56 protein-coding genes (1 of these 56 only partly in view) are annotated in these 50,260 nt (G+C 62.1%); 28 read left to right on the plus strand and 28 right to left on the minus strand.

From position 1 onward, the window contains the following. The 3 genes in view from modA to modC are tightly spaced (each overlapping or abutting the next) and all read left to right on the plus strand, a layout consistent with a single transcriptional unit that may run on beyond the window. On the plus strand, positions 1 to 490 hold the 3' portion of the coding sequence (modA, locus tag ABNU55_RS10000) for a molybdate ABC transporter substrate-binding protein (RefSeq protein ID WP_290752529.1). The gene continues 302 nt to the left of window position 1, outside the view; the window shows 490 of its 792 coding nt (coding positions 303-792); its start codon lies beyond the left edge, outside the window; the stop codon is at positions 488 to 490. Then, the gene (modB, locus tag ABNU55_RS10005; protein WP_290752531.1) at positions 483 to 1,154 is read left to right on the plus strand and encodes a molybdate ABC transporter permease subunit; all 672 of its coding nucleotides are present in this window, start codon (positions 483 to 485) and stop codon (positions 1,152 to 1,154) included. Before modA ends, modB begins: the two co-directional genes overlap by 8 nt. Beyond that, the gene (modC, locus tag ABNU55_RS10010) at positions 1,144 to 2,244 is read left to right on the plus strand and encodes a molybdenum ABC transporter ATP-binding protein (RefSeq protein ID WP_290752533.1); all 1,101 of its coding nucleotides are present in this window, start codon (positions 1,144 to 1,146) and stop codon (positions 2,242 to 2,244) included. The genes modB and modC overlap by 11 nt, the downstream gene beginning before the upstream one ends. On the opposite strand, the gene ABNU55_RS10015 is transcribed toward modC, so the two are convergent. Beyond that, a complete protein-coding gene (locus tag ABNU55_RS10015; protein ID WP_290752536.1) occupies positions 2,245 to 2,490 on the minus strand; it encodes an accessory factor UbiK family protein in 246 nt (81 codons plus the stop codon). A gap of 88 nt (positions 2,491 to 2,578) precedes the next feature. Between ABNU55_RS10015 and lgt the strand changes: the two genes are divergently transcribed. Both lgt and ABNU55_RS10025 read left to right on the plus strand, forming a co-directional pair. Beyond that, positions 2,579 to 3,526 (plus strand): prolipoprotein diacylglyceryl transferase, encoded by a 948-nt coding sequence (gene lgt, locus ABNU55_RS10020; protein ID WP_290752539.1) that lies wholly within the window; start codon positions 2,579 to 2,581, stop codon positions 3,524 to 3,526. Continuing rightward, positions 3,523 to 4,572, plus strand: a complete 1,050-nt coding sequence (locus ABNU55_RS10025; RefSeq protein WP_290752542.1) for an SAM-dependent methyltransferase — start codon at positions 3,523 to 3,525, stop codon at positions 4,570 to 4,572. Before lgt ends, ABNU55_RS10025 begins: the two co-directional genes overlap by 4 nt. A gap of 6 nt (positions 4,573 to 4,578) precedes the next feature. Here ABNU55_RS10025 and ABNU55_RS10030 read toward each other — a convergent pair whose 3' ends face one another. From ABNU55_RS10030 to ABNU55_RS10040, 3 genes are all read right to left on the minus strand, one after another. Further along, the gene (locus ABNU55_RS10030) at positions 4,579 to 5,892 is read right to left on the minus strand and encodes an ATP-binding protein (protein WP_290752544.1); all 1,314 of its coding nucleotides are present in this window, start codon (positions 5,890 to 5,892) and stop codon (positions 4,579 to 4,581) included. A gap of 65 nt (positions 5,893 to 5,957) precedes the next feature. Continuing rightward, positions 5,958 to 6,635, minus strand: a complete 678-nt coding sequence (locus ABNU55_RS10035; RefSeq protein WP_290752546.1) for a response regulator transcription factor — start codon at positions 6,633 to 6,635, stop codon at positions 5,958 to 5,960. Beyond that, positions 6,632 to 7,108, minus strand: a complete 477-nt coding sequence (locus ABNU55_RS10040; RefSeq protein WP_290752549.1) for a MarR family transcriptional regulator — start codon at positions 7,106 to 7,108, stop codon at positions 6,632 to 6,634. The genes ABNU55_RS10035 and ABNU55_RS10040 overlap by 4 nt, the downstream gene beginning before the upstream one ends. A 53-nt stretch (positions 7,109 to 7,161) precedes the next feature. On the opposite strand from ABNU55_RS10040, the gene ABNU55_RS10045 reads away from it, so the two are divergent. Further along, positions 7,162 to 8,052, plus strand: coding sequence for a branched-chain amino acid aminotransferase (locus ABNU55_RS10045; protein WP_290752551.1), 891 nt, complete (start codon positions 7,162 to 7,164; stop codon positions 8,050 to 8,052). Here ABNU55_RS10045 and ABNU55_RS10050 read toward each other — a convergent pair whose 3' ends face one another. Together ABNU55_RS10050 and ABNU55_RS10055 are read right to left on the minus strand one after the other, a co-directional pair. Beyond that, entirely contained in the window at positions 8,053 to 8,931 is an 879-nt protein-coding gene (locus ABNU55_RS10050) for a protein phosphatase 2C domain-containing protein (protein WP_290752553.1), read from the minus strand. It lies immediately after the preceding gene. A 363-nt stretch (positions 8,932 to 9,294) separates the two neighbouring features. After that, positions 9,295 to 9,930 (minus strand): peroxiredoxin, encoded by a 636-nt coding sequence (locus tag ABNU55_RS10055; RefSeq protein ID WP_290752554.1) that lies wholly within the window; start codon positions 9,928 to 9,930, stop codon positions 9,295 to 9,297. 124 nt (positions 9,931 to 10,054) lie between these two features. On the opposite strand from ABNU55_RS10055, the gene ABNU55_RS10060 reads away from it, so the two are divergent. Beyond that, positions 10,055 to 10,573, plus strand: a complete 519-nt coding sequence (locus ABNU55_RS10060; RefSeq protein WP_290752557.1) for a histidine phosphatase family protein — start codon at positions 10,055 to 10,057, stop codon at positions 10,571 to 10,573. 101 nt (positions 10,574 to 10,674) lie between these two features. On the opposite strand, the gene ABNU55_RS10065 is transcribed toward ABNU55_RS10060, so the two are convergent. Beyond that, positions 10,675 to 10,869, minus strand: coding sequence for a hypothetical protein (locus ABNU55_RS10065; protein ID WP_290752561.1), 195 nt, complete (start codon positions 10,867 to 10,869; stop codon positions 10,675 to 10,677). Positions 10,870 to 11,087: 218 nt separating this feature from the next. Then, positions 11,088 to 11,255 (minus strand): DUF2256 domain-containing protein, encoded by a 168-nt coding sequence (locus ABNU55_RS10070; protein ID WP_290752564.1) that lies wholly within the window; start codon positions 11,253 to 11,255, stop codon positions 11,088 to 11,090. A 56-nt stretch (positions 11,256 to 11,311) separates the two neighbouring features. Here ABNU55_RS10070 and ABNU55_RS10075 point away from each other — a divergent pair, with 56 nt between their 5' ends. From ABNU55_RS10075 to ABNU55_RS10100, 6 genes are all read left to right on the plus strand, one after another. Then, positions 11,312 to 12,307 carry an FAD-dependent oxidoreductase gene (locus ABNU55_RS10075; protein ID WP_290752567.1) on the plus strand — a complete coding sequence of 332 codons (996 nt, stop codon included), beginning with the start codon at positions 11,312 to 11,314 and terminating at the stop codon, positions 12,305 to 12,307. A gap of 46 nt (positions 12,308 to 12,353) precedes the next feature. Continuing rightward, on the plus strand, positions 12,354 to 13,796 hold the full coding sequence (locus tag ABNU55_RS10080) for a glycosyltransferase (protein WP_290752569.1): 1,443 nt from the start codon (positions 12,354 to 12,356) through the stop codon (positions 13,794 to 13,796). Positions 13,797 to 13,809: 13 nt separating this feature from the next. Continuing rightward, entirely contained in the window at positions 13,810 to 14,037 is a 228-nt protein-coding gene (locus tag ABNU55_RS10085; protein WP_290752570.1) for a hypothetical protein, read from the plus strand. A 168-nt stretch (positions 14,038 to 14,205) separates the two neighbouring features. Next, positions 14,206 to 15,420 (plus strand): acyl-CoA dehydrogenase family protein, encoded by a 1,215-nt coding sequence (locus ABNU55_RS10090; protein ID WP_290752573.1) that lies wholly within the window; start codon positions 14,206 to 14,208, stop codon positions 15,418 to 15,420. 75 nt (positions 15,421 to 15,495) lie between these two features. Next, positions 15,496 to 16,632: an acyl-CoA dehydrogenase family protein gene (locus ABNU55_RS10095; protein WP_290752576.1), complete on the plus strand. Its 1,137-nt coding sequence runs from the start codon at positions 15,496 to 15,498 to the stop codon at positions 16,630 to 16,632. 275 nt (positions 16,633 to 16,907) lie between these two features. Continuing rightward, positions 16,908 to 18,503, plus strand: a complete 1,596-nt coding sequence (locus ABNU55_RS10100) for an FMN-binding glutamate synthase family protein (protein ID WP_290752579.1) — start codon at positions 16,908 to 16,910, stop codon at positions 18,501 to 18,503. On the opposite strand, the gene ABNU55_RS10105 is transcribed toward ABNU55_RS10100, so the two are convergent. Then, positions 18,504 to 20,489, minus strand: a complete 1,986-nt coding sequence (locus ABNU55_RS10105) for a PBP1A family penicillin-binding protein (RefSeq protein WP_290752582.1) — start codon at positions 20,487 to 20,489, stop codon at positions 18,504 to 18,506. A 116-nt stretch (positions 20,490 to 20,605) separates the two neighbouring features. Continuing rightward, positions 20,606 to 21,043 carry a thioredoxin domain-containing protein gene (locus ABNU55_RS10110; protein ID WP_290752584.1) on the minus strand — a complete coding sequence of 146 codons (438 nt, stop codon included), beginning with the start codon at positions 21,041 to 21,043 and terminating at the stop codon, positions 20,606 to 20,608. A 97-nt stretch (positions 21,044 to 21,140) separates the two neighbouring features. Here ABNU55_RS10110 and ABNU55_RS10115 point away from each other — a divergent pair, with 97 nt between their 5' ends. Then, the gene (locus ABNU55_RS10115) at positions 21,141 to 22,589 is read left to right on the plus strand and encodes an alanine/glycine:cation symporter family protein (RefSeq protein ID WP_290752586.1); all 1,449 of its coding nucleotides are present in this window, start codon (positions 21,141 to 21,143) and stop codon (positions 22,587 to 22,589) included. Between the two features lie 80 nt (positions 22,590 to 22,669). On the opposite strand, the gene purB is transcribed toward ABNU55_RS10115, so the two are convergent. Further along, positions 22,670 to 23,962, minus strand: coding sequence for an adenylosuccinate lyase (gene purB, locus ABNU55_RS10120; RefSeq protein ID WP_290752588.1), 1,293 nt, complete (start codon positions 23,960 to 23,962; stop codon positions 22,670 to 22,672). A 60-nt stretch (positions 23,963 to 24,022) separates the two neighbouring features. Continuing rightward, complete coding sequence (locus tag ABNU55_RS10125; protein ID WP_290752590.1) at positions 24,023 to 24,421, minus strand: helix-turn-helix domain-containing protein; 399 nt, start codon at positions 24,419 to 24,421, stop codon at positions 24,023 to 24,025. Positions 24,422 to 24,487: 66 nt separating this feature from the next. On the opposite strand from ABNU55_RS10125, the gene ABNU55_RS10130 reads away from it, so the two are divergent. Next, a complete protein-coding gene (locus ABNU55_RS10130; protein ID WP_290752592.1) occupies positions 24,488 to 24,808 on the plus strand; it encodes a nuclear transport factor 2 family protein in 321 nt (106 codons plus the stop codon). Then, positions 24,805 to 25,590 (plus strand): SDR family oxidoreductase, encoded by a 786-nt coding sequence (locus ABNU55_RS10135; RefSeq protein ID WP_290752595.1) that lies wholly within the window; start codon positions 24,805 to 24,807, stop codon positions 25,588 to 25,590. The genes ABNU55_RS10130 and ABNU55_RS10135 overlap by 4 nt, the downstream gene beginning before the upstream one ends. A 7-nt stretch (positions 25,591 to 25,597) precedes the next feature. On the opposite strand, the gene ispH is transcribed toward ABNU55_RS10135, so the two are convergent. Further along, positions 25,598 to 26,548 (minus strand): 4-hydroxy-3-methylbut-2-enyl diphosphate reductase, encoded by a 951-nt coding sequence (ispH, locus tag ABNU55_RS10140; RefSeq protein WP_290752597.1) that lies wholly within the window; start codon positions 26,546 to 26,548, stop codon positions 25,598 to 25,600. Between the two features lie 110 nt (positions 26,549 to 26,658). Between ispH and ABNU55_RS10145 the strand changes: the two genes are divergently transcribed. The 5 genes from ABNU55_RS10145 to ABNU55_RS10165 all read left to right on the plus strand — a co-directional run bounded on the left by ABNU55_RS10145 (position 26,659) and on the right by ABNU55_RS10165 (position 31,144). After that, on the plus strand, positions 26,659 to 27,228 hold the full coding sequence (locus ABNU55_RS10145) for a hypothetical protein (RefSeq protein ID WP_290752599.1): 570 nt from the start codon (positions 26,659 to 26,661) through the stop codon (positions 27,226 to 27,228). Between the two features lie 23 nt (positions 27,229 to 27,251). Further along, positions 27,252 to 29,015, plus strand: coding sequence for an arginine--tRNA ligase (gene argS / locus ABNU55_RS10150; RefSeq protein WP_348764342.1), 1,764 nt, complete (start codon positions 27,252 to 27,254; stop codon positions 29,013 to 29,015). A 176-nt stretch (positions 29,016 to 29,191) separates the two neighbouring features. After that, positions 29,192 to 29,617, plus strand: a complete 426-nt coding sequence (locus ABNU55_RS10155; RefSeq protein WP_348764343.1) for a hypothetical protein — start codon at positions 29,192 to 29,194, stop codon at positions 29,615 to 29,617. An 81-nt stretch (positions 29,618 to 29,698) separates the two neighbouring features. After that, on the plus strand, positions 29,699 to 30,037 hold the full coding sequence (locus ABNU55_RS10160; RefSeq protein ID WP_348764344.1) for a hypothetical protein: 339 nt from the start codon (positions 29,699 to 29,701) through the stop codon (positions 30,035 to 30,037). A 138-nt stretch (positions 30,038 to 30,175) separates the two neighbouring features. Beyond that, positions 30,176 to 31,144 (plus strand): alpha/beta hydrolase, encoded by a 969-nt coding sequence (locus tag ABNU55_RS10165; RefSeq protein ID WP_290754147.1) that lies wholly within the window; start codon positions 30,176 to 30,178, stop codon positions 31,142 to 31,144. On the opposite strand, the gene ABNU55_RS10170 is transcribed toward ABNU55_RS10165, so the two are convergent. Then, a complete protein-coding gene (locus tag ABNU55_RS10170; protein WP_290754150.1) occupies positions 31,141 to 32,064 on the minus strand; it encodes a thioesterase family protein in 924 nt (307 codons plus the stop codon). The two genes, ABNU55_RS10165 and ABNU55_RS10170, sit on opposite strands and share 4 nt — an antisense overlap. 78 nt (positions 32,065 to 32,142) lie before the next feature. Beyond that, the gene (locus tag ABNU55_RS10175) at positions 32,143 to 32,628 is read right to left on the minus strand and encodes a transcriptional repressor (protein ID WP_290754152.1); all 486 of its coding nucleotides are present in this window, start codon (positions 32,626 to 32,628) and stop codon (positions 32,143 to 32,145) included. Positions 32,629 to 32,812: 184 nt separating this feature from the next. Between ABNU55_RS10175 and ABNU55_RS10180 the strand changes: the two genes are divergently transcribed. Further along, positions 32,813 to 33,514 carry an OmpW family outer membrane protein gene (locus tag ABNU55_RS10180; protein ID WP_290754154.1) on the plus strand — a complete coding sequence of 234 codons (702 nt, stop codon included), beginning with the start codon at positions 32,813 to 32,815 and terminating at the stop codon, positions 33,512 to 33,514. A 102-nt stretch (positions 33,515 to 33,616) separates the two neighbouring features. Here the strand turns inward: ABNU55_RS10180 and ABNU55_RS10185 are convergent, their stop codons facing one another. The 3 genes from ABNU55_RS10185 to ABNU55_RS10195 all read right to left on the minus strand — a co-directional run bounded on the left by ABNU55_RS10185 (position 33,617) and on the right by ABNU55_RS10195 (position 36,105). Then, entirely contained in the window at positions 33,617 to 34,057 is a 441-nt protein-coding gene (locus ABNU55_RS10185; protein ID WP_290754157.1) for a hypothetical protein, read from the minus strand. 114 nt (positions 34,058 to 34,171) lie between these two features. Then, a complete protein-coding gene (locus ABNU55_RS10190; protein ID WP_290754160.1) occupies positions 34,172 to 34,864 on the minus strand; it encodes a hypothetical protein in 693 nt (230 codons plus the stop codon). Positions 34,865 to 34,923: 59 nt separating this feature from the next. Next, positions 34,924 to 36,105, minus strand: a complete 1,182-nt coding sequence (locus ABNU55_RS10195; RefSeq protein ID WP_290754162.1) for an acyl-CoA dehydrogenase family protein — start codon at positions 36,103 to 36,105, stop codon at positions 34,924 to 34,926. Positions 36,106 to 36,233: 128 nt separating this feature from the next. Here ABNU55_RS10195 and ABNU55_RS10200 point away from each other — a divergent pair, with 128 nt between their 5' ends. Then, complete coding sequence (locus tag ABNU55_RS10200; protein WP_290754165.1) at positions 36,234 to 36,950, plus strand: rhomboid family intramembrane serine protease; 717 nt, start codon at positions 36,234 to 36,236, stop codon at positions 36,948 to 36,950. A 5-nt stretch (positions 36,951 to 36,955) separates the two neighbouring features. Here the strand turns inward: ABNU55_RS10200 and ABNU55_RS10205 are convergent, their stop codons facing one another. Together ABNU55_RS10205 and ABNU55_RS10210 are read right to left on the minus strand one after the other, a co-directional pair. Then, complete coding sequence (locus ABNU55_RS10205; protein WP_290754168.1) at positions 36,956 to 37,903, minus strand: NAD regulator; 948 nt, start codon at positions 37,901 to 37,903, stop codon at positions 36,956 to 36,958. Further along, positions 37,903 to 38,529: an HD family hydrolase gene (locus tag ABNU55_RS10210; protein ID WP_290754171.1), complete on the minus strand. Its 627-nt coding sequence runs from the start codon at positions 38,527 to 38,529 to the stop codon at positions 37,903 to 37,905. The genes ABNU55_RS10205 and ABNU55_RS10210 overlap by 1 nt, the downstream gene beginning before the upstream one ends. Positions 38,530 to 38,684: 155 nt before the next feature. Here ABNU55_RS10210 and ABNU55_RS10215 point away from each other — a divergent pair, with 155 nt between their 5' ends. Then, entirely contained in the window at positions 38,685 to 38,828 is a 144-nt protein-coding gene (locus ABNU55_RS10215; protein WP_290754174.1) for a hypothetical protein, read from the plus strand. 18 nt (positions 38,829 to 38,846) lie between these two features. Here ABNU55_RS10215 and ABNU55_RS10220 read toward each other — a convergent pair whose 3' ends face one another. The 6 genes from ABNU55_RS10220 to ABNU55_RS10245 form a co-directional block, all read right to left on the minus strand. Beyond that, positions 38,847 to 39,710, minus strand: a complete 864-nt coding sequence (locus ABNU55_RS10220) for a pirin family protein (protein WP_348764345.1) — start codon at positions 39,708 to 39,710, stop codon at positions 38,847 to 38,849. Positions 39,711 to 39,728: 18 nt separating this feature from the next. Beyond that, entirely contained in the window at positions 39,729 to 40,847 is a 1,119-nt protein-coding gene (locus ABNU55_RS10225; protein WP_290754180.1) for a beta-ketoacyl-ACP synthase III, read from the minus strand. Positions 40,848 to 40,934: 87 nt separating this feature from the next. Further along, positions 40,935 to 41,159, minus strand: coding sequence for a hypothetical protein (locus tag ABNU55_RS10230; protein WP_290754182.1), 225 nt, complete (start codon positions 41,157 to 41,159; stop codon positions 40,935 to 40,937). Then, positions 41,156 to 41,758, minus strand: coding sequence for a DNA-3-methyladenine glycosylase I (locus ABNU55_RS10235; RefSeq protein ID WP_348764346.1), 603 nt, complete (start codon positions 41,756 to 41,758; stop codon positions 41,156 to 41,158). Before ABNU55_RS10235 ends, ABNU55_RS10230 begins: the two co-directional genes overlap by 4 nt. Before the next feature lie 12 nt (positions 41,759 to 41,770). Then, entirely contained in the window at positions 41,771 to 42,580 is an 810-nt protein-coding gene (locus ABNU55_RS10240; RefSeq protein ID WP_290754187.1) for a folate-binding protein, read from the minus strand. Between the two features lie 96 nt (positions 42,581 to 42,676). Beyond that, positions 42,677 to 43,225 (minus strand): biotin transporter BioY, encoded by a 549-nt coding sequence (locus tag ABNU55_RS10245; protein ID WP_290754189.1) that lies wholly within the window; start codon positions 43,223 to 43,225, stop codon positions 42,677 to 42,679. A 169-nt stretch (positions 43,226 to 43,394) separates the two neighbouring features. On the opposite strand from ABNU55_RS10245, the gene ABNU55_RS10250 reads away from it, so the two are divergent. The 4 genes from ABNU55_RS10250 to ABNU55_RS10265 all read left to right on the plus strand — a co-directional run bounded on the left by ABNU55_RS10250 (position 43,395) and on the right by ABNU55_RS10265 (position 47,492). Next, positions 43,395 to 43,841 (plus strand): hypothetical protein, encoded by a 447-nt coding sequence (locus tag ABNU55_RS10250; protein WP_290754192.1) that lies wholly within the window; start codon positions 43,395 to 43,397, stop codon positions 43,839 to 43,841. A 103-nt stretch (positions 43,842 to 43,944) separates the two neighbouring features. Beyond that, complete coding sequence (locus ABNU55_RS10255; protein WP_290754195.1) at positions 43,945 to 45,288, plus strand: dihydroorotase; 1,344 nt, start codon at positions 43,945 to 43,947, stop codon at positions 45,286 to 45,288. 135 nt (positions 45,289 to 45,423) lie between these two features. Then, a complete protein-coding gene (locus ABNU55_RS10260; RefSeq protein ID WP_348764347.1) occupies positions 45,424 to 45,885 on the plus strand; it encodes a hypothetical protein in 462 nt (153 codons plus the stop codon). 188 nt (positions 45,886 to 46,073) lie between these two features. Continuing rightward, positions 46,074 to 47,492, plus strand: coding sequence for a M20/M25/M40 family metallo-hydrolase (locus ABNU55_RS10265; protein WP_290754200.1), 1,419 nt, complete (start codon positions 46,074 to 46,076; stop codon positions 47,490 to 47,492). A gap of 137 nt (positions 47,493 to 47,629) precedes the next feature. Here ABNU55_RS10265 and ABNU55_RS10270 read toward each other — a convergent pair whose 3' ends face one another. Continuing rightward, entirely contained in the window at positions 47,630 to 49,333 is a 1,704-nt protein-coding gene (locus ABNU55_RS10270) for a S41 family peptidase (protein ID WP_348764348.1), read from the minus strand. 138 nt (positions 49,334 to 49,471) lie between these two features. After that, positions 49,472 to 50,146: a Crp/Fnr family transcriptional regulator gene (locus ABNU55_RS10275; protein ID WP_290750712.1), complete on the minus strand. Its 675-nt coding sequence runs from the start codon at positions 50,144 to 50,146 to the stop codon at positions 49,472 to 49,474. Between the last annotated feature and the right edge of the window lie 114 nt (positions 50,147 to 50,260).

Consider the following 50,260-nt stretch of genomic DNA (forward strand, 5'->3'; position numbering starts at 1 on the left):
AGGCACCCAGTTCACTTATGCGGTGGGCCAGCTTGTCCTGTGGATGCCCGATGGCGATGCGGCGTCTTTCGATGGGGAGGTGGTTCTGGGGCAGGCGGACTTTCGCGCGCTTGCGATGGCCAATCCGGATCTGGCGCCCTATGGCGCCGCTGCGCGTCAGGTTCTGACTGGTCTGGGGCTGGAAGAGGCGCTGGCCGGCAAACTGGTCTATGGGCAGAATGTGGGGCAGGCATTCGCGCTTGTGGCAAGTGGAAATGCGGAGCTTGGCTTCGTGGCGGCCTCCCAGCTGGCCCAGGGAGAGCGGGCGGAAACGGGCGCCATCTGGCGGGTGCCGGGGGAGCTGCATGAGCCGATCCGGCAGGACCTTGTCCTCATGCGCCACGCCGCAGCCAATCAGGGCGCGCTGCAGTTCATCAACTTCCTGCGCAGTGAAAAGTCGCAGGCGATCATCCGTAGCTATGGGTATGCGGATATAGGTCCCGATGCCTGATCTCGGGCCCGTCATTCTGAGCCTGCAGCTTGCGGGTGTCACGACGGTGATCCTTTTGATGATCGGCCTGCCGCTCGCCCTGTGGCTTGCCTATACAGACTCCCGCTTCAAACCCGTCATCGAAGCGGTGACGGCGCTTCCGCTTGTCCTGCCGCCAACAGTGATCGGTTTCTATCTCCTTCTTCTCATGAACCCGGACGCGCCCCTCGGGGGCATCTGGGGCAGCCTGACGGGCGGTACGCTGAGCTTTTCCTTTGCGGGTCTGGTGATCGGCTCCATCGTCTATTCGCTGCCTTTCATGGTTCAGCCGCTTCAATCGGCCTTCGAGGCGGTCGGGCGGGGCCCGCTGGAAGCGGCGGCAACGCTTCGTGCCTCGCCGCTCGATGCGATACTGCATGTGCTCCTGCCCCAGTCCGCGCGCGGGCTGCTGACAGCCTGCGTCCTGACTTTTGCCCATACAATCGGGGAGTTTGGCGTGGTCCTGATGGTGGGCGGTAATATCCCGGACCGCACGCGTGTGATCTCGATCGCGATCTATGAACACGTGGAGTCGATTGAGTATGCCGAAGCGCATGTGCTCTCGGCCGGCCTGCTCGCCTTCGCCTTCGTGACGCTTGTCGGGGTCTATGCCCTCAACAGGAGCTACCGTCTCCGTGTCAGCTGACCTGCTTCATCTCGACTTCAAGCTGCGCCGCCCCGGTTTTAAGCTGGAGGTCGACAAAACGCTGCTGCTTGATGGTGTGACCGCGGTATTCGGGCCGAGCGGCAGCGGCAAGACAACCCTGCTGCGCGCCATTGCGGGGCTGGAGCTGCCAGATGAGGGGTGTATCCGGTTTGGGGATGCTGTCTGGTTCGATAGCGCGGCAGGGAATGTGCTTTCCGCCCATCGGCGCAATGTTGCCTATGTCTTTCAGGATGTCCGCCTGTTCAGCCATCTCGATGTGCGGGGGAATCTGGATTTTGCCGCCCGCCGGGCTGCCAGGGCGGGTCGCAGCCCGGATTTCGAGACGGCTGTTGAGGCTTCCGGCATAGGGTCTTTGCTTGAGCGGCCCGCGGCATCGCTTTCTGGTGGGGAAAGCCGCCGGGTCGCCCTGACGCGGGCAATCCTTTCCTGTCCGGACCTTCTGCTGCTGGATGAGCCGCTGACTGGCCTCGACCGGGCGGCACGCCGGGCCATTCTGCCCTATCTGCGTGAGCTGCCCGAGCGGTCACGCTGTCCGGTGCTGTATGTCAGTCATGATCTGGAGGAAGTTGCCGCTCTCGCCTCGCAAATCGTCGTGATCGATAGTGGGCAGGTGTCCGCGAGTGGGCCGGTCGCAGAGGTCTCCCGAACCCTCGATCTCGGGCCGCTGTCGGATGCGGCGGGCCCGGCCTCTCTGGTCGAGGCCAGGATCCAGTCTGTGGAGGAGGGTGGCGGCCTGATGCGGCTCACGATTGGCGATGTGCCGGTCTATCTGCCCGCAGCCAGAGACGCGAGGTCAGGCGAAACGGTGCGCCTGTTCATCGATGCGCGTGATGTCGCTATTGCGCTTCGCCCGCCGGGGCCGGTTTCGATCCGCAATGTGCTTCCCGCTCACGTCCATCGTATCGTCTCGAAGGATATAAGCGCCGAAGTCCTCATCGATCTTGAGGTTGGCGGAGCCATCATACGCGCCCAGATCACGCGGGCCGCGCTTGAAGACCTGTCGCTGGAAACGGGACAGGCGGTGCATGCCCTTATGAAGAGCATGCGGCTTGCCGGGGATTTCCGCTGATCAGCCGGATGTCTTTTCCAGAGCCTCGACACGCTTTTCGAGCGCTTCGACCTTTTCCAGCGCGCTGATGGCGATGGCGCGCAGCGCTTCAACCTCGTCGCGTTCGACAAGGTCCATGTCTGCCACGAATTCGCGGACCCGCGACTGCATGGCGGTACGCGCTTCCTCGCCAGCCGAGCGGGCCGCGCCCATCGCGCCTGTCATGAAGCCTGCAAGCTCATCGAGTAGTGGATTTGTATTGGCCATGCGGTTACTCCTTGCCGCGACTATGGGGAGAGACTAGCCGGTATCGGTCTACAGATAGACGACGGCGAGCCACGGGAAAAGGCAGGCGATGCACGCACTCTATACAGCAGCCCTCAGTTTTCCGGAGTTCGATCCGGCGCTGGTCGAGATTGGCGGCTTTCCGATCCGCTGGTATGCGCTGGCCTATATCGCGGGTCTCATTCTGGGCTGGCGCTATGCGGTCATGCTGGTCAAGCGCGAACGCCTCTGGGGTGGGACAAGCCCGGCGACGCCCGACGATATCGACGATATCCTGTTCTATGTGACGCTGGGCGTGATCCTTGGCGGGCGGATTGGCTATATCTTTTTCTATCAGCTGCCCTTCCAGTTCGAGACCGTCCAACGCGACCCGTGGAGCCTGCTGCGCATCTGGGAAGGGGGCATGTCCTTCCATGGCGGCCTTCTAGGGGTCGCCATCGCCATCCTGGTTTCGGCAAAGATGCGGGGACTGAAACTCTTTCCGCTGGCCGATATCGCGGGCGTGGTGGCGCCCATCGGCATATTCTTCGGCCGTTGCGCGAATTTCATCAATGCAGAGCTTTATGGCCGCCATACGGATGCACCGATCGGCATGATCTTTCCCGAGGCCAATACGGGCGGCACACCTTCGGCCTATGACTGGGCGGCCAATGAATGGGTGTATTGCCGCGACCAGAACCCGGCCTACCGGCTGTGCCAGCCGGAAATGCCGCGCCATCCGAGCCAGCTTTACGAAGCCTTCCTTGAGGGGCTCCTGCCATTCCTTGTGATCTCCATTCTGGTCTGGAGGTTCGGCCTGTTGAAACGCCGCGGTCTGGCGGCCGGCATCTTCCTGCTCTTCTATGCGGCGGGCCGTACAATTTCAGAACAGTTCCGGGAGCCTGACAGCTTTACCATGGGCGTGCTGCCGGACTGGGTCACGATGGGCCAGCTTCTTTCCCTGCCGATGTGGATCGGCGGTGTCCTGCTGGTCTGGTACGGGCTTAGCCGGCCGCCTGCCGGCGCCGAGAGGGTATGAGCGGGCTGAAGTCCAAGCTGCTGAGACTGATCGAGGCGGGCGGGCCACTGCCCGTCTCTGCCTATATGAATACCTGCCTGCATGACCCGCAGTTCGGCTATTATGCCACCCGCCCCGGCATTGGACGCGATTTCATCACGGCCCCTGAGATCAGTCAGGTTTTTGGCGAATTGCTTGGCCTCTGGAGCCTTCATGAGTGGCAGATCCTGGGCGCGCCAGACCCTTTCTCCCTGATTGAGGTGGGCGCCGGACGCGGCACCATGATGGACGATATGATGCGCGCCATCGGTCAGGCGGGCGGCGGGCAGCGGTTTCAGCTCGCGATCAATGAGGCCAGCCCGGTCTATGCCGCCGCTCAGGAGGCGCGCCTTTCACAGTTTCACCCCGATTTTCTGGGGGCATTCAAATCGCTTGGCGAGCAGCCTTTCCTGCTGCTGGCCAATGAATGGCTCGATTGCCTGCCAGCGCGCCAGTTTGTGCAGGCTGGTGATGGCTGGCGCGAGCGGGTCGTCGGTCCAGGCGATGCGGACAACCTTGCCTTCGGCCTTGCGAGCGACAAGGCCGGTGAGCTGTCCGTAAAGCCTGCAGCAGATCAGGCGAATGTCGAAGTTCAGCCCGCCCTGGACACGCTGTGTGAAACCCTCTCGGACGCACTGAAATCGGTGAGGGGCCGCGCTCTCTTCATCGATTACGGGACAAGCGAGCGCGCGCCCGGGGACACGCTGCGGGCTTTCAGGGACGGCCGCCAGGTGGATCCGCTAGCCATGCCGGGCGAGAGCGACCTTACCGTGGATGTCGACTTCGGGCGGCTGGCGAGACTGGCGCGCGCCCGCGGGCTGGATGTCGCCGGTCCCATCGAGCAGGGCCCCTTCCTGATGGGGCTGGGCGCAGAAGCGCGCATGCAGGCGCTTATCAAGGCCAATCCCGCTCAGGATCAGGCGATCTATGAGGGTGTGCGCCGTCTGGTCGATCCGGCAGAGCTCGGCCGCCGGTTCAAGGTCATCTGCCTCAGTGCGCCGGGCCTGCCGACGCCAGCCGGGTTCTAGCGGCCCTCAGAGCGGCAGGCGCAGGCGTACACGCAGGCCCCCGAGCGGGCTGTCTTCCAGCCTTATGTCACCGCCATGCTGTCGCGCCGTGTCGCGCGCGATGGAGAGGCCAAGCCCGGTGCCCGGTACGTTCTGGTTCCGGGAGGCATCGAGCCGGTGGAAAGGCTTGAAGGCATCGGCGCGCTGGTCTTCGGGGATGCCGGGACCGTCATCATCGACAATAAGCTCGACAAGGTGAGGCCCCTGCATGACCTCCACTTCCACCTCGTCTGCAAAGCCCTGGGCATTCGAGATGATGTTGGAGACAGCCCGCCGGATCAGCCCCTGACGGCCGGAGAGCGTGACAGGGTCACTCTGGCGGATTCTGGCACGTCCACCCAGCGAGGCGACGGTTTCGCTGACAAGGGTGTCAAAGCGAAACTCCGAAGGCGCCTCGCCGGCCTTTCCGCTGGCGAAAGCGAGATATTCGTCCAGCATGGCCGACATCTCCTGGATGTCCTGCCGGGCCTCTTCGAGTTCCGGAGAGTCATCCATCATGGCGAGCTGGAGCTTCAGCCGGGTGAGCGGCGTTCGCAGGTCGTGGCTGATGCCGGCGAGCATCGTGGTGCGCTCCTCGGCGAAGGCGGTCAGGCGCGTGCGCATATTTATGACCGCGCGGGCCGCATCGCGGATTTCTGTCGCGCCTGAGGGGCGGTAGTCGCCGCCATCGCCGCCCCGGCCATAGGCTTTCGCCGCTTCGGTGAGACGGAGGATCGAGCGGACCTGATTGCGCAGGAAGCCAAGTGCAAGCGCAATGAGAATGCCGCTCGCCCCGATCACCCAGACGATAAAGATATGGCCGGTGGTCGAGAAGGTCCGGTCGCGCTCGGCGATAAAGCGGATAACGTCATTGCCGTCCTGGACAAGGATCTCAACCGTCTCGCCATAGCCGGAAATATCGAACCAGAACGGCTCCTCCAGGGCGACATCGAGCTCGCGGGAAAGGATTTCATCGAGCGCGGTGAAAAAAAGCTGCTTTTGTTCCGTCGGCAGGCTCACACCTTCCAGCACGGTCACATCCAGCTGCATCTCCTGGCGCGCATCTTCGCGCAGCATGTCGAACTGGTCCGGATAGCGGTCGCGAAGCCCGACCATGAAACTGATCTCGCTTGCCATGGTCTGGCTGAGCTTGCGTGAGGTGTGGCGCCAGTGGCTGTCATAGAAAATATAGGTCACCGCCGTCAGAAGCAGGATCACGGGGAGGATCACCATCAGCACCGAACGCGGATAGAGGCCGCGTGGGGTAATGTCGCGAAGACGCAGATGAAAGAGGCGTTTCATTCGCCTCTAGCCTTAGCCGGGGCGGAGGGTTTGGCAAAGCGCGCAGATGAGGGTTGCTGGACCTGTCAGTCCGGCATCAGACGGTAGCCGACGCCGCGCACCGTCTGGATATGAACAGGCTGTTTCGGGTCTGGCTCGATCTTGCGGCGAAGCCGGGTGACCTGCACGTCGATGGAGCGTTCGGTACTGTTGGGCGACCTTGAGGCAAGCTCCTCCCGGCTGACGGGTTCGCCCGCGCGGCTGGCAAGCATGGAGAGAAGCTGAAGCTCCGCCTCGGTCAGCCTGACGCGCTGGTCGCCGGAGGTGAGCTCGCCCCGTTTGGCGTTGAAGACGAGGCCCGACATCTCGATTTCTTCCGGCGGTGGCTCGACATGCGTGCGGCGAAGGATCGCACCGAGACGAAGGAGCAGCTCCTCCGGCTCAAAAGGTTTGGCAAGATAATCGTCCGCGCCGGCCTTGAGCCCTTCGATCCTGTCGCTGGTCTCACCGCGCGCCGTCAGCAGCAGGACGGGGGTGTCCTTTCCCGTCCTGCGCAGGTCCGACAGAAGATCGATGCCCGATTCGCCCGGCATCATGATGTCCAGAATGCCGAGGTCGAAGTCGAATGTCGTCATCAGTTTCCGTGCGCTGGCCGCGTCCGATGCCGCCGTGACGCGATAACCGCTGCGGGTCAGATATTTCTTCAGCAGCGTGCGGATGCGGTCATCATCATCAACCACGAGTATATGCTGGGCCTCGGTCATTTCGTCAGGGCCTCCAGGACAGCGCGCGTCCCCGAAACGGCGTTGGCGCCTGCATCCCGGTAGGCTTCGCGCAGGGCTGAGCGCAGCTGCTCGACCAGCGGGCGCAGCAGCGCTTCGCCTTCTGGTGAAACTGTCAGGCGGCGCCGGCGCGCATCGCGGCCGCCCTGGCGCTTCACGATGAGGGATTCCTTGTCGAGCTCTCCAAGAAGGCGCGCGAGGGTCGGGGTCGTCGCCCCCGTCAGGTCTCGCAATTCGCTGACCGTAAGGTCGGGTTCGAACCGGATGGTCATGAGCAGCCTAAGGCTGGTGGCGCTAAGCCCGGTCGGCTTCTGGGCCTTGCGCGTAATGGTCGCGATGATGCGCTCACTGGCCAGCAGGAGCGCAATACCATTGTCGAGCTCTTCCTCCCTGAGAAAGAGTCGCGGGTCGACCCGCCCCGTTTCGCCCGGCTTCTGGTTGACTTCGGATGCCACAATCTGAGAATGGAACGGTTTTCCGGTAAGAGTTCAAGCAAGGACGAGAAATAATGGCCGACGCATCCACACCGTATCATGATCGAGATGGATACATCTGGATGGATGGCAAGTTCGTACCTTGGCGTGAAACCACGATTCACGTCCTGACGCACGGCCTTCATTATGCGTCCTCTGTCTTTGAGGGCGAGCGCGCCTATGGCGGGCATATCTTCGAATCGCGCAAGCATTCTGAACGTCTTGCCCGCTCTGCCCGCATTCTCGGTTTCGAGCTGCCCTACACGGTCGATGAGATCGAGAAGGCCAAGCAGGAAACGCTGGCGAAATCGGGTCTCGAGAATGCCTATGTGCGCGCCTTCGCCTGGCGCGGGTCGGAAATGATGGGTGTCTCGGCGCAGAACAACAAGATCCATGTCGCCATCGCCGTCTGGCACTGGGGCGACTATTTTGCCGACAAGATGAAGGGCATCGCGATGACGCATGCCCAGTGGCGCCGCCCCGATCCGGCCACCGCCCCTTGCGAGGCGAAGGCTGCGGGCCTCTACATGATCTGCACGCTGTCCAAGCATGCGGCAGAAAAGGATGGCTTTGCCGATGCTCTGATGCTGGACTGGCGCGGTCATGTGGCCGAGGCGACCGGCGCCAACATCTTCTTCCTGCGCGACGGCGCCCTGCATACGCCGACCCCGGACTGCTTCCTGAACGGGATCACCCGGCAGACGGCGATCAAGCTCGCCAAGGCGCGCCAGATCGAGATTGTCGAGCGCACCATCATGCCTGAGGAGCTTTCGACGTTCTCCGAATGCTTCATCACGGGCACGGCGGCAGAAATCACGCCCGTCCGCTCCATTGGTGAGGCGTCCTACACGCCGGGGAATGTGACCGAAGCGCTCGTGACCGACTATTCGGACCTGGTGCATGGCAAGATCACGATGCCGGCCTAGCTAGCTATCGGCTTCCAGACGCACCAGGACGGCGCTTGCATCGTCCTCTGACTTGACGCGCGGCGCGGCCCTGCAATCGGGGTCGGCCGCCTCAAGGGCGCGAAGCTCCTCGTAAAGCGGCTCCAGCCCGCCGCTCATGGCCGCATCGAGAAGCGTTTCCGGCGTATAGGCGTGGAAATGGTCGATGAGGCGGGCGAACCCGTCCGTCATCATGATCATGATAGCCGGGCTGCGCAGGCAGAGCGTCTGCTCATTCAAGTGGCTAGCCGCTTCGGGCATGATGGAAAAAATCCAGTAGCCATCCGGCCGGTTCATTCTGGCGCGCCGCTCACGTAGATAACTGCGCAGTGCCTCGCGGGCGCTTTCACTTGTATCGCCGCGAAAGGCCTCGAAATCTTGCAGCGCCGCCGCATCCGACCCACCATCGGCGAGATCGCCGACAATGTGCAGCAGGCCGCTCGATTCGCGGACAATGGCGGTGCAATCGCCCAGACCTGAGAACCGAAGGTGCAGGCGGTGGCCGCTCTGCTCCCAGCCGCAATAGAGCGCGGCGGCGGAGGGAATGGCATAGTCGGGGACCGACAGGCGCGCGGTTTCGACGAGATAGTCGTCGCGTACGCGCCCTATGATCCGGCGCATGGCAACCCGCAGCGGTTCAGTCGTCTGCGGCAGCTGCGCGAACAGTTCATCCAGCCGTGCCGCGAGCCAGGCCGCATCGCTGCCCGCGCCGCTGATATAGTTTGTCTCGCCCACGCCCGTGGCGCCATCGATGACCCATGCATGCCCGCTTGAGGTCCCCGCGGCCCCATTTGCGCGGTCGTCGTTCGGCGTGCGGCCGCCGGGCCGGGACAGCGACTGAACATGAGGGAGCGCGGGCATGATTCGTCTATGATGCGAGTCCTCAACAGATTTGCGTCTATGGCGTGACGTTTTTCTGTCATCTCGCCGGTTGTCTTCGAAAGGGCCCGCATCTGTGATAAGGTGTAGAAAAATCGAAGGAGGTTCACCATCGCCGGGAAACTGAATTCCAGCCGCTCGACCCAGACGCTCAAACGCCTGAAAAGGCTGAAAGCGGTTTATGGGGCGCCGCAAAATCTGCGCCGCAAGCTTGGCCTCAAGCGCCGCTCCCTCACCCCCAGCCAGAAGCTGATCCGCATGTTCAGCCGTTAGGCGAGAGGGTCAGACAGAAAAAAGCCGCCCCGGTTTTCCGGAGCGGCTTTTCTTTTTGCTTGCGCAGGGTGTTTATTTATCCGGCTGCGGCGTGGTGCGCAGATAAGGCTTGATCGTCTTGTAGCCCTTCGGAAACATCTTGTCGGCGTCCTCATCGGAGACGCTCGGCACGATGATGACATCCTCACCGACCTGCCAGTTCACAGGTGTCGCCACCTTGTAGCCATCGGTCAGTTGCAGGCTGTCGATCAGGCGCAGGATCTCATCGAAATTGCGCCCGGCGCTCGGCGGATAGATGATCGAGGCGCGGATCTTCTTGTTCGGGTCGATCACATAGACGGCCCGCACAGTCACTTTCGCATCGGCATTGGGATGGATCATGTTGTAGAGGGTCGCGACCTTGCGGTCAGGGTCGGCGATCAGCGGAAATTCCACCTTGGCGCCCTGTGTTTCCTCGACATCCTTGATCCAGTTCTTGTGGTCCTCAAGGCTGTCGGCAGAAATCACGATCGCCTTGGCGCCGCGCTCGGCCAGCTTGTCCTTGAGTTTCGCCGTGTAGCCGATCTCTGTGGTGCAGACGGGGGTGAAGTCTGCAGGGTGGGAGAGAAAGACAACCCAGTCATCGCCGATCCAGTCGTGAAAGCTGATCTTGCCTTCAGTTGTTTCGGCCTCGAAATCCGGTGCGGTATCACCTAGCAGAAGGCTCATGGCATTCTCCGTTGATTGCTATATCTTCGCGAACTCACATTGGCTCTGGCGGGCGAGAGGACAAGTTTCGGGTGCTGATTTCGGTCTTTAATTTTACTAAGGCTGCCGGGGCCGGCCAGCTCGCATGAGACGTCTGATCCTTCTGCGGCACGCCAAGACGGAAATCTGGCATGAGGGCCTGTCGGACCGCGACCGCAAACTCGTCGAGCGCGGCCATCAGGATGCAGAGACCGTAGCTGCTCAACTTGATGCCATTGGATGGGCGCCGGATCATGCACTGGTCTCGACCGCGCGGCGCACCCGTGAAACCTGGCGCCATGTCCATGAGGTGTTTCCAGCGTGCGATGTAAAGCTGTCTGACAGTCTCTATCTCGCCAGTGTTCCCACCCTCACAGACCTTGTCGCACAAGCGGCGAACGCGTGTTCAACCCTCATCGTGATCGGCCACAATCCTGGCCTTCATGACCTCGCCGTTGCGATCATGCGAAAGTCAGGCGCGAGTGATCCAAGAGTGGCCCGCAAGCTTGAAGAGAAGCTGCCCACGGGTACGGCTGTTCTGTTTGAGTCCGATGAGGACGAGACCTTCATTCCGGTGCATTTCCGCATGACAGGCTGGGTAAGGCGCAAGGCGCTCCTCTCCTGAACGCGAAAACCGCCCTGCCGGGCGGGGCAGGGCGGTTCGTTTCAGGGCTCCCAGGCGGGTCTGGGGTGCGACGAGAGTGCCCCGCCGGGAACGCCTGATCCTTACCAGGTGCGACCGATACGCCGGTTGATGCGGCGGCGGCGCTGGACCAGAAGCGTTGGCTTCCAGTGGCCGGTATTGTCGTTGGCCGCCTTGCCGGACACGTGTCCGGTGGCGCTCTCGATGGCTGGCATGGCAGCGGTCATCGAGGTCTGGTCCAGACGGGGTTGGTGGGTCTGGGAGGCGAGCGGTTGCATCTGATATTACTCCTTCGTTGCAAGTTCCGGTCTTGAAGTGCCGGTTGGCTGGTTATCTGCCGGGGCTGGTTTGTCTCTGTGCCGCCGACGAGATTGATCTAGCAACGAAATTATTGTTTTTCAATATGTGATTATCGAAAAACAATGCACAATTTCTACAAACCTATATAAATCAGGGTCTTAAATATCATCGTTTTTCGATAAAATTTGAAGAGAAGCTAAGAGCGCCCCTTCTGACGGCAGGCTCTTGAGCAATAGACGACCTCCTCCCAGACCGATTCCCACTTCTTGCGCCATGAGAACGGCCGCTGGCAGACCGGACACATCTTCTGCGGCAGGTCGCGTTTGCGTACCGTTTTGTTTGAGGAGCGTTTCGCGTGGACCATGATGCTTGCCTTCCTGACAGCGAAACTAGCTCTGTATCTGAACAGGAGAAGCAGGAATGAAGATTGCGATCATCGGCGCAGGGGTGGCCGGCCTCAGCGCGGCGCAGGAGCTGAAGCAGGCCGGCCATCAGGTCCGGTTGTTTGACAAGGGCAGGGGCGCAGGCGGGCGGCTTTCTACCCGCCGGGCGCAGACCCCGGTGGGGGAGCTGCGCTTCGATCATGGGGCCCAGTTCTTCACCGCCCGCGATGACGGGTTTCGTGCGCTTATCCAGGATTTTGAGGTGCAGGGTTACGTGGCGAGCTGGACACCTCGGCGTGCACGGCTTTCAAAGCAGGCGGGGGACTGGCGCGCGGATACGATTGAGGCCGATCCCGCGGACCAGTGGTATGTAGGCAGCCCGGCCATGAACGCCCTGGTCAAGGCGATGGCTGAAGGCCATGAGATTGGCTGGAATATGCGTGCCACGCAGCTGGAGCGGCGCCCCGGGGGCAATTACATCCAGTTTGAAGGCGGTGACCTCGCGGGCCCATTCGACGCCGTGATTCTCGCGGTCCCTGCCGAGCAGGCTGGAACGCTTCTGGCGGTGCACAGCCCGGCGCTTGCGAAAGAGGCTAGCGAGGTTGTGACTGCGCCGTGCTTGGCTGCGATGCTGGCTTTCGAGCAACGGGTGAGCCTCGGCTGGGACGTCGCAGAGATCGAGGGGGCGCCCATCTCGCTGGCTGTGCGAAATTCCTCAAAACCGGGCCGGGATAAGGGGGAGACGTTTGTCCTTCATGCCTCGCCGGCCTGGACGCGCGCAAATCTCGATATGGACAACGAAGATGTCGCCGCGACGCTTGCAGGACTGTTCGGTGAGATGACGGGCGCGCCGCAACCCGTTTTCGCTTCAGCACATCGCTGGCTCTATGCCAGGACCGAGACAGCGGCAGGCTCGCCCTTTGGCTGGGATGACCAGAGCCGGATCGGCGTCATAGGCGACTGGCGTATCGCCCCGCGCGTCGAGGCGGCCTGGCAGAGTGGCCACGCCCTGGCGGTCTTTCTTGGCGATTGAGCGGTAACAACCTTTAATTAGGCCCGGGACTTGCTTGGCAGCGCGCATGGGCGCTGTTCATTCGCATAAAAATGTCATCCGGCTGGACGCGGCAGCGTTTAACGCGCCGCCGCGCGCGCCTTTGCTGCTGCAGGCGCTCTCAAGGTCCGAGGCGCTGCCGCCTAATCTCAGCGCAAAGGATCGGCTGAGCCGCGGGCAGTGGGAAGTGCTGGGGGGTCTGATTGCGGCAGCAGCCATCGCATTCGTCCTGGCGCCCGCCATACTCGGTATTCTCGCCATCATCGTTTTCTGGCTATTTTTCTCGCTGACCGTCATCTGGCGCCTCACGCTTACCATTGTGGGTATCCTTAAGCGTGTCCTGTTTGCCCGCGCCACCAAGGCTGCGGCCATAAAGGAACGCGATCTGCCGGTCTATTCGGTCCTCATTGCCCTTCGCCATGAGCAGAACATGATGGCACAGCTGGCCGCGAATGTGTCCGCGATCGACTGGCCGGCCGATAAGCTCGATATCCTGCTCCTGATTGAGGACGACGATACCGCTACGTATGAAGCCGCGCTGGCGGCTGATTTTCCGCCAGGCACACAGTGTATTCTCGTCCCCGAGGGCGAGCCGCTCACCAAGCCGCGCGCCCTCAATTACGGGCTGGCTGTTGCGCGGGGAGAATATGTGACCGTGCTCGATGCAGAGGACCGGCCGGACCCCGCCCAGTTTCGTGAGGCCTATGTCAAATTCCTGGAAGGCGGCGAGGGCGTGAAATGTGTCCAGGCGCCGCTCGTTGCCATGAATGGCGCGAGCGGCTGGCTACCGGCACAGTGGGCGCTTGAATATGCGGTCCAGTTTTCCCTTCATGTGCCAGCTCTGGCCAGTCTTCGTCTGCCCGTGATGCTGGGTGGTACCAGCAATCATTTCAGGCGCGCAGACCTTATTGCCTTTGGCGGCTGGGACGCATGGAATGTGACAGAGGATGCTGACCTCGGCATCCGGATCGCGCGCCTCGGCGGGCGGACCGAGACCATCAACGCCCCGACGCTTGAAAGCGCGCCTGAAACGCTGTCGATCTGGATCAATCAGCGAAGCCGCTGGATCAAGGGGTTCGCCCAGACCTGGCTGGTCTGTATGCGCGCGCCGGTCAGCCTGTTTTTCGAATTGGGGCCGCTGCGCTGGCTCAGCCTGCAGCTGACGCTCGGCGGCGCCATTCTCAGTGCATGCCTCTATGGACCCATGGTATTGATGATCATTCTCGGCACGCTTTTTCCTCAGATTTTCGATTATACGCCGGTGGACCTTGGACTTTTCGTAGCCGGATGGACCGGCTGCATAGTGGCCGACTGCCTCGCCCCTGCGGGGTGGAGCGTGTCGCGGATCATTGCGGTTGCGACCCGGCCCTTCTATTGGCTGCTCCTGACAGCAGCGGCAGCCAAGGCGGTGGTGGGGCTTGCGCTCAGGCCTTCCTACTGGGCCAAGACGCCCCATATGCCCTCAGCGTAACAAGGCAGGTTCGATGCCCGAGTGGATTCTCCCGACTGTTCTGATCGCCATATTTGTGGCGGTTATGGTGTACGCCAATGCGCGCCTCGGCAAGCCGCGCCGGGACGGTCGGCCGAACAAGCTGCCCTGGGGCATGATCATGGTACTCTGCGTGCTGGGGATATTCCTGATGATCGTGCATCTCATGAATATTGCCGGTTTTCAGACAGGCCCGGAGCACAGTCTTCTCGGCCGGTTCTGAGACTTGGCGGGAGCACTTGCGCAAAGCGGTCTGGGTCTCTGTACCCTCATTCGTCGCTAAAACCTGCGTCACTTGTGCCCTGTCGCAGCGTCGGGTCGTGACGGCGCCCTGCCAAACGGCTAATGTGACTGTCAGAAACGATAGCACCGCTTGAGGGAGCCTACAGACATGCCATTTGACGCGCCATCCGATAACGAAGCCTTCCGCGAGAAAATCCGCGGCTGGCTCGAAGAGAACTGTCCGGAGTCCATGCGCACGCCGATGCCGGAAAGCGAAGTCGTCTGGGGCGGACGCCGCGAGAAGTTCAAGAACCCGGATTCCAAGGTCTGGCTTGAGCGGATGGGCGAGCAGGGCTTCACTGCCCCGACCTGGCCCAAGGAATATGGCGGGGCCGGCCTCAACCGCGACCAGGCCAAGATCCTCGAGCAGGAAATGGCCCGCATCAATGCGCGCACCCCGCTTTTCTCCTTCGGGCTCTGGATGTTCGGTCCGGCGCTTCTGGAGTTCGGCAATGAAGAACAGAAAAAACGCTTCCTGCCGGATATCGTGATGGGCAAGACGCGCTGGTGTCAGGGCTATTCCGAGCCGGGCGCGGGCTCTGACCTGGCCGGTCTGCAGACCAAGTGCGAGGACAAGGGCGACCATTACCTCATCAATGGCCAGAAGGTCTGGACCTCCTATGCCGATCAGGCCGACTGGATCTTCTGTCTGGTGCGCACCGACAATACCAAGAAGCATGAAGGCATCAGCTTCATCCTGTTCGACATGGAAAGCGAAGGCGTTGAGACCCGCCCGATCAAACTGATCTCCGGCTCCTCACCCTTCTGTGAGACCTTCTTCTCCGACGTGAAGGTGCCCAAGGACCAGCTTGTCGGCGAAGTGAATGGCGGCTGGAAGATCGCCAAGCGTCTTCTCCAGCATGAGCGCTCCTCCATCTCCGCCAGCGGCTTCGGCTCGGCGCGCGGGACCGGCATGCTGGAGCTAGAGGAATACGCCAAGATCCATGTTGGCACGGACAGCGATGGCAAGCTGCTCGACGGCGACCTGCGCGGGCGGATTGCAGAGCACCAGATGTACACCAAGGCGTTCAATCTCACGGTTGGCCGCAGCCAGGAACAGGCCAAAGCCGGTCAGGAAGTCGGCCACACCGCGTCGATCATCAAATACGCGGCTGCCAAGATGAACCAGGACAAGCACGAGCTGATGATCGAGGCACTCGGCACTGAGGGTCTTGGCTGGGAAGGCGAAGGCTTCGACAAGGGCGCCAAGATGGTGACCCGCGGCTGGCTGCGCTCGAAAGGCAACTCGATCGAGGGCGGCACGAGCGAGATCAATCTCAACGTCGTGTCCAAGCGCGTGCTCGGCCTGCGCGACCACCAGTAGGTCTAGATCGAACCACATGTTTATCGGGGCGTGGCCCGAATGGTGTCCACGCACCCACCCGGAAGGAATTTTCAAATGACTTTTGTTCTGACAGAAGACCAGGAGATGCTGCGCGATACCGCAGTGAATTTTACCCGCGACGAGCTTCCGGTGAAGCATCTGCGCGAGCTGCGCGACAGCGGCAAGAACGGGGTCGACCCGGAAGCCCGCCAGAAGCTGGCTGAGCTCGGCTTTTTCGGCGTTCTGATCCCTGAAGAATATGATGGCGTGGAGATGAGCATGGTCGCCTTCGGCCAGGTCATGGAAGCGCAAGGACGCACGCTCGCCTCAACGCCGCTGCTGCAGACCGCCTGCATCGGCGCATCCGCCATCCTGCTTGGCGGCACCGAAGCGCAAAAGAAGGAATGGCTGCCAAAGATCGCTTCGGGTGAGGTGACCACCGCGCTCGCGCTGGACGAGACCAGCCATCACAATCCCGCCGGCGTCGGCACCGAAGCCGAACGTGACGGGCAGGGCTACACGCTGACCGGCGCGAAGAAATACGTTCAGGATGGCCATCATGCCGATGTCTTCATCGTGGTGGCCCGCACCTTTGGTGAACCCGGCGATGCGCACGGCCTGACCTTGTTCCTTGTGCCGCGCGATGCGAAAGGCCTGACGGTCCACACGCTGAACACGGTTGATAGTCACGGCGCAGCCCATCTCACCCTGGACGGTGTCCATGTCGATGAGTCTCACGTCCTCGGCGCAGCCGACAAGGGGATGGACATTCTGGAGCCCGTGCTCGACCGCGGCCGGATCGCACTGGCCGCCGAAATGCTCGGCTCCTCGCTGGCGGCCTTTGAGATGACGCATGAATACATGCAGACCCGCAAACAGTTCGGACAGCTCATCGGCTCCTTCCAGGCTCTGCAGCACCGCGCGGCAAGGATGTTCACGGAACTTGAGCTGACGACCTCCTGTATCGCTGCGGCTCTGGCGGCCGTCGATGAACAGCGCAATGATCTGGCCGAACTTGCCAGCCTCGCTAAGGCCCGTGCCAGCGAGACCGTCCATCTTGTGTCCAATGAAACGGTCCAGCTGCATGGCGGTATCGGCATGACCGATGATCATGATGCAGGCTTTTACATGAAGCGTGCACGGGTGCAGGAAGCGCTTCTCGGCTCGGCGAGCTTCCACCGCGACCGCTATGCAAAGCTGAACGGCTACTAGGGAAGCACGCCCTCAAACCCAAGAACCGAACGGAATGGACCGGAGCCATAAGGCCCCGGCCCATCATCCATGCACTTGTGAATGGTCCGGATACGCATGCATGGAATTTACGTTCTGTGGTGTAGCTGTTGAATAAACAGGCCGGGCGGGCTGAGGTTCCTTCAAAGGCTGTTTCGATCTGCGCGCGGTCTCGCTTTCGGGCTCTGGACTGTCGATTGAAGTCATTGCGGGGCGAGCTATCTGGAAAAACTGGCCAGCCGACGGACCCTTGTTTGATGTATAGATTCCTGCCGCTCATCTCTTCCATTCTTATGCTGGCGCTGTTCAGCGCCTGCCTCATGGTAAGTTCGTTTTTCTGGGTGGGGGTCATCCTCATGGCCGGGCTGACGGGCGTCGGCCTCTATGATGTCTTCCAGACCCGGCACACGCTCTGGCGCAATTTCCCCATAGCAGCCCGCATCCGCTGGATCGCCGAGGAATTACGGCCCTTTTTCAGGGCTTATATCGTCGAGAGCGATACCGAAGGACGTCCCTTCAATCATGAAGAGCGCGCCATGGTGTACCGGCGTGCGAAAAATGTGACCTCCGTCGAACCCTTTGGCAGCCAGCTCAATATCGACCGTCCCCCATATGAGTGGCTCTCCCATTCTGTTGCCGCGCGCCATCCGGCTGGCACCGATCCGCGTGTGAAGATTGGCGCGCCGGGAACGGCCCACCCCTATTCGGCAAGCCTTCTCAACATTTCGGCAATGAGTTTCGGGTCGCTCGGCGCGCATGCGATTGAGGCGCTCAATCGCGGCGCGGCGAAAGGCGGCTTCTATCACGACACGGGAGAGGGCGGTGTCTCCCGATACCACCGTGCTGGCGGCGGCGATCTCGTCTGGGAGCTGGGGTCTGGCTATTTCGGCTGCCGGACGAAGGAGGGCCGCTTTGATCCGGACCGCTTTGCCGACGTGGCCCAGGACGATCAGATCAAGATGATCGAGATCAAGCTCAGCCAGGGCGCCAAGCCCGGCCATGGCGGTGTCCTGCCCGGCAACAAGGTGACCGAGGAAATTGCAGAGGCGCGCGGCATCCCGGTCGGCCAGACCTGTTTCTCCCCTGCCGCCCACACGGCCTTCTCGACCCCCAAGGGGCTTATGGAGTTCGTGGCCCAGTTGCGGGAGCTATCGGGTGGCAAACCCGTGGGCATGAAGCTTTGCGTCGGCAATCGCTGGGAAGTCCTCGCCATATGCAAGGCCATGCTCGAGACCGGGATACATGCCGATTTTATCGTGGTGGATGGCGCAGAAGGCGGCACGGGTGCTGCTCCGGCCGAATTCATGGATCATATCGGCGCGCCGCTGCGCCAGGGTCTGGTACTGGTTCGCAACGCGCTGGTCGGCTGTGACCTCAAACGGCATGTAAAACTGGGGGCCAGCGGCAAGCAGATTTCCGCTTTCTCCATGGCGGCCTCCATGGCGCTGGGCGCGGACTGGATAAATACCGCGCGTGGTTTCATGTTTTCGCTCGGCTGTATCCAGTCGCTCAACTGCCACAACAATACCTGCCCGACGGGCATCGCCACCACCGACAAGGGCCGCCAGCGCGGCCTCGTCATTCCCGACAAGGCAGAGCGGGTCTATAATTTTCACCGCAACACCATCAGTGCCCTCATGGAAGTGGTCGGCGCGGCGGGCTGTGAGCATCCATCCGAACTTACCCCCCGACACATCATGCACCGGGTGACAGAAGACATCGCCGAGCCGGGCCACCGGGCCTACAAGCTGATCGAGCCGGGCGCGCTCATCTCCGGTGCAGACGACACGCATCTGGCGCGGGAATGGTCGATGGCGCAGACTGCCAGCTTCGCGCCGCTCCGGATCGACTAGCTAGTTGCTCTGGGTGCCTGCAAAGGCGTTTCCGACATCGCGGTAGAAGGCAATGCGCTGGCGCGTCTGCGGCGACAGGGTCACGAGTGAACCGGCCCCGGCAAGGGCTTCCGGCTCAAGGTTCTCATGCGCGATCACCATCATGTCATGCCATAGCGTTGCGGGAAGCCCGCCGCCGGTCACCCGCGCCATGGGCGTGTCGTCATCATTGCCGACCCAGACGCCGCCGACACGAAGCGCCGAAAAGCCCACAAACCAGGCATCGCGTGACTCCTGGCTGGTGCCTGTCTTGCCGGCCACCTGCCAGCCCTCAAGACGCGCGCGCCGGCCTGTCCCATCTGCGATTACACGCTCCATCATGGCGACCATGGTCTCCGCGTCGCGCTGGGGATAGACGCGCGAAGGATCGTAGCTTGGGCGTTCATAAAGAACGTCGCCGCGCGAATTTGAAATCCTGTCGACGATATAGGGATCAAGCCGCGTTCCCCCCGTCATGAAGACGCCATAGGCGCGTACAAGATCGAGAAGGCTGAGCCCCTGGCTGCCAAGGGCAATCGACGGGAAGGGATCGAAATCGCCGCTTACGCCGAAGGACTTGATGAGCGAGATGATATTCTCCTCACCCACTTCCTGACCGAGCTGCGCAGCGATCGTATTGATCGAATCCTGAAGCGCCTCAGTCAGCGTCATCGGGCCGGAATAGACGCGGGAATAGTTCTGCGGTGACCATCCATCGATGGTGACCGGCTGATCACGGCGGACGTCATACGGGGTGAGGCCCTGACGGATGGCTGTCGCATAGACAAAAGGCTTGAAGGCAGAGCCTGGCTGGCGGCGCGCCTGGGTGGCGCGGTTAAACTGGTTCTCGGTATAGTCGACGCCCCCATACATGGCGAGGATGCGCCCGCGTGGGTCCATGAGAATGCCGGCCGCCTGTGTGGCATCCTGCGCGGCGCCTTCTTCCTTCATGCGCTTGGTGAAAGCGGCATCGACGCGTTGCTGAACGTCCGCATCGATGGTCAGCGTGACAACGAGATCCCCGGGCAGGCTGGGCAGGATTTCGTTGACGCGTTCGGTCGCGGCGTCCAGCGCGTAACCAAATTGCGGATCGCGCGCAGGTGGTTCGGCAAGCTCGACTTCCTCTGCAGCGGCGGCGGCCGCCTGGCGCTGCGAGATGAAGCCAGCATTCACCATTTCACGCAGCACATAGGCCTGACGCTGTTTTGCGTCATCGAGATTATTGGTCAGCGCCAGACGTGAGGGCGCCTGGGGCAGGGTCGCCAGAAGCGAGGCCTCGCCGACCGTGAGCTCTTCGGGTGGCTTGCCGAAATAGAAGCGGGAGGCCGCGCCAAGACCGTAGAAACCTGCACCGAAATAGATCCGGTTGAGATAAAGCTCGAGAATCTCATCCTTGGAGAGGCGCTCTTCCAGCTGCCGGGCGAGGCGAACTTCCTGGGCCTTGCGGCGCAGGGTCTGTTCAGGCGTCAGGACAAGGTTCTTGATGAGCTGCTGTGTGATGGTGGAGGCGCCGGAGACTGTCTCGCCAGACGTGAAGTTTGCCCAGGCTGCCCGGATAATGGCCTGCGTATCGGCGCCGTCATGCTCATAGAAGCGCTTGTCCTCTGCGGCGATGAAGGCCTGTGCGACATGCGGCGGCAGTTCCTCAACCCGTACCGCGCGGCCATAGCGCGGGCCCCGGATCGCAATCGTGTCGCCGTCACGGTCAACAAATTCAATCGCCTGCTCGCGGCCCTTGGCCCAGAGCTGTTCGGTCGTCGGCAGGCCTGGCATGCCGCGATAGAGGCTCTGCACATAAAGCCAGACCGCAATTGCCGCGATAAGGGCGAGCCCGCCGACAATGACAAGGCTCCATAACAGGATGGGGCGGCCCTTCAGAAAGCCGCGCGAGGCGCGCTTAGGGCGCCGGTTGCCGCCATGGGTTGGCGGGCGGTCTTCAGGTGATCCGAAAGACGTCTTGCCTGCCAATGCGGTCTCTCTCCTGGGCTGGGTGTCGCGGTGCGTCGCGCATCATGCGTGTAATTGCGGCAGGGTGAAGGCTCTATGAATAAGCTGAATGCGCACAGCCTGAAGGCGTTGCAAAATCAGCGCAGCGGCGCCGGGCAGTCGGCCCCGTCGGGACGCCTGCGCCCCGGGGCCGCGCGCCGGGCCAGAATGCCGGACAGCTGAAGCCGGGCCTCGATCATCTCGATCGTGTGCCGGCTGTCGACACAGCTGATCGGTTCGCCCGTATCGGCGGCGATCAGGACCGCCATGCCCGTATAGCCGCCATACCAGTCCCAGATATATTCGGCATGGTGCATGCGCAGAAGGGCCTTTGAGGCATCAATGGTGGCCTGGCGGCTCTCATCGCCCGATCTCAGATGCGTCAGATCTATCGTGACCAGTTCCACATCCTCATTCGTCACGCTTTCCAGGGCGCGGCTGAGCTTTGGTTCGAAGACGCGGCAGGAGACGCACCAGTCCGCCGTGAGATTGACCAGCTTGACCGGCGGCTGGGCGGAAGCTGGCCAGACCGGCACCAAAAGCAACGCAATCGCGAAATGGAGTGGACTGGCAGTTTGTATCCCGCGCCGCAGCTGTCTATGAACGGCACGTAACAAAACAGACAAGGGCGACATGCTGGATTTTCTCAACGACATTATCGGCGGCAAGCTACTTATTGCCATTCTCATTCCACTTGGACTTGTCTTCACAATCTGGTCCAGGGGTGTCCAGTTCAGACTGTTCGGGTCGATGTTCTCCGTGCTTGGACAAGGGTTCCAGCACGAAACGGATCAGCCGTCATCTTTCCAGGCCCTTGCCCTGTCTGTGGCAGGCCGGGTCGGCGGCGGCAATATCGCCGGTGTAGCTGCGGCGTTGGCGCTCGGCGGTGCCGGGTCGATCTTCTGGATGTGGGTCGTGGGGCTTGTCGGCATGGCGACCAGCTATTTCGAATGTACGCTCGCGCAGGTCTACAAGCAGAAAGAGCCAAATGGCGACTTTCGCGGTGGGCCCGCCTATTACATCAAGCACGGTCTGGGCAAGAAACTCGGCAAGGGTGCGCCGGTCCTCGGTTTCGTCTATTCGCTCCTGCTCCTCATCACCTTCGGCTTTGCCTTCATCTGTTTCCAGAGCTTCGCGACAACCAGTTCGATCGATTCGGCCTTTGGGGCCCCGCGCATGTGGTCGGGCATCGCGCTTGCCATTCTGGTCAGCTTCGTGATCTTCGGCGGTGTGCGCCGTATTGCGAGCGTGGCAGAGATCATCGTTCCGATCATGGCAATTTTCTATGCCCTCCTTGGCGTCTATGTGCTGGTCACCCACCTGCCGCAGATCCCCGAAGCGCTCTCCACCATCGTCACCAGCGCCTTCGGCCTGAACGAAGCCTTCGCAGGCGGTATTGGCGGAGCGATCATGATGGGCGTCAACCGGGGGCTTTTCTCCAATGAGGCGGGCCTTGGCTCTGCGCCCAACGTTGCGGCTGCCGCTTATGTGGAACACCCGGCCCAGCAGGGCATGGTGCAATCGCTTTCGGTTTTCATCGATACGATCATCATGTGCACGGTGACCGCGCTCATCATCATCCTGTCCGCGCAGAGCTATATCGGTGTCGATGATGCCACCCAGGGTGTGCTGACCCAGCTCGCCCTGGCCGATCATGTCGGCAACTGGGCAGAGTATTTCATCGCTTTTGCGCTCTTCCTCTTCGCCTTCTCCTCGATCATGTATTCCTACTATCTCGGTGAGAATGCGGTCGACTATTACATCCCCGACAACAAGTTCTCGATCCTGATCTACCGGCTCATCGTGATCGGTTTCGTTCTGTTTGGGGCCACGGTTGAGCTGTCCGATGTGCTGAGCTTCAGTGATCTGACAATGGGTCTGCTCGCGCTCGTGAACCTTCTGGCCGTGGCGCTTCTGTTCCCGATCGGCCTCCGGGTCATGCGGGATTTCGACGACCAGCGGAAAGCCGGCGTGAAAGTCCCGGTCTTCGATGTCGACAGGTTCTCCGACCTTGAGATCAGCCGCGAAGCCTGGACGCTGAATGAGCGCCCGGATAGCCAGACGGAGACGCAGAAAACCTAAGCCGCCTTTCGCGCCGCAGCCAAAAGAAAAGCCCTCATCGATGGATGAGGGCTTTTTGCTTTGGAGCACCTGTCAGATGTCTAGCCGAAGACGCGATCGAAAATGAGGTCGACCCGCTTGAAGTGGTAGTCGAGGTCGAAAAGCGATTCCAGCTGCTCATCGGTCAGCTTGCCGGTCACTTCGCTGTCGGCCTTCAGATGATCGAGGAAAGCGCCTTCGCCTGCCCACGTCTTCATCGCATTGCGCTGGACGAGGCGATAGGAATCCTCACGGCTGACACCGGCCTCGACGAGCGCCAGAAGCACGCGCTGTGAGTTATGTAGCCCGCCCATACGCTCCATGTTTAGCATCATCCGGTCAGGATAGATGAGCAGATTCTCAACCACGCCCGCCAGGCGGTGCAGGGCGAAATCCATATGGATGGTCGCATCCGGGCCGATGCCGCGCTCGACCGAAGAGTGGGAGATGTCGCGCTCATGCCAGAGGGCGACATTCTCGAGGGCCGGGGTCACAGCCGAGCGGATGAGACGCGCAAGGCCGGTCAGGTTTTCCGTCAGCACCGGGTTGCGCTTGTGCGGCATGGCGGAGCTGCCCTTCTGGCCCTTGGAGAAGAACTCCTCGGCTTCCAGAACTTCGGTGCGCTGGAGGTGCCGGATCTCTGTCGCGAGACGCTCCACCGAAGAGGCGATCACGCCGAGGGTGGCAAAGAACATGGCATGGCGGTCACGCGGAATGACCTGCGTCGAGACAGGTTCTGCTTCCATGCCGAGCTTGTCGGCAACATATTCCTCCACACGCGGATCGATATTGGCAAATGTGCCGACAGCGCCAGAGATGGCGCAGGTTGCGACCTCCTTGCGGGCCGCCACGAGGCGTTCACGTCCACGCGCGAATTCGGCGTAGAAAGTGGCGAGCGTCACACCAAACGTCGTCGGTTCGGCGTGGATGCCGTGGCTGCGGCCGATTTTTGGCGTGTATTTGTGTTCTTCGGCGCGCTTCTCCAGCGCCGCCAGAACGCGGTCCATGCCGACAAGCAGGAGGTCTGCGGCGCGCACCAGCTGCACATTGAGGCAGGTGTCGAGAACGTCGGAGGAGGTCATGCCCTTGTGCAGGAAGCGGGCGGGCTCTCCGACATGTTCGGCCACATTGGTGAGGAAGGCGATGACGTCATGCTTCACCTCAGCCTCGATCTCATCGATACGGGCAACCTCGAAACTGGCCTTCTCACGAACGGCTCTGGAGGTGCCTTCCGGAATCTGACCGAGGCTCTCCATCGCTTCGGCCGCCAGCGTTTCGATTTCCAGCCAGATGCCGTACTTGCTTTCCGGCGACCAGATGGCTGTCATCTCAGGGCGGGCATAGCGTTCAATCATTTCGGGCCTCTTCGCGTGTTATGGCGCGGGTTCTACGCGCGCGGGCGAGAGTCGCAAGCCCTACGCTGCTGGGTCCGCGGGTTCATCGTCTACCTCTGGCCGGTTTTCCGCCCATGTCAGGAGCGCATCGAGCGCTGGGCAAAGCGACTGCCCCCAATCGGTCAGCCCGTATTCCACCTTGGGCGGTACCTGATGGTGAACGATCCGGCGCAGGATGCCATCAGCCTCCATTTGTCGGAGTTGCTGGATCAGCATCTTCTGGGAAATCGCCGGAATGGCGCGCTCGAGTTCAGAAAAGCGAAGGAGCCGGCCGCCAAACAGGTGGAACAGTATTATAAGTTTCCACTTGCCCTCCAGCATTCGAATAATTTCTTCGACGCCGGCTGCTGCCGTTTCTTCAGTGTATTCGCGTTTCTTACCTGGAGGTAAGTACCCTACTTTTTTGTCTGTACTTGTCATCTTTCCGGCACTGCTCGATCTCTCTTCCACGACAGAATGCCCTGCGGGGCAGAAAGGAGCAATGCGATGACCCTACCTGAAAGCGTGCAGGCCTTCTTTGACCTGCCGAAACCCGCAAGCAACCGTGACATTGAGGCGATTTTCGTTCCGGACGCACATGTCCGCGATGAGGCCCGGGACCACAAAGGCACCGAGGCGATCACGACCTGGTGGCGGGAAACAAATGAAGCCACCCCGTTCACTGCCGTTCCAAAATCAACCGGGCACAGCGACGGGCGGCTGGTCGTTCACGCCGAAGTGTCCGGCAGCTTCCCGGGAAGCCCGGTCATGTTAGGCCATTATTTCAGGCTTCGGGACGGCAAGATCGAGGAGCTCGAAATCAAATGAATGAGACCTGGCTCAAAATTGACGGCCTGAAAGTGCTGGTCACCGGCGGCACCAAGGGAGCGGGGGCAGCGATTGCCAGCCGCTTCGCCTCCGCGGGGGCTGATGTCATTGTGAGTGGCCGAACCGCGCCGGAGGCGCTGCCTGCGGGAATCGAGTTCGTGCCCGCAGACCTGACGTCAGGCACAGGCCCCTCTCAGTTGGCGACCGTCGCCGAGTACCGCCTTGGCGGCGTGGATATTCTCGTTAATGTCGTTGGTGGCTCGTCGGCGCCGGGGGGCGGGTTCGCGGCACTGACAGACAGTCTCTGGACTGCAGAACTGAACCTGAACCTTATGTCTTCGGTACGTCTCGACCGCGCTGTCTTGCCCGGCATGATCGAACGCGGGTCGGGCGTCATCATCCATGTTACGTCGATCCAGGCGCGGATGCCTCTGCCGGAATCTACAACGGCATATGCGGCGGCCAAGGCGGCTCTGTCGGCCTATAGCAAATCCCTTTCCAAGGAGGTTGCGCCCCAGGGGGTGCGCGTGATGCGAGTCGCGCCAGGATGGATTGAGACAGAGGCGGCCACCGCGCTGGCTGGGCGGCTCGCCGAGGCGGCCGGAACGGATGTGGAGGGCGGCAAGAAGATCATCATGGACAGTCTTGGTGGCATCCCCATCGGGCGCCCCACTTGTCCGGATGAAATTGCAGACCTTGTTGCTTTTCTGGCTTCCCCGAGGGCGGGAGCTATCACCGGCGCAGAATACGTCATCGATGGCGGAACGATACCGGTCGTCTGAGTCTGTCCTAGACTTCCGCAGCCAGCACGCGGGGCAGCTTGAAGGTGACCGTCTCATTCGCCGTGGTGACGTGTTCGACTTCGATGTCGAAACGCGCCCGGCAGGCGGCGATGAGGCCCTGCACCAGGTCTTCCGGGGCAGAGGCGCCTGCGGTGAGGCCCAGCGTCGAGACGCCCTCGAACCAGTCCCAGTCCACATTGGAAGCGCTGGCGACGAGCCGGGAGTCCCTGGCGCCGGCGCGTTTGGCGACTTCGACAAGGCGTTTGGAATTGGATGAGGTCTCGGCCCCGATGACCAGGAAGAGATCACAGCCATCCGCCATCGCCTTGACCGCTTCCTGGCGGTTGGTCGTGGCGTAGCAGATATCTTCCTTGTGCGGGGTCGCAATGCCGGGGAACCGTTCCTGCAGGATTGAGACAATGCTGGCCGTATCGTCGACCGACAGTGTTGTCTGGGTCACGAAGGCGACATTTGCGGCGTCTTTCGGCTCAAACTGCCTTGCATCGTCTTCGGTCTCGATCAGGGCGATGGCGCCTTCAGGCAGCTGGCCCATCGTGCCGATGACTTCCGGATGGCCGGCATGTCCGATCAGCACGATTTCCTTGCCTGACCTGTGGTGGCGCTCGGCCTCCACATGGACCTTGGAGACGAGCGGGCAGGTGGCATCGACATAGACGAGATTGCGCCGCTCGGCTTCGGCCGGAACGGCTTTCGGCACGCCATGCGCGGAGAAGACGACAGGCCGGTCCGGCGGGCACTCTTCCAGCTCCTCGACAAATACGGCGCCCAGCGACTCAAGGCGCGAGACGACATGCTGGTTGTGCACGATTTCGTGGCGGACATAGACGGGCGCGCCCCATTTGCCGAGGGCTTCCTCGACGATCTGGATGGCGCGATCGACGCCCGCGCAAAAGCCACGCGGGGCGGCGAGCCTGATTTGCAGTTTCCTGCGGTCCATTAAAACCTCCTGCACACGACGCAGATCGGGCGTTGCGCGCTTTGCTGGTGTCCCGTAACACTGCAGCCCTTACATGGACAGCCTCACCAGCGAGGCCAAGACCACAAGGCATGATTATGCGCGTTATAGCTGTACTTGCTGCCGGACTGATGCTCGCGGCCTGCGGAAGCAACCCCATTTCCCGGGCTCTGGATTCGCGCCAGAATGCCGGTCCGTGTCCGCCGGCCGCTGCGCTCTATGACGCCTCGCGTATCGTCGAGATGACCGAAGGCGGCACGCGCTTCAGCGACATTACCTATACGGGTGAGATCACGAACGTGAACGTCATCTGCCGTTATGTCGAGGACCAGCCGGTGCGCGCGGAACTGGAAATCGACTTCGCGTTCGGCAAGGGCCCGCAGGCCACGTCCAATTCTCACCAGTACCAGTACTGGGTGGCCGTGACGCGCCGCAGCTCCAAGGTTCTCGCCAAGGAGTATTTCGCGGTGGATGCCGATTTTGGCGGCTCCACTGTCGATGGCAGCCGCGAAGTCCTTCAGGACATCATCATTCCGCGCGCGGATGACACGATTTCCGGGGCCAATTTCGAGATCGTCGTTGGTTTCCAGCTGACGGATGAGGAGCTTGCCTTCAATCGCGAAGGGCGCCGCTTCCGTCTCGACGCCGCCTCCGGTTCCTGACACCACACATTCCGGAAACGGTCATGAACGATCTCGTATCTCACCTGACGAAAGTCTTCACAGCGGCTTTCGAGGCCGAGGGCTTTGAAAGCCGCTGGGGCGCCGTGCGCCGCTCCGACCGCCCGGAGCTGGCCGATTTCCAGTGCAATGGATGCATGGGCGCAGCCAAGTCCAGAGGACTGGTGCCGCGCGATCTTGCTGCCACCATTGCTGAAAAGGTGCAGGGCGATGATGCCATTGAGCGCGTCGATGTCGCCGGGCCGGGTTTCCTGAATATCAAGGTGACATCCGAGGCGCTGTCGCGTCAGGCAGAAGCTGTGCGCGCGGATGACAAGGCTGGCGGCGGCGCTGTTGCTACGCCTGAAAAGGTCGTGATCGATTTTGGCGGTCCGAATGTCGCCAAACCGATGCATGTCGGCCATCTGCGCTCTGCGGTCATTGGTGACACGCTCTGCCGCCTTTTCCGCTTTCTTGGCGAAGACGTGACGGGCGACGCCCATCTTGGCGACTGGGGCCTGCAGATGGGCCACCTCATCACAGAATTGCTGGCCGAGCAGCCGGACCTCGTTTATTTCCGGCCGGATTTTGCTGGCCCCTATCCGGATGAGCCGCCTGTCACGATTGAAGACCTTGGCCGCCTCTATCCGCAGGCTTCCGCCAAGGCCAAGGAAGACCCCCAGCGCAATGAGGCGAGCCAGCTCGCTGTCGCTGAAATGCAGGCCGGGCACCCCGGCTACCGCGCGCTGCTGCGTCATTTCATCAATGTCTCGGTTGAGGCTCTGAAGGTCGATTACGGCTTTCTGGGTGTCGAGTTCGACCTCTGGAAGGGCGAGAGCGATGTCGATCAGCTCATCCCGGGCATGGTGGAGGACCTGAAGGAAAAGGGCCTCGCCAGACTGGATGACGGCGCCTGGATCATCGATGTCTCGCGAGAGAGCGACAAGAAAGAGATGCCGCCCTTCATGGTCATCAATTCGCGCGGCGGCACGGGCTACCACGCGACAGACCTTGCGACGATTGTCGACCGGGTTGAGACGCTGCACCCCGACCGCATGCTCTATGTGGTGGACCAGCGTCAGGCGCTGCACTTCGAACAGGTTTTCCGCGCCGCAGACATGGCGGGCCTGATGAGCGAGGACCGCCTCGAACATATCGGCTTTGGCACGGTAAACGGCACGGACGGCAAGCCGTTCAAGACGCGCGAAGGCGGCGTTCTGCGCCTTGCGGACCTTAACCGTATGGCACTGGAAGAAGCCGAAAAACGCATCGGTGAAACCGGCCTTTCCGGCGATATCGGCGAGGAGGAACGCGCCAGGATCGCCGCGCTGGTTGCGCGCGCGGCGCTGCGCTTTGCTGACCTGCAGAACGTGCGCACCACCAATTATGTTTTCGACCTTGAGCGGTTTACGAGTTTTGAGGGCAAGACAGGGCCCTACCTTCTCTATGCGTCTGTGCGCATCAAGTCGCTTCTGCGCCGCGCGAAGGACGCCGGCCATGCGCCGGGCCAGATCCGTATTGAGAGCGAGACCGAACGCGCGCTCGTCCTGGCCCTGGACGGTTTTGCGAATGCGCTGGAACAGTCTCACGCCAAGCGCCAGCCGCACATCCTCTGTGAGCACGTCTATACGCTCGCCCAGGCGTTTAGCGCTCTTTATGCAGCCCATCCCATTGCCAATGAAAGCGATGAAGCCCTCCGGACCTCCCGCCTTGGTCTTTGCGAAGCGGTGCTGTCTCAGCTTGAGGCTGGTCTCGGTATCCTGGGAATTGAAGCGCCCGAGCGCATGTAGCGGTGAGACGCAGATTGCGGCGCCTGACCCGTTAACAGAACGGCGCTGCGCGTTAACGTCTTGGGCGTCTTTAACCCTGTTTGCCTCCAGAAGTCCCACGCTGGCCGCCTGCGCGGTAACTTTCGTGCAAGGGCTGTTTACTATGATCGCGGCATGAGCGGTTAGAGGAGCGCCCCATGCTGAAAGATCTCATCCGGCAAGTCGCAGATGGCGCAGGCCTTGAAGAAGAAGCGGCACGCGAGGCGGTCGGGGTGGTTTTCACCACGGCGGACCGCCAGGGCGCTTCCCTGATCGAAAAGGTCTTCGCGCAGGTGCCGGGCGCCCGCACACTGGCCGCTTCCACCGCTGCACGCCAAGAGATGCCGGCCGGCCCGATTGCAAAGCTCATCGAGCAGACGCCGGGCGGTAAGCGCCATGTTGCGCTGGACATGTTCGCGCGCCTCCACGCGCTTGGGCTCGGCCATATGCAGGTCTCCCGCGTGGTCACCATGATTGGCAGCTGGGCGGGCGCGACCTTCGCGCTCAGCGACACCGCACTGCTGGTCGATCTTTTCGAGAGCGATGCCCCGGCAGAGCCCGAAAAAGGTGTGGCTGTCGCCTGACCACAAATAAGGCATGGCATATCGGCCTGTCGCGTTGCGAGAGGGCTTTCCTTCGCGCGCGGCTCGCTCTAGCAAGCCTGCATGACCACGATGGACGAAACACGCGCCCTTCCTGACCTTTCGGTAGAGGCGACCGGTATAGCCAGTTTTTCCGCAGATAGCCTGGATGAAGCCGCCCTTGCGGCCCTCGCCATGCGGGCTATGGGACGTCACGCCGCCGCCGTCAGCGAGGCCGGACAGGCCCGCCTCGTCTCTGTCAGTCACGATGTGACGGGCACACGCTTTGCCGGCGGCAAGGGCGAGGTCACCAGCAAGATCGACCGCCAGACCCGTACCCTGCTGTTCATGGGGGCAGATCTTGTTTCCGAGGCAGGGCTGCACCTGCACTCGACGGGAATTTTCCGTCTCGACACGGACTGACCGTCACCCAGCCAACACATTCGCAACACGCTGGAAGCTGTGCGCAGCCAGCCTATCTGGTTTAACTTTACAAGGCCGCGAAGCTGCGTGCAGACTCGTTGGTGCTGATCGGGAAAAAAGGGGCTGGCGTCCATTCAGATGACGATGCATCGACGCACGACTGAAGTGTCCGAGGGGACGCAGGCATCGCTCCATTTTGGCGATCCGTCAAAGGACATGGCGGCCCTCTGGCTGCATGCGACCGGCTTCAATGCCATGACCTACAGGTCGCTGCTCGCCCCGCTGGGAGAGCGCCACCGCGTTGCCGGTCTCGACATGCGGGGCCACGGTCTGACCGATCTTCCGGCAGACCCCAAGGCGCTGAAATCCTGGCATGTCTACCGCGACGATGTGATTGAGTTTCTGGAAAAGGAAGCCAGCGGTCCTGTTGTGCTGGGCGGTCATTCCATGGGGGGCTGTGTCTCGCTTCTGGTCGCCGGCAAGCGTCCCGATCTTGTCGCCGGTCTTGTTCTGGCCGATCCCGTGATTCTTAAGCCGCGCTTTTACTTCTGGCGCCACGTCCTGCCTTTTATCCGTCAGACCAATAAGATGTCGCGTCAGGCAAAGCGGCGCCGCGCGGAGTTCCCGGACCGCCAGACCGCCTATGAGTCGTATAAGGGCAAGAGTGCCTTCTCGACCTGGCGCGAGCCTTTTCTGAGCGACTATCTGGAAGACGGGTTTCGTGAGGCGCACTCCAGCGAGGGCGAGCAAGTCGTGCGTCTGACCTGCGAACCCGCCTGGGAATCGGCGACCTTTTCGTCCCAGCGTAATCAGCCCTGGGGCGCGCTGAAGAAAGTACAGAATGCGCAGATTCCGACCGTTGTTTTCCGGCCTAATATCCGGCCGGTGATGACGAACAAGGTCTCCAATCTGATGTCGTCGCGCTATCGCGAGCTGATCCTGCGCGAGCGTCCGGGCGCCACGCATTTCCATCCGATGGAAGTGCCGTTCGAAGTGCGCGATGAGCTGGCCCGGCAGATTGCCTACCTGATTGACGGCTATTCCCCCGGTGAGGATGGCCGCCTGCGCCGCACGCTGCATGGCAGCGAGTGGGACGATTACGACTAGAGCTTGAGGTTGCCCGGCGCGATGGAGGAGAGCTCTTCCATCAGCTCTGGCGGGGTGGCCATCGCCTTGCGGGTTTCCTGATCGAAGGTGACGGCCACCGCCTCGCTTGTCATCCAGGGCTTGCCGGTGACCGGGTCCAGCATCCAGTGGACCAGCGAGTGGACCTTTTCCTCTGCCTTGGCGAGGGCGGTACGGACCTGGAAGAGGTCGCCCGCTTTCGGCCAGCCGCGATAGATGATCCGGTTTTCCAGCACCGCCGCGCCCATCCGGCTGCCGGGGACCGCCTCGGCGACCTTCTGGCGCCAGTCATAAAGCAAATTCGGTACAGAATCGGAGACCCGGCCGATGAACATGTGCGGCGCCATACGTCCGAACGCGTCGCAATGCTGGGGAGACACCATGCCCTGACCGATGATCTGGGCGCCTTCTGCCTCAGCCGATGCCATTGAGACCTGTTCATCCGGGAGGGGTTCGCGTGCCGGGTCCAGCCCGCGCGGGGCGGTGGCGGCTGGCGGCTCGTCTATCAGGGCTTCGAAGGCCTTCCGGGTCCTGTCACTCCAAGGAAAGGGCGTCAGCTTATCGGCAGAGACATGCACAAGCTTGGTGCGCAGCGAGGCGGCCGGCGTGCCGTCGCCATGAATGAGTTCCTGATACACCGTCACCTGCGTGCCCGCGACTTCAAGCACGCAGCCGCGCATCGACAGCGGCCGGCCCGGATGAACCTCCCGCATGAAACGGATGTGCTGTTCCAGCGGCAGCAGGGTTGAGGGAGAACCGCCCTTGTAGACATGGCTGAGATGGCAGAGGGCGGCCAGTGTCCCGAGCCCCTCAAAAGCCTTTTCGACATAGATGCGCACATTCATGTGCCCCATCTCGTCGCAGTCCCACGTATTGGCACTGCCCTTCCAGAGTTCGATCAAAACTGCTCCTCCGGCCAGCCATCGACAGTGAGGAGGGGTAGCCGCGCTCGCGCTTCAGCGCAACTGCTGCCGGAAGGGTCAGTCGGCGCAGTCACGGCAGACGCCGCGGGCCTCGATAACGGCCTGGCGCATCCTGAAGCCAGCCGCCTCTGTTTCGGCGCGCAGCGCTTCATTCGTGGCCACTGCATGCAGCTCTTCAGCCGCGCCGCATTCCTCGCAGATCAGGAAGACCGCTGAATGCTTGTGGCTGGTATGGCCGCAGGCGACATAGGCGTTGAGGCTTTCGATCTTGTGCGCAAGGCCTGCTTCCTGAAGGAAGTCCAGCGCGCGATAGATCGTCGGCGGCTTTGCTGCGCCCTCCCCATCGAGATTGGCCAGCAGGTCATAGGCCTTGGACGGTTCTTCGCTTTCCAGCAGGAGACGCAGCACCTTGCGCCGGATTTTCGTCATGCGTTGACCGCGCCGGGCGGCCATGGCTTCGGCCTCTTCCAGAAAGGCATCGACGTCCTGCGGGCTGCAGGGTGTGTTGGCGTGCACATGGGTATGCGGGTCGGCTTGGGCCATGGGGGAAATGTCGGATGTTTTGGACGGAATTTCCAGTCAAAAGCGCCGTTGGCAAAGTGTCGATAAGGACAGATGCGTATTTGCGAACCTATGTCGCGCGGTACTCGGGCGCGCGACAGGAAGGCCAATATTTTTATCTATGACAAGGGTTTAGCTGGACCCATCACTTAATGAGGAGGGTCTCATGAAACTTCATATCTTTGCCGGGCTCGCTGCAGCGACAGCTCTTGTTTCCACTGCCCCGGCCTTTGCCGAACCAGGCGACTGGATGGTGCGTGGCCGCGTCATCGGCGTTCTGCCTGACGAAGGCGCTGACCTGTCGGTCGGCGGCACCGCACTCGCTGGCAGCGTCGATATCGACGACCAGTACGTGCCAGAGCTCGACATCACCTATTTCTTCACCGACCGCATCGCGGCCGAGCTGATCCTGGGTGTCACGCCGCACGATGTGACGGCGACAAATGTCACCGTGCCGGGCGTGCTCACCGATGCGCAGATCGACCTTGGTGATGTCTGGCTGCTGCCGCCGACGCTGACGCTGCAGTATCACTTCGATACCGGCTCCGCCTTCAAGCCCTATGTCGGGGCAGGGGTGAACGCGACCTTCTTCTTCAATGAGGATGAGGGCCCTGTGGCCGACGGGATCGAGTATGATCCGACCATCGGCTTCGCCCTGCAGGCTGGCTTCGACTATGACCTCGACGGTGTTCCGGGCGGCTGGGCCTTCAACGCCGACGTCAAGAAAGTCTGGATCGAACCGGATGTCGAGGTGAACCTCACAAGCGCTCTTGGGGCCGCGCTCGGCGGTGCACCAAGCGTGAAGGTCAACGCCGATGTCGAGATCAATCCCGTGATCGCGGGTCTCGGCTTCGGGTATCGCTTCTAGCGGCCTCCAACACCTCCTGGGGTCAGCTGGACCAACTGAAGGGCCCTTCCAGAACGGAAGGGCCCTTTTTCTATGTGGGGCTACTTCGGAAAGGCCTGTAGACTACAGAGCCGGGCATGCCCCGTCGGCTTCGCTCATCTCAGCCAGCATGGTGTTCACCATCCGGTTGAAGGCCGTCAGATTGTCTGCAAAGGATTCGCCCTCATCGGCGTCGGCGCCTTCCGGCAGCAAGGCGCCGGACACGAGCGCATCGACGGCCTCTTTGGCGTTTTCATCCGAAGCCTCCATCCGGCCCGAGACCCGTTCGAAGAAGGTCGAGATCATCTCGCGCTCATCGCCGCCATCGTCCAGCGTCGCTTCCAGACAGGTGCAGGCCGCGTCCGGCGTCGTTCCGGCCTCGCGCAGATTCGGTGACAGGGTGCGGTCACCCAGAACCAGCTTGCACTGGGAGAACATCTCTGCCTTGTCCTCCTCGCTTGTACCGCAAGCCGATAGAAGAAGGGCTGTGCCTGCAAGGCATGAGGCAAGAAATGTCTTTGTCATTGTGGGCTCCTGATTGGGCGGCGCGGAAAATGAGATCGCGCCATGTCCTGCAAGCTTAACGAAAAGACAGAAAGGCCGGTTCCCTTCGGTCTGCCCGCCGGGCCAAAGCCCTGGTCAGGCGAGCGCGGTCAGGCTGTAGGCCAGCACGAAGCCAAGCGCGGTGGCAAAACCTGCCACAAGATGGTCCTCGCGATAGGCCTGCGGGAAGACCTCGGTGCCGAGAGAGGCGATCACGGCGCCCGCCGCAAATGAACGAATGAGCGCCAGCATTTCTTCCGGCGCCGAGCGCAGCAGAAGGTTGCCCACAATGGCAGAGCCCGCCAGCAGCAGCGCCGCGACACTCCAGAGGCCAAAAGTGCGCGCTTTCGACATGCCATCGCCATGCATTTCCTTGGCGCCGCCGGCTGCCTCGGGCAGGTTCGACAGGAAGATCGACCCGGCCAGCGAGGCGACCTGCGCCGGGCCAGCACCGATCAGCGCGACGCCGAGGGCGAGATTTTCGGGGATGCCGTCCAGCGTGATTGCCGCGAGCAGTCCGCCCCCGCCTGAGCCGAACTTGTCTTTCACCACATAGTCGAGCCCAAGAAAGACAATTGCCCCGGCCATCAGCGCGGCGAGCACCCAGGTCAGGGGCGCGTTTTCCGATGCCGGTTCGACCAGTTCGGTGACCACTGATACGATGAGCGCGCCGCCCGCCGTTGCGATGAGGAAGCCTTCAATCCGCTTTGGCAGCGGGCCGAACAGCCCCCACGCCGCCCCGGCCAGCAGGGCGGATGTGACGACAATTACGACGATGGCCATGGTCATGCGGGGGCGCCTCCTGCCGGACTAGACGGTCCTGCAGCCAGCCGGTTCCCGGCCGTGGCTCAAAGACCGAGCTGGCGGGCCGTCAGGTCGCGCATGATCTCTTCGGATCCGCCGCCAATCGCCATGACGCGTACCTCGCGATAGATGCGCTCCACCCGGTGACCGCGGATGAAGCCCGCGCCGCCGAGGATCTGCATCGCTTCGCGGGCGCAGAATTCCATCGTCTCTGTGGCCTGGACCTTCAGCATGGCAAGCTCCCCGACCGGTTGTTCGCCATTCTGCACGCGCCAGGTCAGCTGGTCGAGCATGGCCGTCGTGGCCCAGACGCGCTGGCACATGGCCGCGATCTTGTGGCGGATCACCTGATGGTCGGCGAGGCGCTGGCCAAAGGTTTCGCGCTGCTGCGCCCAGGCGGCGGCTTCCTCGATACAGACGCGGGCATAGGCCGCCGACTGCGCGGCCATGCCGAGACGCTCGCCGTTGAAGTTCGCCATGATGCCGTAGAAGCCCTTGTCGACTTCGCCGATGAGGTTTTCGGGGGGCACGAACACGTCGTCGAAATGGATCGTCGCGGTGTCAGAGGCCCACCAGCCCATCTTGGGCAGGCTGGTGCGGCTGACGCCCTCGGCTTCAAGGTCGATGAGCATGAGTGAGATGCCGCCCATGCCGGGCCCGCCAGTACGAACCGCTGTGGTCAGCCATTTCGACGTTGTCCCGCCGGTAATGTAGGTCTTCGATCCATTGACGACCCAGCCATTGCCGGAGCGCTTGGCCGTGGTCTTGAGTTTGGCCACATCGGAGCCGCCGCCGGGCTCTGTAATGCCAAGGCTGATCTGCTTCTTGCCGGAAAGGACCTGCGGCGCGATCTCGCGCTTCATGTCCTCATTGCCGAGGACCATGATGGGCGGCAGGCCGATGCCGTGAATCATCAGCGCAGAGGAGACCCCGCCTGCGCCCATGCGGGCCATTTCCTCTGACACGACCGTGCCGTGGAAGCGGTCGAACTCGGTGCCGGTGCCGCCATATTCTTCAGGATAGTTCATCCCCAGAAGGCCGGCTTCAGCGGCTTTGGGATAGACCTCGCGCGGCAGAACGCCCGCCGTCTCCCATTCCTCGATATGGGGCACAAGCTCCTTGTCGACGAAGCCGCGCACCGATTTGCGCCACATGGTGTGAGTCTCGTCCATCCATGGGGCGGGGGGGCGCAGACTGTCGAATGTAATTTCACGTGATTTTGCCATGAGCGCGATGATCTCCAGGCGGGCGGGGAAATCAATTCGTGACGCCGGGGCAGGCTTTTTCAGAAGGTGAAGAGTCTGTAACGCCCGCTGGCCTTTACGCCGCGAGCGTGTGTGGCTTAGATGTCACTGTGCGATATCAACCTTCCCCCGAAATGCTCAGCGGACGGCGAGAGCCGCTGTTTAACCGGATGCCCGGCGTGGTCGTCCTGATGACGGCGCTGATCGTGGCCGTCTCGTCGGTCCAGCTGCTCTCCCAGTCGGGTATCTTCTTCGATCCGGCGCTTGCGAACTGGATGTTCGATGCCGGCGCCATTGCCGGCGGGCCGGAGTTCGAGGGCGTCTATCGCCCGCTCGGCAACTTCGCGCCGCTGGTGCTGCATGTCTTCCTGCATGGCGGGATCTTCCACCTCGCCATGAACATGATGGCGCTCGTCGCCTTTGGTCCACCCGTCGCGGTGGCGCTGGGAATAGACATGAAAGGCGCCTTTGCCTTCCTTCTTTTCTTTGCAGGCTGCGCCATTGCGGGCGCGCTTTTCCAGATCGGGTGGAGCAATTTTACCGGCCAGTCAGAGCTTGCCATTGGCGCGTCATCTGCGCTGTCAGGCTTCCTGCCGGCAATTGGCTGGCTGCGCGGCGGCCTGAAAGGCGCAGTGCGCACCTCGATGCCATGGGTGCTGATCAACGTCGCGATTGCCGTTGTGGGAGAGTTTCTCGCTTCGATCATCGGGATTCGCCTTGCCTGGGCGGCCCATATTGGCGGCGTCGCGGGCGGCCTCGTCCTCTTTCCGCTGATGCTGGCCGTGTTCAATGTCCGTCTCTGGCGGCTGGTGAAACGTATTCAGTAGAGCTGCTAGCCGTCCCGGCGCTGTGCCGGGGCTGAGATACCGATCGCGGCGCTCTTGCGGACCTTCTCTCTCAGGAATCGGTAAAGCTCTGCCGGGCGCCCGCCTGTGCTGGCCTTCATTTCACCCGTCCCGGCGACAAGCCCCGTGCGGTCCAGTGCGCGGCGGAAATTCTGCTTGTGCAGCGAAAGGCCCAATATGCCCTCGCAGGTCGCCTGCAGGTCGGACAGGGTAAAGCGGTCGGGCATCAGTTCGAAGACCACAGGCCGGTAGCGGATCTTGCCCCGCAGGCGCTCCATGGCGGTTGCCAGGATACGGCGGTGATCGGACGCCATGGGCTCACCCAGTTTCACGTCTGGCACGGGCAAGCCCGCATCGCGCGCGCATTCAGTGACGAGCCCGGCCTCATAGAGAAGCTCATAGCGTTCCACGACGCGGTCTTCGCTCCAGTCATTTCCAGCAAGGCCGAAGGCCAGGTCGACCCGTGTCCGGCGGATGTCGCTTCCGGCCGCCCAGGTCGCCAGGCGCGGGACGATTTCCCGGTCGATAATGGCTGGCCGGCCCGCCCTGTGGTCCTCCCAGGGGAAGTGGCTGTACCAGCCGCGCCAGCGTGCCTGCAGCCGGTCCGGCAGGCGTTGCTGATCCGGGGTAAGGGCCAGATAGCCGACAGAGACCACGCGGGCATCTGGCGGGGCGTCGGCCAGCGTGGCTTCTGGCGTTTCCCGGTCACGGTCACCAAAGGTGTAGAGCTGTTCGACATAGCCGAGATCGAAGCTTGTCTGTTCACGCACCCAGCCGCGAAGGGCAATCTCAAAGGTGCGGTGGCCTTCGGGATCGAATGTGCCAAAGGGAAGGGCAGCTAGCCCGCCATCGCGGCGGGTCACCAGAACGCCCGGATTTTCGCCATCTGTTGCGACAATCACGACCGAGAGGCCAATGATAAGCGGAATCGCCATCAGGCTACGCGCTCCTTTTCATGAAGCAGCGTCTCATGACGGGCGACAAAGCTGGCCTGTGCCTGGGTCGGCGGTTGCGGCTCCAGTGTCAGGACAATGTCTTCCGGCGGCTTGCCGAAGAACCGGTTGGCCTCTGGCGCAGCAAAGCCCGCAAGCTGTGTGGCTTCATGCCAGGCGCAGATATGATCGGCTCGCTTGATCAGCTTCTTCAGCTTGGCGGGCAGGCGCGCGGGCAGGCCGAAGCGCACATGAATCGCCTCGGTCAGCCGGTTCTCCACATCTTTATAGCTGTCGCCCAGAACCGTCTTGAACGGAGAAATCATGTCGCCGATGACATATTCAGCCGCATCGTGGTGGAGTGCCATCAGCCGGTCGGCGGCGGGCAGGCGGGGGTCCAGCCGACCGCAAATCTCCTCGACGATGACGCTGTGCTGGGCAACCGAAAAGGCGTGATCGCCCAGTGTCTGCCCGTTCCAGCGGGCCACACGCGCGAGGCCATGGGCAATGTCATCCACCTCGATATCGACGGGAGAGGGGTCGAGCAGGTCGAGCCGCCGGCCCGATAGCATCCGCTGCCAGACACGGTCCGGGGGCTTTCGCGATGTCTGTGGGGACCGGGTGCTCATGCAGCCCTGTTTAATCATCTGCCGGGCAGGGTAAAGAAAAGGCCGCATTTCGGTTACGAACTGCCCAGCAATTGCCTTCAACTGGTGAGACCTCGTTAAGTCCTGGCGGGCATAACCACACGCAATGACAACGGCAAAGCCGAGGCGGAGTGATTATGGTGGAAACGGTGATGAGTGCGGCGCAGACTATCTACGCCCCGTGGTGGATCCTTGCTGGGGCGGCCCTGATCGTAAGTGTCGAGGCCGCCCGCAGCTGCAAGCCGCTCATGTGGAGCGACCTTGGCGAGGAAGAAGACTAGGGCGTCCTGCCGGAGGCCCTAGGTGTTGACCGGTTCGCGGTTGAACTTGCCGGCCTGATAATCCTGAATGGCCTCGCGGATTTCAGCTTCGGTGTTCATGACAAATGGTCCGCGCGCGACGACGGGCGCGCCGATCGGATCTGCATGACCATAAAGCAGGAAGCCGCCCTGCGGGGCGCTGACCTTGATCCTGTCCCCATCATCTTTGAACTCGGTGAGTTCGAACTTTTCCAGAGCTACAGCGCCAATATCGACGGCGCCTCTCACGACATAGAAGAAGACGTTCCGGCCCTTGGGCGCGGGCAGGGTGACGCTCGTGCCGGCTGGCAGGTCGACCATCGACATCATGACGCCGGTCAGGGAGTCGACCGGTCCGGTCTGGCCGTCAAACTCACCTGAAACCAGATGAAGCGTGGCGCCGCCATCTGCTGCAATGGCAGGTATGTCGGGTGCCTGCAGGCCGGTATAGCGCGGCGTCGTCATCTTCAGCTCTGGCGGCAGATTTACCCAGAGCTGCAGGATTTCCATATCGCCGCCAGCGCGCTTGAATTCGGGCGGCGAGAGCTCTGCATGGACGAGGCCGGACCCGGCCGTCATCCACTGGACCCCGCCCGCATGGATGACGCTTTCATGGCCGCCCGTGTCCATATGGGCGAGGCTGCCCTCAAGGATGAAGGTTACCGTTTCGAAGCCGCGATGGGGGTGGGGGCCGAAAGGAAGGCCGTTATTGCCGGCCTTGTAGAGCTGGGGCCCATGATGGTTGAGGAACAGGAAGGGATCGACCTGGTCCAGCCCCCGGTTTGGCACCGGGCGGCGGGTGATCAGGTCGGAAATATCGTCTCTGTAGGCGGCGTGTGTCGCCTTGATGCTGCGGTCTGTCATACCCCGCATGTAGGAAGGTCAGGCGACTTTTTCCACAAAGACTGTGCCTGCCGAATAACCCGCGCCGAAAGAGCAGATGAGGCCTTTTTCCCCGGCCTCGAAGTCGGCCGAATGTTTGTGAAAAGCGATGATCGAGCCGGCAGAGGATGTGTTGGCATATTCGTCGAGGACGGTCGGGCTTTCATCCTCACTGGCCTCGTGTCCGAGTACCTTGGCAGAGATGAGCCTGTTCATGTTCGCATTGGCCTGGTGGAGCCAGAGCCTCTTCAACTCGCCAGCGTCAAGCTCGAGGCGGGTGAGTTCTGACACGATCATTTCTGACACCATCGGGACGACTTCCTTGAAGACCTTGCGGCCCTCCTGGATGAACAGCTTGTCGGCCTGGCCTTCACCGGACGGGTCTGCCCGGTTCAGGAAGCCGAAATTGTTCCTGATATTGTTGGAGAATTTGGTCTTCAGATGGGTGCCGAGGATCTTCCAGTGCTTGGCTGGCGCGATGTCTTCGGCTTCGACCAGCACGGCTGTCGCCACATCGCCAAAGATGAAATGGCTGTCGCGGTCGGTCCAGTTGAGATGGCCGGACGTGATCTCCGGATTCACCATCAGGACGGATCTGGCATGGCCCGCGCGAATGAAATCGGCGGCCGTCTGGATGCCGAAGGTGGCTGAGGAACAGGCGACATTCATGTCGAAGGAGAAGCCTTCGATGCCGAGCGCTTCCTGCACTTCTATGGCCATGGCCGGATAGGCGCGCTGCATGTTCGAGGCCGCGCAGATCACCGCGTCGACATCTTTCGGGTCACGGCCTGCCGTTTCCAGTGCCTGTCTGGCCGCCTTTACGGCGATTTCGGCGAGGATCGAAATCTCGTCATTCGAGCGTTCCGGGATGATGGGGCGCATGACGGCCGGGTCCACGACGCCGGACTTGTCGACCACATAGCGGGATTTGATTCCCGAGGCCTTCTCGATGAATTCGACATTGGAATGGGTCTTGGCTTCCAGCGTGCCAGCCTCGATCTCGGCCTTGTTGGCCTCGTTCCAGCGGTCGGCCCAGGCATTGTAGCTTTCGACCAGTTCTTCATTGGTTACAGTATGCGGCGGGGTCCACAGCCCGGTCGCGGAGATGACAGGTGTCATGAAATGTCCTCCCTGCGCACGCCCTTCGGGGTGCGTCAGAATCCAGTTTCATTTGAAATTAGACAGGCTTGGCGGCCGCGTCGACCTTTAAGATGCGCTGGGCTCCTTGCGCGCTTTCTCTTCGCGCTCGCGGCGCCGCTCTTCGCGCCACTCATCCTCGGCCTGTTCGGCGCGCTCATAACAGTCCAGCCGCGCGCGGCTGTCGACGATCTCATCGCAGGCCGCGCTATTGTCGACAAAGGCGCCGCCATAGCTCTCGCACCCGGCAAGAATGAAGAGGCCGGCAAGTGCGGCGCAGCCAGACTTTTTCATGAATGCAGCTCCTGTATCTCGGCATGACGCGGGCAGCGCGTCTCATGATCATTGACCATACCAACAGCCTGCATGAAGGCATAGACAATAACGGGCCCGCAGAATTTGAAGCCGCGCGCCTTGAGCGCCTTGGCAATCTCTTCGGAAAGCGGCGTCTTGGCGGGGGCCTCAGAGACATCGCGCAGCTGGTTCACGATGGGGGCGCCGCCGGTAAAGCTCCACAGCCATTCGGAGAAGTCTTCGCCCTTTTCCTGCATGGACAGAAAGGCGCGGGCATTGCCAATGGTCGCCTTGATCTTGGTCGGGCTGCGGATAATGCCCGGATTCTGTAGCGCTTTCTCGATTCTCTCCTGATCCCACATGGCGATCTGTTCGGGGATGAAGCTGTCGAACTCCTCGCGGATGGCATCGCGCTTGCGCAATATGGTGACCCAGGAGAGGCCCGCCTGCATGCCGTCGAGCTGCAGCTTTTCCCAGAGGGCGCGCGGGTCGTATTCGGGCACGCCCCATTCGTGATCGTGATAGGCGCGGTAAAGCGCGTCGTCTTCCGGGGCCCAGCGGCAGGGCAGGGTCTCGTCGGGGGAAAGGTTCATGCCCATTGGAGGCTCAGCCTATTCGGTCTCATTGTCGGCGAGGACGGCGGACAGTTCATCCTTGAGCCAGTCGGGCCCGAGGATTTTCGCAGTTTTTCCATCAATTGTGAGCTCGTCGCCAGCTTTGGCGAGACGGTCCACACGCACAATGGCAAGCGCCTTGTTGCCGGACGCGCTGGTGATCTCACCCACCGGCGTCTCGCCCTCAACACTTTGACCTTTCGAGAGATTTTCGCCTTCAACGATGACCGTGCGTTTGCGCAGCTTGCCGCGCCGGTGCATGCGGGAGACGACTTCCTGACCGACGAAACAGCCCTTTTTGAGGTCTACGCCGGCCTGCCTGTCCATGTTGATTTCCCACGGGAAAACCTCGGCGCCCTGAAAATCCCGCCCCCATTCGGCAACGCCGGCGGGCACGCGGATCGCGTCCCAGTCCTCATCGCTGATTGCGGCGGCGGAGCCATCCTCGACAAAGGACCGCTTCGGCAGATCGGGCGAGCGGGGGTCGGCGGCGCCGTCATCACCAATGGCGACGGCCTGTTTGCCATCGACGCCAATGTCGACCTTGGCGCGCAGCCTGAACATCTGCAGGCGTTTGGAGAGGTCACCGACCGCATGGGTGGCGACGTCGAGAAGGGCGCCCGCCTCGGTGCGGTGGGCGATGAAGTCGGCGATCACCTTGCCCTGCGGGGTCAGCAAGGCGCCATACCGTGCCTCGCCGATATCCCAGTCATGGGTGTTACTGGTGACCAGCCGCTCCAGCAGGGCGAGCGTATCGGGGCCATCCAGAACGAGGACGGACCTGTCGGAAAGAATCTGTGTGTCCATGTCTCAAGATTTAGGTTTTCCGACCGTATACGCCAGCCCTGTCCACGCTTTTCCACGGTGTTTGGGCGGTGCATGGACGGTGTACCGGCGGTGTTTCTAGCGTGCCGCGCGCCATCTGGCCGGGATGGCCGCCAGAACAGCAGCGCCGAGGGCCGACTTGATCACGGCGCCGACGAGGAACGGCGCGACGCCCGCTGTGAAAGCAGCCTCTGCGCCGACCAGCGTGGCAAGCCAGGCCCAGCCCGCCATCAGGATAAGGCCATGAAGGCCGAGAAAGCTGAGGGCCCGGCTGATGTGCCCGCGGGCGAGGGTCTGCGTCATGACACCTGCAAGGAAGCCGGCGGCTGGAAAGGCGAGAAGGAAGCCGGCCGTCGGACCGGTAAAGGCCAGAAGACCTGCCTTGCCGCCGGCGAGCACCGGCAGGCCGGTGGCGGCAAGCGCCAGCCAGGAGACGATCATGGCAAGGCCCATGCGCGGCCCAGCCACAGCGCCGACAAGAAGGACGGCCAGGGTCTGCATCGTAACCGGAACAGGGACCATGGGGACGGCCACATAGGAGGATGCCGTCAGCACGCCGACGCCTGCGAGCAGGAAAGCGATCTGGCGGGGAATGGAGGTGTGGTCTGTAAGGGTGTTGGTCTGCATGGAGATGGCTCGCTGGTGTTATCTTGTGATGACTGGCTCGCGGTGTGCGTTGCTGCGCCCATGAGGTCAAGGCATGCGGTTTGACTTGCAAGGCGGGGCGGTGCGGCAAAGGATGGCAGGTGAGCACGCTGGCGATTCGCGGGCGCGATGCGAGAAGGAGACTGAGCCGTTGAAGCCTGTGACCGCCCTCCTGCCGCTCGCCTTTCTGGTCCTTGCTGGCGGGTGCGAGACCTATAAGTCGCGCAGCGTGTGCGATGGGGATATCGACCGGCTGAAAGACACGATCACGGCGACGACGCTCTATCTCGACGCGCTGCGGCCAGAGCTGCGGGCAGGCTTCCGTGAGCTGCAGGCCTGTGACCGGATCAGCGAAGAGTGCGACGCCGAGGTCTGGCTTTACCGGGCGCGGGCGATGCGGCTGGAACATCAGAGCGTGCATGCCGCCTTCACACGCGCGGTCGAGCTCTGGCAGCCGGAAGTCTGCCTGCCGCATTTGCAGAGCTATAATCTCAACCCGCCCGATCCGGCGACATGGCAGGGCTACTTCTTCACCCTGGAAGAGACCAGCGACCAGATCGAGGAGCTGATCGACCGGTTCGAGCGGCGCCTGGGATAAGGCGGCCCCCTCAGGTCTGCGGTCTGGGTGACGCCGCTCACTAGGGTTTCGGGATGCCTCCGCCCCCGTGACTCGCCCGGCCAAGAGGCGCATAACGACCCCCATGAGCGAGACTTATGATCTGATCCTGAAAAACGGCACTGTCGTCTCTCCCGGCGGGGAAGAGCATGTCGATGTGGCTGTGCGTGGCGGCAAGATTGTTGCCATCGGCAAGTTCGAGACCGCGCAGGCCGGTGAGACCTATGACGCGACCGGGCTGCATATCCTGCCGGGCGTGATCGACAGCCAGGTTCACTTCCGGGAGCCGGGGCTGGAGTACAAGGCAGATCTGGAAACCGAGGCGCGATCTGCGGCCCTTGGCGGTGTCACGGCCGTGTTCGAGATGCCGAACACCAACCCGTCGACGACCACGCCGGAGCTGCTGCAGGACAAGCTGAACCGGGCGGCGGGGCGCATGGATGTCGACCATGCCTTCTATGCCGGCGCGACGCATGAGAACACGCACCTGTTGGGTGAGATGGAGCAGATGCAGGGCTGCTGCGGCGTAAAGGTCTTCATGGGCGCCTCGACCGGCGACCTGCTGGTCAAGGATGATGAAGGTGTCGAGGCTGTGCTGCGCGCCATCAAGCGGCGGGCGGCCTTCCACTCAGAGGATGAGTACCGGCTGGAAGAGCGGCGCGACCTTGCCGTGCAGGGCGACTGGCAGAGCCATATCGTGGTGCGCGATGTCGAAGCGGCGGTCAGCTCGACCCGGCGGCTGCTGCGCCTTGCGCGCAAGACCGGCAAGCGCATCCATGTGCTTCATATCTCGACCGCCGAAGAGATGGAGCTTCTGCGCGATGCCAAGGATGTCGCCTCTGTCGAGGTCCTGCCGAACCATCTGACGCTGGCGGCGCCCGATTGCTATGAGCGCCTCAAGGGCTTTGCCCAGCAGAACCCGCCGATCCGCGAGCAGCGCCATCAGGATGCTCTCTGGCGGGCGCTGCAAGCCGGGATCGTCGATGTGGTGGCGACCGATCACGCCCCGCATGCGCGCGAAGAGAAGCTGCGGCCCTATCCGGCCTCGCCGTCTGGCACGCCGGGGGTGCAGACCTTTGTGCCGATCATGCTGACCCATGTCGCGAATGGAAAGCTGACGCTGCGCCGTTTCGTGGAGCTGACCTCGGCGGGCCCGCAGCGCGTCTTCGGGATCGCGAACAAGGGCCGGATCGCAGAAGGCTATGACGCCGACTTTACTGTCGTGGACCTGAAACGCACTGAAACCATCACGGAAGAGTGGACCAAGGCCAAATGCGGCTGGACCCCCTATGATGGCTTCGAGGCGACCGGCTGGCCCGTCGCGACCATCATTCGCGGCCAGTTCGTCATGCGCGATGGCGAGATCACGCAAAAGGGCGGCGGCAAACCAGTCAAGTTCAACGAGACGCTGGAGCCGGAGGCGGTCTAGAGGGGGCGTATTAGAGTGAAGTGAAACGTCTTTCGTAGGGGTTTCGTAACGACCGGCTTTTACATTAAATCATATGGCCTCAGCAGCCTGTCATAGCTGGAAAGAACCCGGACCGGGAACGAGATGAAACAAGCAGTGAAACAGAAAATCATGGTCGCCGCAGCCGTCGCAGGCCTGTTTGCGGCAGGCGTGGCATCGGCGGATGTCTGCTATTTCAAGATCGAAAGCCTCGACTGGGACCGGCTTGCCGAAGAGGTGAAGGACCCTGAAGCGATCGCCGATCCGAATTTCGATGCCGTCAGCAATGCCGAACTTGAGGCTGTCAGCGCGCAGTTCCAGGAAGAAGGCGAGGCCGCGCTCGAGACGGCCCCCGGGCTCTATGCCGGCTCGTCCATGAGCCGGGGCATCTGGTACCGCAAGGCGCCGTGCGAGATCTCCTCGGTGGAAGACCTGGCTGACTATTATGACGCGCCGTACAGGAGCGGGCTGCGTTACAATTTCGAACAGGTGGATGAAGCTCTTTTCGAGCGCGCGAACGGTCCGGCCATGGACCAGTGCGAGGAATGCTACACCGTCGATCCCTCCCGCCAGCAATAGCGGGCTGAGGCGAACGGGCCTCAACGCATTTTTAGTTTCGCCTGAATAAAGCCTCTGGCCTGCCGTGCGCGGGCCGGTGGCTATTTTCCTTGAAAAAAAACAAGACGCGGGGAGCTGACATAGCCGTCTTACGGGCTATGGTCGCGACCTTCCCGGGCCACACAGGCCGTCTTTTTCAAGGAGTTCTCATGGGTTTCAGGCTTTCCCTTATCGCGTCGGCGGCCGTGGTCGCCTTTTCGCCCCTCGCCATTGCGCAGGAGCGTACAGATTTCGAGCAGCAGGCCCGCGAGATCTATCGCAATGTCGTGGAAATCCGCTCCGCGCGCGGACAGGAGCGTGTGCCGGAAGTGGTCGACTATCTGGTGGGGGAGCTGAAAGCCGCCGGTTTCAGCGATGAGGACATCGAGGTCACCGATTATGAGAATGACGGCGAGGCGACGCAGGGCCTGGTCGTCTGGTATCGCTCGCCCGACCCGCAGGAAAAGCCGATCGCGCTTCTGGCCCATATGGATGTGGTCGACGCGCTGGCAGAGGACTGGGTACGCGATCCGTACACGCTGACCGAGGAAGAAGGCTATTTCTTCGGGCGTGGCACCGCCGACAACAAATATGGTGTGACCAGCCTGGTCGCGACCTTCATCCGCCTCAAGGAAGAAGGCTTCGAGCCGACGCGTGACCTTGTCATGGTGCTCTCCGGCGATGAGGAGACCGGCATGGTCTCCACCCGCGCGCAGGCCAAATGGGTGGCTGAGGAAGTCGATCCGGCCTATGTGCTCAACGCCGATGCGGGCGGTCTGTCCCTCGATGCCGATGGCGAGCCGACCGATTATGGGGTTCAGGGCGCCGAAAAGACCTATGCGACGTTCGAGCTGACCGTGACCAATCCGGGCGGCCATTCCTCGCGCCCGCGCAGCGACAATGCCATCTATGAGCTGGCGCATGCGCTCCTCAAGATCGAGGATTATGAGTTTCCGGTTCGCCACAATGAGCTGACGCTGGCCTCGCTCGACGCGTTCGGTCGCAAGCGACTCGACCAGCTGGGCATGGCGGCACGCGCCTTTGCCGAAGACCCGAGCGATGAGGACGCGGCGGCTATCCTGCGCGGGGATCCCTCCACGGTCGGGCAGATTGCGACGACCTGTGTCGCGACGATGCTGCGCGGCGGCCATGCGGAAAACGCGCTGCCGCAGTCTGCGACGGCAACGGTCAACTGCCGCATCTTCCCGGGTGTCGGCATCGAGGCGACCGAAGAGACGCTGAAAGAGGTTGTGGGCAATGAGGACGTGAAGTTCGAACTCATTTCCGACCTCGTCGAAAGCCCGGAATCGGGCATGCGCGAAGAGGTCGTCGATGCCATCGAGGCCGCGCTCGAAGCGCGCGGTGTCGAGGGCGCCTCGATCATTCCGAGCATGTCGGCTGGCGGCACGGACGGGATGCATTACCGCAATCTCGGCTATGATACCTATGGCGTTGGCGGACTTGCCTCCAAGACCAATGACACCTTCGCGCACGGCTTGAATGAACGGGTCCTCGTCTCGAGCTTCTATGACGGGCTCGACCACTTCTATGTGATCCTGAAGGACCTCGCCGGACCGGAGACCAACTAAGGGGGAGGGGCCATCTGGCCCCTGACCTGCTAGCTCATCAGGCATTGCCTGACGCGCGCCGGGCCCGCTGTCTTCCAGTGGGCCCGGCCTTTTTATTGGCACGGCTATTCTGGGCCCCTGTCAGGCGGGCGAGGGCCTTAGTCTGTCCGCCCGCGGTATTCGCCGGGCATGGAGAGGTCGCGGTTGACGTCCATGACATCGGGCTGTTCCAGCCTGATGGCGGGGCCGGACGGCTCCACGCCTTCCGATGAGCGGTAAGGCTGTTCCTGAGAGGCGACGCCGGCGCTGCTTGGGGCCGGGCATGTGCCATCGGCGCGGTATTGCAGGGCAGCTGCCGTGAGCGGGTCGCCAGTGGTGCCGAGCGGTGCGACGAGCTGGTCGGCCACCTGGCAGCCGAGGGTGCGGGCGCCGAACTGGAAGTTCGCATTCTGTGGGACAAAGCCGTCGGCATAATCGCCGAAGCCCTTATCGTTCACGCCCTGAAACTGGATCGTGTAATAGGTCCGCCCGCAATTGTCGGTGGGGTAGAAGCCGAAAGGCTTGCCGCAGGTGATGTCGCCGATCAGCACGACCTCCACGTCGATGCCGCGCAGCGAATTGATCACGGCCTCGCTGGCGCTGCAGGTGCGCTCTGTGGAGAGGATATAGACCCGGCCCAGGTTAAGCGTGGGCAGGCTCTGGCCGCTCTGCAGGGAAAAGCCCTGCCCGGTAGAGTAGAACGGGATCGGGTTGTTCGGCCGGCCTGTCACCGGATTGATACTGCCTGCCGTATCGTTGAAGCGCAGCTGTTCGAAGGTGCGGTTCTGTGTCCGCGCCTGTCCGGCCACCATGTAGGAGAGCTGGCTCGCCACGGCGAGGAGGCCGCCGCCATTGTAGCGAAGGTCGAGGATAAGGTCGCTGACGCCCGCATCGCTGACCTGCTGCATGGCATTGGCGATCTGTTCTTCGGAGGAGAAAGGGCTGAATGTGGTGAAGTGGATATAGCCGACCTTGCCGGTCGAGGTGTCGAGGATGGTGGTCTGGTTGACCGGCTGGCGCACCATGTTGGCTGAGGTGAGGCTGATCGTGCGCTCGGTGCCGTCCGGGTCGCGCACGGTGAAATTGTGCGTCTCTCCGGTCGCGGCAGGGAAGAGACCATTATTCAGCGTGTCGATCTCTGACTGGCTATTGGCGTTGATGAAGTCGACCCCGTCAACGCTGAGTATGCGCGAGCCGCGAACAAGCTTTGTCTGGCCGTTCACCACCTCCGCGGACGGAGAGCCGGGCTCTGTATATATCACGCGGAAGTCGCGTGGCGGGGTGGTGGAGATCGCCTTGAAACGGGCGCCATAGCCTGTCGAGGGCGCAGAATTGCGTTCACGCAGATACTCATCTGTCGGCTGGCTGAAGTGGAAATCATCCTTGGGCGCGCCGGAGGGGAGAGTTTCACTGGTCTTCAGGAGGTCGAAATAGGCGACGCGGTCTTCGTAATCATAGGGGTTGAGATCGGGAACCTCGGTCCGCCAGAGATAGGTCTCATCGGTCCAAGAGCGCAGCCAGAACAGTTCCTCGCGCAGGCTGCCCTGCTCATCGGGGAAGGGGTTGCCTTCCAGATCGACGCCGGACCGGGGATTGGCGCACTGGTTCTTGAATTCGCTGGCCGCCGGATAGACGCCTGCCTCATAGGCCGGGGCGCCAGTCGCCGGAGGGGGTGGCGGTGGCGGAGGAGGTGGGGGCGGACTGACAGGCGGCGCCGAGGCACCGCCGCCTCCCCCTCCACCGCCGCCGCAGGCCGAAACGAGGCCCAGCGCGGCCGAGGCCATCAGGGTCCGGATGAGGGGAGAAGAGGCTGTAAGGCGCATTGGGGGGACGTCCTGTCGCAAAGCAGAGGGTCTGGCGGCGACAGGCAGCTTACACGCTTCGCCGGGAACTGACAGGGGCTCTTACGGGCGGGCGGGGGCGAAGGATCAGTGCGGATATTTCTTTCTGCAGAGGGGGCGTCAGGCCCGGTCGGCCAGGGCGCTGAGCCCTTCCCTGTCTTCAAACCTCACTGCGCCGTAACCGATGGAAATCACGCCCTTCTCGGTCAGCGCGCGAAGGGTCTGGTTCACGGTCACCTTGGAGATGCCGAGAACGCGGGAAATATCGGCCTGTGTGCAGTCCATGACCCGGCCGTCATTGCGCATGCGGTCGATCACGGCGAGGAAGTTGATGATGCGCTGGCGCGCACTGAGCCGGCGGGCGTCGTCATAGAGTTCGAGGACCAGCGCGAGCCGCGCTGTGGTGACGACGTGGAAGGCGCGCAGATATTCGGTGTCGGTGGCGAATATCTCGGTCAGGCGCTCGCTGGATATCTCATTGACGACTGTCCGCCCCTCGGACACCGCGGCAAGGCGGCGCGGCACCGGCAGCCCCGGTTTTGTGGGCAAGGCGCCGAACTCACCGAAATGATGTCCGGGCCCAAGGCGCACCAGGGCATGAAAGCCTTCGTCTTCCAGATACTTGCCGAATACGATCGCCCCGCTTTCAACCCATCCCATTGTATCGGCCGGATCGCCGGGATGATGCAGCGTTTCGCCGTCGCGATAGGTTTTCTGTCGCGCCATCGATTTGAGGGAGGTGCGTTGCGGCTCTGCAAGCACATCAAAAAAGGCGGGTAATCCGAAATCAAACATCTGGCGTCCTCCTACCTGCACGACCATGAGGCGAGCGCTCCTGTGAGCGCCCAACCTATAGTGGACCTATGTCGCTCCGGAGATGTTTAAAGACTTACACATTCGCCGGTTGCA

The organism is uncultured Henriciella sp., from assembly GCF_964005855.1.
Classification (GTDB): Bacteria; Pseudomonadota; Alphaproteobacteria; order Caulobacterales; family Hyphomonadaceae; genus Henriciella.

Bases quoted from the DNA above. Each gene is read 5' to 3' on its own strand.
- modB (WP_290752531.1), top strand. From the start codon at position 483: ATGCCTGATCTCGGGCCCGTCATTCTGAGCCTGCAGCTTGCGGGTGTC.
- ABNU55_RS10015 (WP_290752536.1), bottom strand. From the start codon at position 2,490: ATGGCCAATACAAATCCACTACTCGATGAGCTTGCAGGCTTCATGACA.
- lgt (WP_290752539.1), top strand. From the start codon at position 2,579: ATGCACGCACTCTATACAGCAGCCCTCAGTTTTCCGGAGTTCGATCCG.
- ABNU55_RS10025 (WP_290752542.1), top strand. From the start codon at position 3,523: ATGAGCGGGCTGAAGTCCAAGCTGCTGAGACTGATCGAGGCGGGCGGG.
- ABNU55_RS10030 (WP_290752544.1), bottom strand. From the start codon at position 5,892: ATGAAACGCCTCTTTCATCTGCGTCTTCGCGACATTACCCCACGCGGC.
- ABNU55_RS10035 (WP_290752546.1), bottom strand. From the start codon at position 6,635: ATGACCGAGGCCCAGCATATACTCGTGGTTGATGATGATGACCGCATC.
- ABNU55_RS10045 (WP_290752551.1), top strand. From the start codon at position 7,162: ATGGCCGACGCATCCACACCGTATCATGATCGAGATGGATACATCTGG.
- ABNU55_RS10050 (WP_290752553.1), bottom strand. From the start codon at position 8,931: ATGCCCGCGCTCCCTCATGTTCAGTCGCTGTCCCGGCCCGGCGGCCGC.
- ABNU55_RS10055 (WP_290752554.1), bottom strand. From the start codon at position 9,930: ATGAGCCTTCTGCTAGGTGATACCGCACCGGATTTCGAGGCCGAAACA.
- ABNU55_RS10060 (WP_290752557.1), top strand. From the start codon at position 10,055: ATGAGACGTCTGATCCTTCTGCGGCACGCCAAGACGGAAATCTGGCAT.
- ABNU55_RS10065 (WP_290752561.1), bottom strand. From the start codon at position 10,869: ATGCAACCGCTCGCCTCCCAGACCCACCAACCCCGTCTGGACCAGACC.
- ABNU55_RS10070 (WP_290752564.1), bottom strand. From the start codon at position 11,255: ATGGTCCACGCGAAACGCTCCTCAAACAAAACGGTACGCAAACGCGAC.
- ABNU55_RS10075 (WP_290752567.1), top strand. From the start codon at position 11,312: ATGAAGATTGCGATCATCGGCGCAGGGGTGGCCGGCCTCAGCGCGGCG.
- ABNU55_RS10080 (WP_290752569.1), top strand. From the start codon at position 12,354: ATGGGCGCTGTTCATTCGCATAAAAATGTCATCCGGCTGGACGCGGCA.
- ABNU55_RS10085 (WP_290752570.1), top strand. From the start codon at position 13,810: ATGCCCGAGTGGATTCTCCCGACTGTTCTGATCGCCATATTTGTGGCG.
- ABNU55_RS10090 (WP_290752573.1), top strand. From the start codon at position 14,206: ATGCCATTTGACGCGCCATCCGATAACGAAGCCTTCCGCGAGAAAATC.
- ABNU55_RS10095 (WP_290752576.1), top strand. From the start codon at position 15,496: ATGACTTTTGTTCTGACAGAAGACCAGGAGATGCTGCGCGATACCGCA.
- ABNU55_RS10100 (WP_290752579.1), top strand. From the start codon at position 16,908: ATGTATAGATTCCTGCCGCTCATCTCTTCCATTCTTATGCTGGCGCTG.
- ABNU55_RS10115 (WP_290752586.1), top strand. From the start codon at position 21,141: ATGCTGGATTTTCTCAACGACATTATCGGCGGCAAGCTACTTATTGCC.
- purB (WP_290752588.1), bottom strand. From the start codon at position 23,962: ATGATTGAACGCTATGCCCGCCCTGAGATGACAGCCATCTGGTCGCCG.
- ABNU55_RS10125 (WP_290752590.1), bottom strand. From the start codon at position 24,421: ATGACAAGTACAGACAAAAAAGTAGGGTACTTACCTCCAGGTAAGAAA.
- ABNU55_RS10130 (WP_290752592.1), top strand. From the start codon at position 24,488: ATGACCCTACCTGAAAGCGTGCAGGCCTTCTTTGACCTGCCGAAACCC.
- ABNU55_RS10135 (WP_290752595.1), top strand. From the start codon at position 24,805: ATGAATGAGACCTGGCTCAAAATTGACGGCCTGAAAGTGCTGGTCACC.
- ispH (WP_290752597.1), bottom strand. From the start codon at position 26,548: ATGGACCGCAGGAAACTGCAAATCAGGCTCGCCGCCCCGCGTGGCTTT.
- ABNU55_RS10145 (WP_290752599.1), top strand. From the start codon at position 26,659: ATGATTATGCGCGTTATAGCTGTACTTGCTGCCGGACTGATGCTCGCG.
- argS (WP_348764342.1), top strand. From the start codon at position 27,252: ATGAACGATCTCGTATCTCACCTGACGAAAGTCTTCACAGCGGCTTTC.
- ABNU55_RS10155 (WP_348764343.1), top strand. From the start codon at position 29,192: ATGCTGAAAGATCTCATCCGGCAAGTCGCAGATGGCGCAGGCCTTGAA.
- ABNU55_RS10160 (WP_348764344.1), top strand. From the start codon at position 29,699: ATGACCACGATGGACGAAACACGCGCCCTTCCTGACCTTTCGGTAGAG.
- ABNU55_RS10165 (WP_290754147.1), top strand. From the start codon at position 30,176: ATGACGATGCATCGACGCACGACTGAAGTGTCCGAGGGGACGCAGGCA.
- ABNU55_RS10175 (WP_290754152.1), bottom strand. From the start codon at position 32,628: ATGGCCCAAGCCGACCCGCATACCCATGTGCACGCCAACACACCCTGC.
- ABNU55_RS10180 (WP_290754154.1), top strand. From the start codon at position 32,813: ATGAAACTTCATATCTTTGCCGGGCTCGCTGCAGCGACAGCTCTTGTT.
- ABNU55_RS10185 (WP_290754157.1), bottom strand. From the start codon at position 34,057: ATGACAAAGACATTTCTTGCCTCATGCCTTGCAGGCACAGCCCTTCTT.
- ABNU55_RS10190 (WP_290754160.1), bottom strand. From the start codon at position 34,864: ATGACCATGGCCATCGTCGTAATTGTCGTCACATCCGCCCTGCTGGCC.
- ABNU55_RS10195 (WP_290754162.1), bottom strand. From the start codon at position 36,105: ATGGCAAAATCACGTGAAATTACATTCGACAGTCTGCGCCCCCCCGCC.
- ABNU55_RS10205 (WP_290754168.1), bottom strand. From the start codon at position 37,903: ATGGCGATTCCGCTTATCATTGGCCTCTCGGTCGTGATTGTCGCAACA.
- ABNU55_RS10210 (WP_290754171.1), bottom strand. From the start codon at position 38,529: ATGAGCACCCGGTCCCCACAGACATCGCGAAAGCCCCCGGACCGTGTC.
- ABNU55_RS10215 (WP_290754174.1), top strand. From the start codon at position 38,685: ATGGTGGAAACGGTGATGAGTGCGGCGCAGACTATCTACGCCCCGTGG.
- ABNU55_RS10220 (WP_348764345.1), bottom strand. From the start codon at position 39,710: ATGACAGACCGCAGCATCAAGGCGACACACGCCGCCTACAGAGACGAT.
- ABNU55_RS10225 (WP_290754180.1), bottom strand. From the start codon at position 40,847: ATGACACCTGTCATCTCCGCGACCGGGCTGTGGACCCCGCCGCATACT.
- ABNU55_RS10230 (WP_290754182.1), bottom strand. From the start codon at position 41,159: ATGAAAAAGTCTGGCTGCGCCGCACTTGCCGGCCTCTTCATTCTTGCC.
- ABNU55_RS10235 (WP_348764346.1), bottom strand. From the start codon at position 41,758: ATGGGCATGAACCTTTCCCCCGACGAGACCCTGCCCTGCCGCTGGGCC.
- ABNU55_RS10240 (WP_290754187.1), bottom strand. From the start codon at position 42,580: ATGGACACACAGATTCTTTCCGACAGGTCCGTCCTCGTTCTGGATGGC.
- ABNU55_RS10245 (WP_290754189.1), bottom strand. From the start codon at position 43,225: ATGCAGACCAACACCCTTACAGACCACACCTCCATTCCCCGCCAGATC.
- ABNU55_RS10255 (WP_290754195.1), top strand. From the start codon at position 43,945: ATGAGCGAGACTTATGATCTGATCCTGAAAAACGGCACTGTCGTCTCT.
- ABNU55_RS10265 (WP_290754200.1), top strand. From the start codon at position 46,074: ATGGGTTTCAGGCTTTCCCTTATCGCGTCGGCGGCCGTGGTCGCCTTT.
- ABNU55_RS10270 (WP_348764348.1), bottom strand. From the start codon at position 49,333: ATGCGCCTTACAGCCTCTTCTCCCCTCATCCGGACCCTGATGGCCTCG.
- ABNU55_RS10275 (WP_290750712.1), bottom strand. From the start codon at position 50,146: ATGTTTGATTTCGGATTACCCGCCTTTTTTGATGTGCTTGCAGAGCCG.